48 protein-coding genes and 1 pseudogene (1 of these 49 only partly in view) are annotated in these 57,671 nt (G+C 37.3%); 31 read left to right on the top strand and 18 right to left on the bottom strand.

Features of this window, described 5'->3' with window-relative positions; translation table 11 throughout:
• The 11 genes from proB to ACFINW_RS04180 form a co-directional block, all read left to right on the top strand.
• A protein-coding gene (gene proB / locus ACFINW_RS04230; protein ID WP_375621155.1) for a glutamate 5-kinase crosses the window boundary here: on the top strand, positions 1 to 102 show its final stretch. 1,038 nt of this gene lie to the left of the window's left edge; the window shows 102 of its 1,140 coding nt (coding positions 1,039–1,140); its start codon lies beyond the left edge, outside the window; the stop codon is at positions 100 to 102.
• Positions 103 to 147: 45 nt separating this feature from the next.
• Positions 148 to 1,404 (top strand): glutamate-5-semialdehyde dehydrogenase, encoded by a 1,257-nt coding sequence (locus ACFINW_RS04225; RefSeq protein ID WP_375621156.1) that lies wholly within the window; start codon positions 148 to 150, stop codon positions 1,402 to 1,404.
• Positions 1,405 to 1,433: 29 nt separating this feature from the next.
• Entirely contained in the window at positions 1,434 to 2,027 is a 594-nt protein-coding gene (locus tag ACFINW_RS04220) for a nicotinate-nucleotide adenylyltransferase (protein ID WP_375621157.1), read from the top strand.
• A gap of 111 nt (positions 2,028 to 2,138) precedes the next feature.
• Positions 2,139 to 2,525: a ribosome silencing factor gene (gene rsfS, locus ACFINW_RS04215; RefSeq protein ID WP_375621158.1), complete on the top strand. Its 387-nt coding sequence runs from the start codon at positions 2,139 to 2,141 to the stop codon at positions 2,523 to 2,525.
• Between the two features lies 1 nt (position 2,526).
• A complete protein-coding gene (rlmH, locus tag ACFINW_RS04210) occupies positions 2,527 to 3,009 on the top strand; it encodes a 23S rRNA (pseudouridine(1915)-N(3))-methyltransferase RlmH (protein ID WP_375621159.1) in 483 nt (160 codons plus the stop codon).
• Between the two features lie 133 nt (positions 3,010 to 3,142).
• The gene (locus tag ACFINW_RS04205) at positions 3,143 to 4,387 is read left to right on the top strand and encodes a murein hydrolase activator EnvC family protein (RefSeq protein WP_375630013.1); all 1,245 of its coding nucleotides are present in this window, start codon (positions 3,143 to 3,145) and stop codon (positions 4,385 to 4,387) included.
• A complete protein-coding gene (locus ACFINW_RS04200) occupies positions 4,377 to 5,687 on the top strand; it encodes a S41 family peptidase (protein WP_375621160.1) in 1,311 nt (436 codons plus the stop codon). Before ACFINW_RS04205 ends, ACFINW_RS04200 begins: the two co-directional genes overlap by 11 nt.
• A 39-nt stretch (positions 5,688 to 5,726) precedes the next feature.
• Positions 5,727 to 6,248: an RNA pyrophosphohydrolase gene (locus tag ACFINW_RS04195; protein WP_375621161.1), complete on the top strand. Its 522-nt coding sequence runs from the start codon at positions 5,727 to 5,729 to the stop codon at positions 6,246 to 6,248.
• Between the two features lie 99 nt (positions 6,249 to 6,347).
• A complete protein-coding gene (locus tag ACFINW_RS04190) occupies positions 6,348 to 6,908 on the top strand; it encodes an invasion associated locus B family protein (RefSeq protein WP_273790632.1) in 561 nt (186 codons plus the stop codon).
• A gap of 327 nt (positions 6,909 to 7,235) precedes the next feature.
• On the top strand, positions 7,236 to 7,529 hold the full coding sequence (locus ACFINW_RS04185) for a YggT family protein (protein WP_375621162.1): 294 nt from the start codon (positions 7,236 to 7,238) through the stop codon (positions 7,527 to 7,529).
• 22 nt (positions 7,530 to 7,551) lie between these two features.
• On the top strand, positions 7,552 to 7,866 hold the full coding sequence (locus tag ACFINW_RS04180; RefSeq protein ID WP_375621163.1) for a DUF167 domain-containing protein: 315 nt from the start codon (positions 7,552 to 7,554) through the stop codon (positions 7,864 to 7,866).
• A gap of 53 nt (positions 7,867 to 7,919) precedes the next feature.
• Here the strand turns inward: ACFINW_RS04180 and ppa are convergent, their stop codons facing one another.
• From ppa to mgtE, 3 genes are all read right to left on the bottom strand, one after another.
• Positions 7,920 to 8,450: an inorganic diphosphatase gene (gene ppa / locus ACFINW_RS04175; RefSeq protein WP_273790629.1), complete on the bottom strand. Its 531-nt coding sequence runs from the start codon at positions 8,448 to 8,450 to the stop codon at positions 7,920 to 7,922.
• Positions 8,451 to 8,518: 68 nt separating this feature from the next.
• Positions 8,519 to 10,345, bottom strand: a complete 1,827-nt coding sequence (typA, locus tag ACFINW_RS04170) for a translational GTPase TypA (RefSeq protein WP_375629992.1) — start codon at positions 10,343 to 10,345, stop codon at positions 8,519 to 8,521.
• A gap of 1,266 nt (positions 10,346 to 11,611) precedes the next feature.
• Positions 11,612 to 12,988 carry a magnesium transporter gene (gene mgtE, locus ACFINW_RS04165; protein ID WP_375621166.1) on the bottom strand — a complete coding sequence of 459 codons (1,377 nt, stop codon included), beginning with the start codon at positions 12,986 to 12,988 and terminating at the stop codon, positions 11,612 to 11,614.
• 548 nt (positions 12,989 to 13,536) lie between these two features.
• Between mgtE and ACFINW_RS04160 the strand changes: the two genes are divergently transcribed.
• On the top strand, positions 13,537 to 15,561 hold the full coding sequence (locus ACFINW_RS04160) for a M3 family metallopeptidase (RefSeq protein WP_375639522.1): 2,025 nt from the start codon (positions 13,537 to 13,539) through the stop codon (positions 15,559 to 15,561).
• Between the two features lie 163 nt (positions 15,562 to 15,724).
• Here the strand turns inward: ACFINW_RS04160 and ACFINW_RS04155 are convergent, their stop codons facing one another.
• Both ACFINW_RS04155 and ACFINW_RS04150 read right to left on the bottom strand, forming a co-directional pair.
• Positions 15,725 to 16,801: an SGNH family hydrolase gene (locus ACFINW_RS04155; RefSeq protein ID WP_375629994.1), complete on the bottom strand. Its 1,077-nt coding sequence runs from the start codon at positions 16,799 to 16,801 to the stop codon at positions 15,725 to 15,727.
• A gap of 14 nt (positions 16,802 to 16,815) precedes the next feature.
• Positions 16,816 to 18,075: a lytic murein transglycosylase gene (locus ACFINW_RS04150; RefSeq protein WP_375639517.1), complete on the bottom strand. Its 1,260-nt coding sequence runs from the start codon at positions 18,073 to 18,075 to the stop codon at positions 16,816 to 16,818.
• Positions 18,076 to 18,340: 265 nt separating this feature from the next.
• Here ACFINW_RS04150 and ACFINW_RS04145 point away from each other — a divergent pair, with 265 nt between their 5' ends.
• Both ACFINW_RS04145 and ACFINW_RS04140 read left to right on the top strand, forming a co-directional pair.
• Positions 18,341 to 19,231 (top strand): UTP--glucose-1-phosphate uridylyltransferase, encoded by an 891-nt coding sequence (locus ACFINW_RS04145; protein WP_375639512.1) that lies wholly within the window; start codon positions 18,341 to 18,343, stop codon positions 19,229 to 19,231.
• Positions 19,232 to 19,270: 39 nt separating this feature from the next.
• Positions 19,271 to 20,263 (top strand): SIS domain-containing protein, encoded by a 993-nt coding sequence (locus ACFINW_RS04140; protein WP_375611850.1) that lies wholly within the window; start codon positions 19,271 to 19,273, stop codon positions 20,261 to 20,263.
• Between the two features lie 278 nt (positions 20,264 to 20,541).
• On the opposite strand, the gene ACFINW_RS04135 is transcribed toward ACFINW_RS04140, so the two are convergent.
• Positions 20,542 to 20,901 carry a hypothetical protein gene (locus ACFINW_RS04135; protein WP_375611849.1) on the bottom strand — a complete coding sequence of 120 codons (360 nt, stop codon included), beginning with the start codon at positions 20,899 to 20,901 and terminating at the stop codon, positions 20,542 to 20,544.
• Positions 20,902 to 21,154: 253 nt separating this feature from the next.
• Here ACFINW_RS04135 and ACFINW_RS04130 point away from each other — a divergent pair, with 253 nt between their 5' ends.
• From ACFINW_RS04130 to guaB, 3 genes are all read left to right on the top strand, one after another.
• Entirely contained in the window at positions 21,155 to 22,540 is a 1,386-nt protein-coding gene (locus tag ACFINW_RS04130) for a sigma-54-dependent transcriptional regulator (protein ID WP_375673819.1), read from the top strand.
• Between the two features lie 404 nt (positions 22,541 to 22,944).
• Entirely contained in the window at positions 22,945 to 24,516 is a 1,572-nt protein-coding gene (locus tag ACFINW_RS04125) for a phospholipase D family protein (protein WP_375629995.1), read from the top strand.
• A gap of 150 nt (positions 24,517 to 24,666) precedes the next feature.
• Complete coding sequence (gene guaB / locus ACFINW_RS04120; RefSeq protein ID WP_375629996.1) at positions 24,667 to 26,166, top strand: IMP dehydrogenase; 1,500 nt, start codon at positions 24,667 to 24,669, stop codon at positions 26,164 to 26,166.
• A gap of 179 nt (positions 26,167 to 26,345) precedes the next feature.
• Here guaB and ACFINW_RS04115 read toward each other — a convergent pair whose 3' ends face one another.
• Positions 26,346 to 26,492: a hypothetical protein gene (locus ACFINW_RS04115; RefSeq protein ID WP_273722522.1), complete on the bottom strand. Its 147-nt coding sequence runs from the start codon at positions 26,490 to 26,492 to the stop codon at positions 26,346 to 26,348.
• A gap of 466 nt (positions 26,493 to 26,958) precedes the next feature.
• On the opposite strand from ACFINW_RS04115, the gene ACFINW_RS04110 reads away from it, so the two are divergent.
• From ACFINW_RS04110 to ACFINW_RS04080, 7 genes are all read left to right on the top strand, one after another.
• Complete coding sequence (locus ACFINW_RS04110) at positions 26,959 to 28,245, top strand: RsmB/NOP family class I SAM-dependent RNA methyltransferase (protein ID WP_375639504.1); 1,287 nt, start codon at positions 26,959 to 26,961, stop codon at positions 28,243 to 28,245.
• A 132-nt stretch (positions 28,246 to 28,377) separates the two neighbouring features.
• Entirely contained in the window at positions 28,378 to 29,934 is a 1,557-nt protein-coding gene (guaA, locus tag ACFINW_RS04105) for a glutamine-hydrolyzing GMP synthase (RefSeq protein WP_375673822.1), read from the top strand.
• A gap of 169 nt (positions 29,935 to 30,103) precedes the next feature.
• Positions 30,104 to 30,826 carry a glycerophosphodiester phosphodiesterase gene (locus tag ACFINW_RS04100; RefSeq protein WP_375611843.1) on the top strand — a complete coding sequence of 241 codons (723 nt, stop codon included), beginning with the start codon at positions 30,104 to 30,106 and terminating at the stop codon, positions 30,824 to 30,826.
• Between the two features lie 963 nt (positions 30,827 to 31,789).
• Positions 31,790 to 33,124, top strand: a complete 1,335-nt coding sequence (gene ugpB / locus ACFINW_RS04095; protein WP_375618067.1) for a sn-glycerol-3-phosphate ABC transporter substrate-binding protein UgpB — start codon at positions 31,790 to 31,792, stop codon at positions 33,122 to 33,124.
• A gap of 95 nt (positions 33,125 to 33,219) precedes the next feature.
• Complete coding sequence (gene ugpA / locus ACFINW_RS04090; protein ID WP_375621175.1) at positions 33,220 to 34,104, top strand: sn-glycerol-3-phosphate ABC transporter permease UgpA; 885 nt, start codon at positions 33,220 to 33,222, stop codon at positions 34,102 to 34,104.
• Between the two features lie 10 nt (positions 34,105 to 34,114).
• Entirely contained in the window at positions 34,115 to 34,966 is an 852-nt protein-coding gene (gene ugpE, locus ACFINW_RS04085) for a sn-glycerol-3-phosphate ABC transporter permease UgpE (RefSeq protein ID WP_375613289.1), read from the top strand.
• A gap of 2 nt (positions 34,967 to 34,968) precedes the next feature.
• Positions 34,969 to 36,015, top strand: a complete 1,047-nt coding sequence (locus tag ACFINW_RS04080) for a sn-glycerol-3-phosphate import ATP-binding protein UgpC (protein ID WP_375621176.1) — start codon at positions 34,969 to 34,971, stop codon at positions 36,013 to 36,015.
• Positions 36,016 to 36,627: 612 nt separating this feature from the next.
• Here ACFINW_RS04080 and ACFINW_RS04075 read toward each other — a convergent pair.
• Genes ACFINW_RS04075 through ACFINW_RS04065 form a run of 3 tightly spaced genes read right to left on the bottom strand, consistent with a single transcriptional unit; the run spans position 36,628 to position 39,181 of the window.
• Complete coding sequence (locus ACFINW_RS04075; protein WP_375629999.1) at positions 36,628 to 37,545, bottom strand: metal ABC transporter solute-binding protein, Zn/Mn family; 918 nt, start codon at positions 37,543 to 37,545, stop codon at positions 36,628 to 36,630.
• Positions 37,546 to 37,555: 10 nt separating this feature from the next.
• The gene (locus tag ACFINW_RS04070; protein ID WP_375630000.1) at positions 37,556 to 38,425 is read right to left on the bottom strand and encodes a metal ABC transporter permease; all 870 of its coding nucleotides are present in this window, start codon (positions 38,423 to 38,425) and stop codon (positions 37,556 to 37,558) included.
• Between the two features lie 3 nt (positions 38,426 to 38,428).
• Complete coding sequence (locus ACFINW_RS04065) at positions 38,429 to 39,181, bottom strand: ABC transporter ATP-binding protein (RefSeq protein WP_375621179.1); 753 nt, start codon at positions 39,179 to 39,181, stop codon at positions 38,429 to 38,431.
• Positions 39,182 to 39,863: 682 nt separating this feature from the next.
• Here ACFINW_RS04065 and nrdH point away from each other — a divergent pair.
• The 4 genes from nrdH to nrdF are packed head-to-tail and all read left to right on the top strand — an operon-like array spanning position 39,864 to position 43,604.
• Positions 39,864 to 40,088: a glutaredoxin-like protein NrdH gene (gene nrdH, locus ACFINW_RS04060; RefSeq protein WP_005774163.1), complete on the top strand. Its 225-nt coding sequence runs from the start codon at positions 39,864 to 39,866 to the stop codon at positions 40,086 to 40,088.
• Positions 40,088 to 40,486 (top strand): class Ib ribonucleoside-diphosphate reductase assembly flavoprotein NrdI, encoded by a 399-nt coding sequence (gene nrdI / locus ACFINW_RS04055; RefSeq protein WP_375621180.1) that lies wholly within the window; start codon positions 40,088 to 40,090, stop codon positions 40,484 to 40,486. Before nrdH ends, nrdI begins: the two co-directional genes overlap by 1 nt.
• Entirely contained in the window at positions 40,468 to 42,618 is a 2,151-nt protein-coding gene (nrdE, locus tag ACFINW_RS04050) for a class 1b ribonucleoside-diphosphate reductase subunit alpha (RefSeq protein WP_375621181.1), read from the top strand. Before nrdI ends, nrdE begins: the two co-directional genes overlap by 19 nt.
• An 11-nt stretch (positions 42,619 to 42,629) precedes the next feature.
• A complete protein-coding gene (gene nrdF / locus ACFINW_RS04045; RefSeq protein ID WP_273722534.1) occupies positions 42,630 to 43,604 on the top strand; it encodes a class 1b ribonucleoside-diphosphate reductase subunit beta in 975 nt (324 codons plus the stop codon).
• Here nrdF and prmC read toward each other — a convergent pair.
• The 4 genes and pseudogenes from prmC to secA all read right to left on the bottom strand — a co-directional run bounded on the left by prmC (position 43,601) and on the right by secA (position 48,929).
• Positions 43,601 to 44,467 carry a peptide chain release factor N(5)-glutamine methyltransferase gene (gene prmC / locus ACFINW_RS04040; RefSeq protein WP_375621182.1) on the bottom strand — a complete coding sequence of 289 codons (867 nt, stop codon included), beginning with the start codon at positions 44,465 to 44,467 and terminating at the stop codon, positions 43,601 to 43,603. The two genes, nrdF and prmC, sit on opposite strands and share 4 nt — an antisense overlap.
• Positions 44,464 to 45,540: a peptide chain release factor 1 gene (prfA, locus tag ACFINW_RS04035; protein ID WP_375621183.1), complete on the bottom strand. Its 1,077-nt coding sequence runs from the start codon at positions 45,538 to 45,540 to the stop codon at positions 44,464 to 44,466. Before prfA ends, prmC begins: the two co-directional genes overlap by 4 nt.
• A 240-nt stretch (positions 45,541 to 45,780) precedes the next feature.
• Positions 45,781 to 46,273, bottom strand: a pseudogene (locus ACFINW_RS04030) (Fur family transcriptional regulator).
• Complete coding sequence (gene secA, locus ACFINW_RS04025) at positions 46,212 to 48,929, bottom strand: preprotein translocase subunit SecA (RefSeq protein ID WP_375673817.1); 2,718 nt, start codon at positions 48,927 to 48,929, stop codon at positions 46,212 to 46,214. The pseudogene ACFINW_RS04030 and the gene secA overlap by 62 nt, the downstream one beginning before the upstream one ends.
• A 435-nt stretch (positions 48,930 to 49,364) precedes the next feature.
• Between secA and ACFINW_RS04020 the strand changes: the two genes are divergently transcribed.
• The 3 genes from ACFINW_RS04020 to mutT all read left to right on the top strand — a co-directional run bounded on the left by ACFINW_RS04020 (position 49,365) and on the right by mutT (position 52,219).
• On the top strand, positions 49,365 to 50,318 hold the full coding sequence (locus ACFINW_RS04020) for a peptidylprolyl isomerase (protein ID WP_375621185.1): 954 nt from the start codon (positions 49,365 to 49,367) through the stop codon (positions 50,316 to 50,318).
• 129 nt (positions 50,319 to 50,447) lie between these two features.
• Positions 50,448 to 51,680, top strand: coding sequence for a bifunctional glutamate N-acetyltransferase/amino-acid acetyltransferase ArgJ (gene argJ / locus ACFINW_RS04015; protein ID WP_375621186.1), 1,233 nt, complete (start codon positions 50,448 to 50,450; stop codon positions 51,678 to 51,680).
• Between the two features lie 125 nt (positions 51,681 to 51,805).
• The gene (gene mutT, locus ACFINW_RS04010) at positions 51,806 to 52,219 is read left to right on the top strand and encodes an 8-oxo-dGTP diphosphatase MutT (protein WP_375621187.1); all 414 of its coding nucleotides are present in this window, start codon (positions 51,806 to 51,808) and stop codon (positions 52,217 to 52,219) included.
• Positions 52,220 to 53,106: 887 nt separating this feature from the next.
• Here mutT and ACFINW_RS04005 read toward each other — a convergent pair.
• The 4 genes from ACFINW_RS04005 to ACFINW_RS03990 form a co-directional block, all read right to left on the bottom strand.
• Positions 53,107 to 53,994, bottom strand: coding sequence for an NlpC/P60 family protein (locus ACFINW_RS04005; RefSeq protein WP_375621220.1), 888 nt, complete (start codon positions 53,992 to 53,994; stop codon positions 53,107 to 53,109).
• A 152-nt stretch (positions 53,995 to 54,146) separates the two neighbouring features.
• Complete coding sequence (locus tag ACFINW_RS04000; RefSeq protein ID WP_375621188.1) at positions 54,147 to 55,517, bottom strand: M17 family metallopeptidase; 1,371 nt, start codon at positions 55,515 to 55,517, stop codon at positions 54,147 to 54,149.
• A gap of 13 nt (positions 55,518 to 55,530) precedes the next feature.
• Positions 55,531 to 56,529: a type I pantothenate kinase gene (coaA, locus tag ACFINW_RS03995; RefSeq protein ID WP_273790598.1), complete on the bottom strand. Its 999-nt coding sequence runs from the start codon at positions 56,527 to 56,529 to the stop codon at positions 55,531 to 55,533.
• Between the two features lie 122 nt (positions 56,530 to 56,651).
• Positions 56,652 to 57,641 carry an asparaginase gene (locus ACFINW_RS03990; RefSeq protein ID WP_375621189.1) on the bottom strand — a complete coding sequence of 330 codons (990 nt, stop codon included), beginning with the start codon at positions 57,639 to 57,641 and terminating at the stop codon, positions 56,652 to 56,654.
• Positions 57,642 to 57,671: the final 30 nt, after the last annotated feature.

The raw sequence follows: 57,671 nt of genomic DNA, 5'->3' as shown, positions 1-57,671 counted from the left end.
CATAAAAGTAAAGAAATCGAAGCTATTCTTGGGTATGAGGCGCGCTCTGCTATGGTGCATCGTAATGATATGATTGTACGTTGCTTGACCAATACTGTTTAAAAAAGTTACTTTTGTTTTTATTGTTTTGGCAGAGTGGATGTTACGATGACTTTAGAAGAACAAATGAAAGATATGGGACAAAAAGCACGCTATGCCGCTGCAGCGTTGGCCGTTGCTTCTTCTGAGCAAAAGAACAATGCATTAGAAATGATCGCTTTAAGTCTAGAGGCTCAGTCAGATGAAATTTTACGGGCGAATTGTCAAGATTTAGAGAATGCTGCTCAGAATAATTTGAAAGCTGCAATGATTGATCGGCTAAAATTAGATGATTTGCGTTTACGTGCAATGATAGATAGTGTTCGCCAAGTTACTCGTTTATCTGATCCTGTTGGGCAAGTGATGGATGAATGGACGCGTCCAAATGGGCTTCATATAAGTCGTGTACGAACACCTCTTGGTGTGATTGGCATTATTTATGAAAGTCGTCCAAATGTTACAGTTGATGCGAGTGCTTTGTGCTTAAAAGCTGGCAATGCTGCGATTTTGCGCGGTGGTTCGGATAGCTTTCATTCTTCTCATGCTCTTCATTTAGCTTTGGTACAAGGTTTAGAGCGCTCTGGTTTACCTAAAGATGCCATCCAAATGGTTGGAACGACAGATCGTGCTGCCGTTGGGGAAATGCTCAAAGGATTGGATGGAGCGATTGATGTGATCGTACCACGTGGTGGAAAGAGCCTTGTTGCCCGCGTTCAGTCTGATGCACGTGTTCCAATTTTTGCTCATTTGGAGGGACTTTGTCATATTTATATTGATAAATCGGCAGATTTAGATATGGCACGCAATATTGTTTTAAATGCAAAGCTGCGGCGAACAGGGATATGCGGTGCTGTTGAGACAGTTCTCATTGACGGCCAAGCATTAAAAAAATTTCTTCCTGTTTTAACTGCTTTACAGGAAAAGGGGTGTGAAATTCGTGCCACAGAAGATATTGTTTTTCTTATGCCAGATGTCAAATTAGCTTCTGAAGAAGATTGGTCGCATGAATATCTTGATGCTATTCTTTCTGTTAAAACGGTTGAGGGTGTTGAGGGAGCCATTTCTCATATCAAGCGTTATTCATCAGGACATACGGAATCGATTATTGCTGAGGATTTAGAAGTGGTGAAGAATTTTTTTAATCATTTAGATTCAGCTATTTTATTACACAATGCATCTACACAATTTGCTGATGGAGGTGAATTTGGTTTTGGAATGGAAATTGGTATCGCAACAGGAAAAATGCATGCACGTGGTCCCATAGGTGTTGAACAGCTAACATCATTTCAATATCACGTTAAAGGAAATGGTCAGGTTAGAGCTTGAGAACACCATTTTTTCCATGGAAAAATTGTATGCCACATGTTGAAAGATCTAATGTTGTGGGTCTTTTTGGTGGTTCCTTTAATCCACCGCATGCGGGGCATCTTCTTGTTGCAAAAATTGCCATTCGGCGTTTGCATCTTGATCAGTTATGGTGGATGATCTCTCCAGGAAATCCTTTAAAGGATTGTACACAGTTACCCTCTTTAGAGGAGAGAATGCAATTAAGTTTTAAACTTATTGACCATCCAAAAATTCGCTTAACAGGTTTTGAACAGGCTATAGGGAGCAAAGTATCAGTAGATACGATTTTTCATATTCTTACTCATTACAGTGGCGTAAATTTTGTATGGATTATGGGGGCAGATAGTTTTGCGACGATACATCATTGGTATCGATGGCATGATATCGTCTCTATGCTTCCTATTGCGATTATTGATCGTCCTTTAGGCAATCGGTCAGCACTTTCCTCTCCTATGGCACATATTTATCGCCGTTTTCGTTTGGATGAGAGAGAAAGTAAGCGATTACCTTTTATCAAGCCACCAGTTTGGACTTATTTGCATGGACCTTTATCTTTTCAATCTTCAACAAACCTTCGTTTGAAGAAGAATGATTTTTCTTGAACATTTCATAAGATTCTGCTTCTCTTTAGAGAAGTCTCTTTTTTAGATTCCACAACGATAAGAAAGGATATTGATCTGAAAAACGTTGCACACAAACACTCTTACGATATTATGCCTTCAAAAGAAAAAAAAGTTTTTTCTGTTAGTGAGAGTCTTGAAGTTATTCTCAAGAGTTTAGAAGATACAAAAGCAGAAGATATTGTTGCTATTGATATTCGAGGGAAGTCATCTTTGGCTGATTATATGGTCATAGCTTCAGCAAATTCGCAGCGTCATGTATCGTCTGTTGCTGATCATTTATTGCATACTTGGAAAGATAGTGGGCAGGGGCTTGCGCGTGTAGAAGGGCTTGCTGGAGGTGACTGGGTATTGATTGATACAGGTGATATTATCGTTCATCTTTTTCGTCCAGAAATTCGTCTTTTTTATAATTTAGAAAAAATATGGATGACGCCGGATTTAAACGATACGGCTTTGCTTCTCTTCGGAGAGCATTAAAATGCAAATTTCTATTTTTGCGGTTGGTCGTATGAAAAGTGGGGCGGAGCAAAAATTAGTTCAGCATTATTTGGATCGTTTTTCTAAAATTTCTGGAGATGTAGGCTTTCATTTAAAAAAGTTACAAGAGATACCAGAAAGTCGTGCTCAAACAGTTTATCAACGTATGGAGGAAGAGGGGAGAAAACTTATTGAATTTTTACCTGAAAAATGTCGATTAATTGTGTTAGATGAGCGTGGAGAATCGATTTCGTCAATTTCTTTTTCTGAAAAATTGAGGTGTTATCGTGATGAGGGCATTCGAGATGTCGTCATTGCTTTGGGAGGACCTGATGGGCATAATGAACAAATAAGGAAGCGTGCTGATTTTCTTTTATCTTTTGGTTTGATGACGTGGCCACATCAAATTGCACGTATTCTTCTTACAGAACAACTTTACCGCGCTGTAACAATTGAAAATCATCATCCGTATCATCGTTTTTAATATTTTTGTTCAATTTTTAGCACTTATTTATATGTTTATTAATATTGTTTTAGCTGACACCATTTAAAGCATCTCTAATGTATACGATGAGGTGTCATGGTTTTTGCAAATGAAAAAGCTTCTTCATAGAAAGATGCTATATTTATATGAGGAGTGCGTCATATTTGTCATTCTGCTCTTGAGTATATTTTTTTGCTTTTCTGTATCGCATGCGGAAGATACAATGAGGAGTACGGAAGTCCATAAAGAATTAGGAGAAATTCGCCAAAATATTTCACTTTCGCGTGAGCGTGTTGCTTTTCTTATGCATCAAGTTGAGCATTTAAAAAAAGATCAACGTGTTTTGAGTGATGCACTCATAAAGGCGGCTAAAGAAGAACGTATAGTAGCAGATGATATTGCTAAAAGGGAAGAAAAGCTTAAAAAAATGATAGAAAAGCGGGTACAAGTCTATCAAAGTTTAAAAAATCGTCGTGCTGAATTTGCGGAAGTTCTTGCACTTTTGGAGCGTATGGGATTGAATCCGCCTCCTGCTCTTATGATACAGCCAGAGGACGCGTTGGCTTCTATACGTAGTTCCGTTTTATTAGGTACTGTTATTCCTCAGATGCAAGAGAAAACGCGAGATTTAACAGAAAAACTCAAGGAGTTGACCAATTTGAGTAATTCCATTACTACGGAATATAAGGCATTAAAGACAAAACTGCAAAATCAAGCAGAGCAGCGAAAACGTCTAGAGCTTTTATTAGACCAAAAAAACAAACTACAAAAAAAATCAGAAAAAGAACTTACAGAACAGCAACAAAAAAATATTGCTCTTGCTAAAAAAGCGCAGTCTTTGGAAGAATTGATTTTAGAGCTCGACCGCCAGTCAAAATTTAGCTCTGATGCATCAGTACAGGTAAGGAAAAGTTTGCAATTGTTAGAACAGTCCAATTTTGAAAGCCGAAAAGGTTCTTTACTTTTTCCTGTTTCAGGAAAAAGAATACGTCACTCTAATAAAAGTTCGCAGATTACGCGCTTTGGTGAAACGATAGAAACAGAGTCAGGAGCTGTTGTTATATCACCTGTAGATGCTTTTGTTGCTTTTGCTGGGCCATTTCGTTCTTACGGACATTTAATCATTCTCAATGTTGGAAATGGTTATCATATCATTCTTACTGGAATGTCGAGAATTAATGTAAAACAGGGGCAGTTTGTTCTTTCAGGTGAGCCTCTGGGTATAATGGAGATGCAATTTATTTCAAACAGTGTTGCATTGGATATAGGAAAAACTTCTCCAATGCTTTACATTGAGTTTAGAAAGCAGGGAAAACCTGTAAATCCAACTCCTTGGTGGCAGACTGAAAAAATAAGAAGGAGCCAAAATGATTCGTAAAGTTATTCTTTTGGTCGCTGGGGTATTGCTCGGCGCCTGTTCAATGATTATGGTGCAGTCTGTTGCTGCGAATAATGAAGATAATGCATATAAAAAGCTAGCTATATTTGGCGATGTTTTTGAGCGTGTGCGTATGCAATACGTTACAGTTCCAGATGATAAAAAGCTTATTGAAAACGCTATCAATGGCATGCTCACATCACTGGACCCTCATTCATCTTATTTGAATGCTGAAGAAGCCAAGGATATGCGGGATTCTACGAAAGGAGAGTTCGGAGGTCTTGGTATTGAGGTCACTATGGAAAAAAACTTAATTAAAGTTGTTTCACCAATGGATGATACTCCCGCTTCAAAAGCAGGTATTCTAGCAGGAGACCTTATTTCAAAAATTGATGATGTACAAACGAATGGTCAAACATTGAATGAAGCTGTTAATAAGATGCGAGGTGCTCCTGGAACACCAATTACCTTAACAATTATTCGTTCTGGCGTTGATAAGCCATTTGAAGTGAAGATTGTTCGTGATATTATCAAAGTAAAAGCGGTGAAATATCGGGTTGAGGGTGATATTGGATATTTAAGAGTTATCCAGTTTTCTGAACAGACATTAAATAATCTTCTAGCGGCAATTAAAGATATCCAATCTAAAATTCCTGAAGATAAGCTAAAAGGTTACGTCCTTGATTTGCGGCTTAATCCGGGTGGGCTTTTAGATCAAGCTGTTAATGTTTCGAGTGCTTTTCTCAATAAGGGTGAAATTGTGTCGACTCGTGGGCGCAAAAAGAGTGATGTGACAAGATTTGATGCGAAGCCAGGTGATGTCATCAATGGAAAACCGCTCATTGTTCTTATTAATGGTGGTTCAGCAAGTGCTTCTGAAATTGTTGCGGGTGCATTGCAAGATCATCGTCGTGCAACAATTTTAGGGACGCAGTCTTTTGGTAAAGGATCTGTTCAAACAATTATTCCTTTGGGTGAAAATGGGGCTTTACGCTTAACAACAGCACTTTATTACACGCCATCAGGCACTTCTATTCAAGGAACAGGGATTACGCCTGATATTATTGTAGAGCAACCACTCCCTGAAAAATATAAAGGTTATGATGTAAAAGTTGGTGAGTCTGCATTAAAAGGACATATCAAAGGAAAAAGAGAAAGTAATAAAGGATCTGGTTCAGCTGCTTTTGTTCCCAAAGACCCTAAAGATGATATTCAATTGAATGAGGCCTATAAACTGTTACGAGGTGAAATGTCAAATGCAGCATTTCCACCAGATCCCAATAAGGATGTATTAAAGTGAGAATTGATATCTATAGCTTGCGATTTTGAGGAATATTAAATGGATGCAGGTATTAATTTGAAGATTCTTCCATATCGCAAATGTGTTGGGATTGTTATTTTTAATCATGAGGGTAAAGTGTGGGTTGGGCGTCGTTTAATGATGCCCATTCATGCAGATATTGAAATATCTCATCGTTGGCAGCTTCCTCAAGGAGGGATTGATGAAAATGAAAAACCATTAGATGCAGCATATCGTGAACTTTATGAAGAAACGGGTATTCGATCTGTGAAGTTGATTAAAGAAGCACAAAATTGGTTCCATTATGATTTTCCACAAGAACTTATTGGGTGCACATTAACAAATAAATATCGTGGGCAAATACAAAAATGGTTTGCTTTCCAGTTTACAGGAAAGCTTTCTGAAATTGCGATTAATCCGCCACCAGATGGCAATAAAGCGGAATTCGATCAATGGAAATGGATTGATCTAGAAACCCTTCCGTTGATTGCTGTTTCTTTTAAAAAGCACGTTTATACGAAAGTTGTCAGCGAATTTCGAGGTAGCCTTAGACCATTATAAAAGCTATATGATTACGAGAAAGCTTTTTTTATTAAGATGCTTTATATTATAATAAATAATAAACATGTTTATCTTTTATGTAAAGAACAGGAATATAAAATGAAAAAGTTATTTAATTTACTTATAGTTTTTACTCTCTTGAGTATTTCATCTGTTGCATTTGCAACAAGTTCAAAGCCTCCTGCATCAAAAGATGCGGCAGCGACATTGCCAAATGGAGCTTCTTCTTTGACTGAAACCTACGGTTTGTGGACTATTAACTGTGGTATACAAGAAGGGAAAAGAATTTGTTTTATGCACCGTCAAGAAGTGAATGAGCAGGGGCGTGTTGTTGTGGCTATGGGCCTTACTCTCGATGCTGAGGGTGTTGTATCTGGTAATTTAACAGTTCCTTTTGGCATTTTGGTTTCTAAGCCTGTTCGTTTACAAGTTGATGAGGGAAAAGCTGTTATCGAAACCGGTATCCGGACTTGTGTACCAGCAGGTTGTGTGGTTCCTGTCGTTTTTGACAAAAATCACGTAGCAGCTTTACGTTCTGGAAAACAGTTAAAGTTGGCAATGACAATTGCTGCTGCAGGTGAACCAGCTTTGAATGATTTATTTGTTCAGCTAGATGGTTTTAGTAGTGCTCTTAATCGTTTGACTGCTTTGCAGAAATAATTTTAGAACTAGAAGCGGCCTTTAAAAGGCCGTTTTTAGTTTGTTTGTTTTTTTATAATTAATAATTAAAACGATGAGATTTAAGATTAATCCTATAAGAGATATTCAGATTTTTTGCCGTTTCTTCTATTTTATGTGCTATTTTTAATTTTGATATTTGTTTTCTAACTGCATCGTCATTAAATAGAGAGATGAAGAATTTAGATGTCTGGTTTTTATTCAAGAAAAAAGAGTATTGAAATATAAAACCATTTTTTGATACACAGACCTGCTTTAATGAAGGTTTTCTATACGCTCTTCTGTTTCCTTGATTGAAAGGGATGACGCATGATTTATGCATTGCTTCGAACGATTGATTTGATTTTTGAGATTTATATTGATATTTTAATCGCTAGTGTCATTTTTTCTTGGCTTTATGTCTTTAATATCATAAATTCACGCAATCGCTTTGTTGTTTTGATAGGAAGCTTTCTATATCGTTTTACAAATCCCGTTCTAAGCCGTATCCGGAAAATTTTACCAAATTTGGGAACGATTGATATTTCACCTATTGTAGTGTTCATTATTATTTATTTTATTCGTGTTTTCATGTGGCGCGTTTACGCAAACATATATGTATAGAAATATTACTTGAGGCGAATACATGTTTTATCAAGTTGATAAAAATAACTTGATTTTGTTTGTATATCTCATTCCCAAATCATCCGTTGACAAAATAATAGGGATTGAATGTAGGGATGGTGAAAAACAATATCTGGTTATACGCCTTCGTGCTGTTCCTGAAGATGGAAAAGCGAATAAAGCTCTCATTAAATTTCTTGCGAAGCAGTGGAAGATTTCAGCTTCTTCTATTTCTCTGAAAAGCGGCGCAACATCTCGCTACAAACAACTTTACTTTTCGACACATTTAGAAGAATTACAGCAGATATGGCAATCCTTTAGAGATTGCATCTCGTAGAAAAAATAAAGAATAAAGCCTATTTTTAAATAGGCTTTATTTTATTAAAATCGTTATATTTTTTTATTGCGTTCAACAGCTTGCTTAATTAATTCATGAGCAAAGTTTTTATCACGCCACCCTTCAATTTTGGCCCATTTCCCAGGTTCCAAATCTTTATAATGCTTGAAGAAATGTTCGATTTGTTTAAGTGTAATCTCAGGCAAGTCTGTGTAGTCATGAATATTGATATAGCGTTTTGTTAATTTTGTAGTGGGAATGGCAATAATTTTTTCATCTTTACCACCATCATCTTCCATCATTAGAGCTCCGATGGGGCGAACATTGATAACACAACCAGGCATAAGTGGACGGGTATTACAGATAAGGACATCAATAGGATCACCATCATCTGAAAGCGTATGAGGGACAAAACCGTAATTTCCAGGATAAACCATTGATGTATGAAGAAAACGGTCAACAAATAATGCACCCGACTTTTTATCCATCTCATATTTTATTGGTTGACCACCAAGGGAGACTTCCACAATAACGTTAATATCTTCTGGTGGATTTTTGCCTACGGGTATTTCCTTAATATTCATAGAGACATCCTTTCTGGAATATAGTGAGGCTCAATACAATTAAATATTTTACCAAAGAGATTATGAAATTAACTTGAAATTGATGTACGTGTTTTTTCAAAACGTTTACGTTCATTAGGATCAAGATAGAGTTTGCGGAGACGAATATTTTTAGGGGTTACTTCCACAAGTTCATCATCTTGTATCCACGATAAGGCGCGTTCTAATGTCATTTTAATGGGAGGCGTTAACTTTACGGCCTCATCTTTTCCAGAAGCGCGCATATTGGTGAGTTTTTTCCCTTTTAAGACATTGACTTCTAAGTCATTATCTCGTGAGTGGATGCCAATAATCATACCTTGATAGACTTTCACACCCGCATCGATGATCATAGGTCCACGATCTTCAAGATTAAAAAGAGCATAAGCGACAGATTCACCGTTGTCATTTGAAATCATAACACCATTAACACGACCAGCAATGTCTCCTTTATAAGGTTCATAAGCATGGAAAAGGCGATTCATAATTGCTGTACCACGTGTGTCCGTTAAAAGTTCAGATTGATAACCAATGAGTCCTCGGGTTGGTGCATAAAAGACAAGGCGGACACGATTACCTCCAGAAGGACGTAATTCCACCATTTCGCCTTTACGTTCAGACATTTTTTGTACAACAGTACCGGAATATTCTTCATCAACATCGATAACAACTTCTTCGATTGGCTCAAGAGTTATTCCATTTTCATCTTTTTGCATAACAACACGTGGGCGTGAAACACTAAGTTCAAATCCTTCACGGCGCATATTTTCAATGAGAACTGCAAGCTGTAATTCTCCTCGTCCTGAAACGTAGAAAGAATCTTTATCGACTGATTCTTCAATTTTAAGAGCGACATTGCCTTCTGCTTCTTTTAACAATCGGTCACGAATGACACGACTTGTTACTTTATCGCCTTCAGTTCCAGCAAGGGGACTATCGTTGACGAGAAAACTCATAGTAACAGTAGGAGGATCAATTGGTTGGGCAGTAAGGGGTTCATTGACAGTAGGGTCACAGAAAGTATCAGCAACGGTACCTTTTTGTAGACCTGCAATCGCAACAATATCACCAGCACTTCCTTCTTCAATAGGTTGCCGTTCTAAGCCACGAAATGCTAAAATTTTTGAAATACGCCCAGTTTCTAAAAGTTTTCCATCTTGTCCAAGAACCTTGACATTTTGATTGGGTTTTAGAGAGCCAGAATGAATCCGTCCTGTAATAATTCGTCCCAAAAACGGATCCGCTTCAAGAATAGTTCCAATCATGCGAAACGGTCCTTCTGCTACACTAGGAGAAGGGACATGCTGCGTCACAAGATCAAATAAAGGACCTAATCCCTGATCTTTTGGTCCCTCTGGGGCTTCAGCCATCCATCCATCGCGTCCAGATCCATAAAGAATAGGAAAATCAAGCTGTTCATCGGTTGCGTCAAGAGCAGCGAAAAGGTCAAAAACCTCATTAATGACTTCATCAACGCGTGCATCCGGTCGGTCAATTTTATTAATAGCAACAATAGGGCGCAATCCTACTTTCAATGCTTTGCCAACGACAAATTTTGTTTGTGGCATTGGTCCTTCAGCAGCATCAACAAGTACAATGGCTCCATCAACCATATTGAGGATGCGTTCAACTTCTCCACCAAAGTCAGCGTGTCCTGGTGTATCAACAATATTAATTCGAGTATCTTTCCAAACAACAGATGTCACTTTCGCTAGGATTGTAATTCCGCGTTCTTTCTCAATATCGTTTGAATCCATCATACGTTCGCTTGTACGCTGATTATCACGGAAGTTTCCTGATTGCTTGAGAAGCCCGTCTACAAGCGTTGTTTTCCCATGGTCAACGTGGGCAATGATGGCAATGTTACGCAATTGCATAAATTTTCTTCTTTTCGTTTAATGAAATTTCATTTGAGGCAAAGTCTTTACATTCTTTGCCTGACTATTAAAAAACCTTTTACATGTTTTTTTATAATTTTGGAAGATGGAGGCAATATTTTTATGGCAAAACTATTTATCCAAGTCTTTAAGGCTCTATTGAGCTTCAATTTCTGAAGCTTCGTAAAAGTTTTTTATAGTACGTATGTTCTATTCTCGAGCTAAAAATTATCCCAAAAATCACAGTCAATTTGATTTTTATCAATATGACACAAGAAATTTATATGAATTCTTGTAAGAGTAAGTAAGTATAAAGCTAGCGATATTGTTGTTGTTGTTGTTTTGCAAAGAGATTGATAAAAATCCGGAATATCTCTTAATCCATAGCCAATTTATTGACAACTTTACAATATTTTTATTCTAAATAAAGCTTTTTCTTATTCCATAACTTGTCAATCAAAATCCAGATCTAATGCAACCGTGTATTTGAGGTAAATATTGAGACGATTAAGAATTTTATAAGAAGTTCTAGCTTTTGTATGCCAGATTAGGGCAAGAGTTATATCTGTTTGATTTATTTATGAACTCGGAATACAGTCTTATTTAGAAAGAATATGAAGGCATCCAAAGAAAATTCCCATCTTTGCCGTTAATCCAATTTATGATTTCAAAAGCATCTAAAGTAATATCTTTTAAACCATGGAGATAGTGCATTGCCTTACACTTTTGTTAATTGCACTCTCTAATAGGAGTATGCTTTTCATGCCAAACAGAACACTTTAAACAGAATATACTTTTTGTTGCATATTCATGTACTTAAGAGAGATTACTTAACGTACACTACATCCATTCCATGATAGGGCTCATAAATGATATAACATACGCGAATAGTATACTATTAACGCCTTTGTGAAGAAATATAAAGCCTGTTGAGTATCATCATTATTATTCTTTCTCAGCTGTCAATATTGCGCCAGTTTTTGATACGAGAGAGGATATAAGAAGTATTTTATTTTTTCTTGAATAGTTTTTAGCCATACACCGATCTCGTTTGTGACTGGCAAGAAGATGACTTTAATCGATTTAATATGAGAAGCTTTATGATGAGGTAAAATTACGTTATTCGGAGCTGTTATTCAAAAAAATAATAAATTATCTATAGAGCGGTGTGCTAGAAAATAAATAATAAAGCTTATTCTCTTATGGAAAGAATCTTAGGTTACATGACAAGATTTTTCCATAAGTAAGAGTTTTTACTTTACATGTTTAAAGAAGAGTTCCTGACAAAATGAGAGAAGCTACAGAAAAGTAGATTATAATGCCCATGACATCTACTAAAGTTGCCACAAAAGGAGCAGAAGCACTTGCTGGATCAAATTTTAAACCTTTAAGAATAAAAGGCAACATAGATCCAGAAAGAGAACCAAAGGTAACGATTCCAACTAAAGCTGTACCCACTGTTGTCGAAATAGCAATCCAATGTTGGCCATAGTCGTAGATACCTAGTTTTTGCCAAAGAGCAATGCGCGTAACACCAATAATTCCTAGTAAGAGACCAAGGGATAGTCCTGTTGGAATTTCACGAATGATCACTTTCCACCAGTCTTTCAACGTGAGTTCACGTAAAGCCAATGCACGGATAATAAGGGATGTAGCCTGTGAGCCGGAATTTCCTCCTGAGCTCATAATGAGAGGTATGAACAGTGTAAGAATAATCGCTTTTTCGAGTTCTGTTTCGAAATGTTGCATAGCGCTTGCTGTCAGCATTTCACCGATAAAGAGTAAAGCGAGCCAGCCTCCGCGTTTTTTCATCATTTCAGGAAACTTAATTTGCATATAGGGCTTATTAAGTGCTTCCATACCCCCAAATTTATAGGCATCTTCATTCATTTCATCGACCATAGTATCAAGCACGTCATCAACGGTTACAATGCCAATGACATGGTTACTTTCATCAACTACAGGCACAGAGAGAAGATCATGGCGCTGGAAAAGGCGTGCGATATCTTCATGATGTGTGAAAGGTGATATTGTAATGGGCGAGTCATGGGTAGGGACATTAAGAATTTGTTCATCAGGTGAGGCAAGAATAAGGTTACGCAGGGAAACAGCTTTGAGAAGAGTACCTGTTTTGGGGTCAATTACATAGCTGGTATAAACTGTTTCACGTGTTCGCTCGACCTCACGAATGTGATCCAAAGTTTTTTGTATGGTCCAGTTTGAAGGAACGGCTATAAACTCTGTTGTCATCAGTGCTCCTGCTGTATGATCAGGATAACTGGTGAGTTTTTTAAGTTCAGCGCGCGTTAAGGGGTTAAGCAAGGCATAAAGTCGTGTACGGGTTTTCTTATTCATTTCTTGAAAGACGTCTGCAGCAGCATCAGCAGACATGCCGTCAAGAATTTCAACAGCACGATTTATAGGGAGAAGTTCTAGGATGGCAGCAGGTTGCTCAAGCTCTGGTTTATCAAAAAGTTCGATAACATAATCAAGAGGCAGAAGACTAAGAATAGTTACACGTTCCATGATATCGAGCTCATTGATGATATCAATAGAGTCTGCAAAATGCTGGTTCTTTAACTTTTCAGCGAGAGCTTCAGGAGAAAAATTTTTGAAGTCGAAGGCCGTTTTGATTTCAGTCATGATAAAGTACCTCCTGAAGAGTTGGAGAGTTGTAAATCTAGATAATAGATGAGATAAAAACAAAAGTTTATGGAAGATTTAAAAAAACTCCCCAGCTATATTCCCAATTGTTAATATTTGAAGTAAAGTCAAGGGTAAATTGTAAGTTATAAACAAGTTTCTGAATCACTAAAACGAGAATACAGCTTAATTTGAGGATAATATAAAAACGTAAATGTAAAAATCAGTTCTGATTTTACCATCATTTCTTTAATGCAGTTTGCGATTTTCAAAAGAATCTACAGCAATATTTTATAAAGAGTGGAGATTATGCTTTTCTCCAAGTGTTTTTGTTAATATGCAATTCTATTGTGATGTGCGAGCGAATAATCTTTATTGCTTCAATATAATATGGTTTGAATGAAAGAACTTTACGATTTTCAGGTTTTTTATTCAATAGCGTTTTGAAAGGTAGTTTTGAAACTCACGAAATAGTTTTAGTATGTTATCAATTTGTGTCGTAAAGATAATTGTTACAGTTTAAATTTATAATGGAGACATAAAGTATTATGACAAAAGCAGCAGTGCTGGACTGGAAGGGATTTTCAGGTCTTCCTGATTTTTCTTCTATAAGTGACGAAGATTTTAAACCCGCTTTTGAACAGGCACTTCAAGAAGCAGAAGAAGAACTAGAGGCAATTGCGATGGTGCAAGAACCACCAACGCTTGAGAATTTTTTGCAGCCTTTTGAGCTTTGCGGTAAAGCGCTTGATCGTGTCTGTTCAATATTTTTCTTACGCACCAGTGCTCATACGAATGTATTAATTCAACAGCTAGAGCAAGAGTTCGTTGTAAAACTTTCTCGTTATTCTTCAAAAATGATGATGGATGCACGGATATTTGCGAAAATAGATATGCTTTATAAACGGTCGCAGTTGGGCAAATTTGAGAGTGAAACAACACGTGTTCTTGAATTATGGTGGAAAAAGTTTGTTTGTCATGGGGCAAAACTCGATGAAAAAGCTAAGAAACGGCTTTTGGAAATTAATGAAAGACTTGCTTTTTTAAATGCTACTTTTGGACAAAATGTCTTAAATGATGAAGCTGAATGGATTCTGTTTTTAAAACAAACAGACTTATCTGGTTTACCGCAAGATCTCATTGCTTCAATGAAGGAAATTGCGTGTGAAAGAGGCAATGAAGAAGCGTATGCATTAACACTAGCACGTTCGATTGTTGAACCTTTTTTAAAATTCTCTGATCGTCGTGATTTGCGTGAGGTTGCATTCCAAGCTTGGGCTAAACGTGGTGAAAATAATAACAAGAATGATAATAAAACAATTATTGTAGAGATTGTTGCGCTTCGAGATGAGCAGGCTAAATTATTGGGATATAAATCTTTCGCAGATTTGAAGCTCGATAATACTATGGCTAAAAGTGTTGATTCCGTTATGGATTTGCTTATGCCTGTATGGGAGCGCGCAAGAGCGAAAGCTTCTACTGAGCAAATTGACTTACAAAATTTTGCCAACAATCAGGGCAGCAATGAATCTTTAGCTGCTTGGGATTGGCGTTATTATGCTGAAAGACTTCGCACTGAAAAACTTTCTTTCGATAGCGCTGAGATTAAATATTATTTTCAGCTTGATCTTATGATTAAAGCGGCTTTTGGGGTAGCCGAAAAACTCTTTAGCATTACATTTGAAGAAAAAAACGCTGTTACACTTTGGCATCCTGATGCACGTTTGTGGGAAGTAAAAAAGTCTGATGGAAGTCTACTTGGGCATTTTATTGGTGATTATTTTGCGCGTTCTTCAAAACGCTCCGGTGCGTGGATGAGTAGTTTGCAATCACAACATAAATTGGATGGCGGACAAAAGCCTATTATCTACAATGTTTGTAATTTTGCTAAACCACCTAAAGGGGAAGTTGCTCTTTTATCACTTGATGATGCACGTACGCTTTTCCACGAATTTGGACATGCATTGCATGGTTTGCTTTCTGATGTCACATGGCCATCTGTGTCGGGAACATCTGTTTCACGTGATTTTGTTGAGCTACCTTCTCAACTTTACGAACATTGGTTAACAGTACCAGAGATATTAAAATCTTATGCTATACATACAAAAACAGGTCATCCTATGCCACAAGAGTTGATAGATAAAGTCTTAGTAGCACAGACATTTAATGCAGGATTTTCTGCCGTTGAATTTATCTCATCAGCTTTAGTGGATATGGCTTTTCATCAAGGCGAAACAGTCACTGATCCAACAGTGTTTGAACGCCAAGAATTAGAAAAGTTGCAAATGCCTGATACAATTATTATGCGTCATCGTCCCCCACATTTTATGCACGTGTTTGCGGGGGATGGTTATGCATCTGGTTACTATTCTTATATGTGGTCGGAAGTCCTTGATGCTGATGCTTTTCAAGCTTTTGAAGAAACGGAAGATGTTTTTAATTCAGAGCTTGCTGATAAGTTGAAACGTTTTATTTACTCCGCTGGAGGAAGTCGTGATCCAGAGGAGCTTTATAAAGCTTTTCGGGGACGAATGCCTTTACCAGAGGCAATGATTAACAAACGTGGACTATAAGATATAACGGTATGGTTAACACCATGCCGTTTTCATATTATTCGAAAGGTGCAGTTGCGATTTATGCAAATTTTTTCTTCATTATAGCTCTGTAAACAGAGTTTTTTTATCTTATTCGCTTTTTGTTTATAGAGGAAAATAGATTTTGTATTTTAAATAGACATTATGGGAAAGAAAAATTATCAGCTCGATCTTTTTGATGCCCATTTGGTGGAAACCATGATTTTTTTATAAAACTTGACTTTCTTTTGCCTAAAAGGTGAGTGTTTTTTTGTACCATATCATCGAGGCTCATTGGAAGCTGACGCATAATTTTACTCCGCTCTTGATTCTCTGATTCTTGTATAAGTTTTTGAATAGCTTTATCGGTTGAGTATGAATTTTCATGAGAAAAGGCGTGAAAATTTAAAATGTTTTTCAATGGTTTTTCTAAATAAGAGGTAAGTTTTTTCTTTCCTTCAGGGGTGAAATGCATGCCATTATTGGTGCGTAATTTGGTTGTTTTTCCATTAATATCATAGCCTGAAAAAGAAAAAAATCCTTCTTCATCACTAAAGCCGCTCCAGATATCGAGAAAATACCCTCCTGCTGTTTCTGTTTCTTGTTTATAGAGCGCATTAAAAATTTTCATTTTTTGTGTCAAAAGGTCATTTCCAAAAGAAGGTTGACCTATCCATATCCATGATTTTCCAGAGGCGTGAAGACTTTCAGTAATTTCGATAATTCTTTGTTTGTAGATGCGTATCCATTCTGACTGATCTGTGTTAATCATGTTATGAGAGTCTGTGATGGGTTGATTATCATTTGCACCGATCATCATGATAATAACATCGGGGCTATTTTGGTCAATGAGTTTAGAAATATTGCTTTGCCAAGAATAATAATCCGTTCGAACTAAGCCGGAAGCTGGTATTGTGTTGTTCATGATAACGATATCGCTATTATTTATAAAAAACTTTTTAAGTGCATCGGCAACAGCAGAGGCTGCAAAATCCCCTACAACAAGAATGCGTTTTGCATTCTCATTTTTTAGCTTTTGTATGTTTTTTTGTGTTACGATTTTTTTTTGCGGCTTGTCTATTTTTTGTTCTATAATTTGCGGTGGCTGCTGTGTCTGTTTGTTTTGTTGTGATAACCATTTGAAGAAGTTCGTTGCTTTACTTGGGGATGGCTGTAAGATCCCCACAATAGAAAGTGAAAACAGCAATAATGTCAAGTATATCAGGCGAAAAGAAGACAAAACCTTAGTCTCCATTATTGTTTGCGAAGGATAAAAAGCACTTGAGATGATGGATATCCATTTTCTTTTAGACCGTAATGCAGCTGAAAAGCTTTGATTGCTTTGCGAGAGGCTGTTCCGATTTGTCCATCAATATCTCCTTTATAATATCCCAATGCACTTAAGCGAGATTGCAGTTCTTTGCACTCTTGGAAGGTAATAGGCTGAAAAGGTCTTTGCCAATCATGCACTAATCCAAGATGTCCAGCAATACGATCAGCAAGAAGGGAAACAGCAAACGCATAACGATCTGCATTATTATAATGTTTCAGAACAAAGAAATTTTTTGTGACTAAAAATATAGGTCCTTTTGCTCCATCTGGATATTTTAATATTGCTTGTTCAGCTGATGTAGGAAGAGGGTGCCCATTTGCGTGTTTTACACCTAATTTTTTCCATTGTTCAAAGGAATACCAGCCTTCAGGAAGGTTTTTCCCCTGTGGCACTTTTACCTCTACTCCCCAAATAAGATTAGGTTGCCAGCCATTTTTGTGGAGAAGGTTAGCAGCAGTAGCCAGAGCATCTGGAACAAAGTTCCAGATATCACGCCGTCCATCTTGATTTATATCAACAGCATAGGCGAGATAACTGCTTGGAATAAATTGTGTATGTCCCAATGCTCCGGCCCAAGATCCAGTGAGTTGAGAGCGTTTAATTTCACCACTTTGTAGAATTTTCATAGCAGCAATCAGCTGTGTATATGCGTATTTTTCGCGTTTTTTATCGGCATAGGCTAGGGTTGCAAGTGAGCGAATGGCATCACGCATTACACTTTTATTGGCTAAAATTTTCCCATAATTGCTTTCCATTGACCAAATAGCAAGCAGAATATTACGGTCAACACCAAAACGTTCTTCAATTTGAAGAAGCCATTTGTTCCATTTTTTTGCTTGGCGCCGTCCTTCCACAATTGCGATATCATGGACACGATTATCGAAATAGTTCCAGGAAGGAGCAACAAATTCCGGTTGGTATGCGGCGCTTTTTAGAACTTCAGGATCAATGGCATTAACACCTTTAAACGCCATATGAAACGTAGAAGGGGTAATATTGTGAGCAATAGCTATTTTTTTAAATTCTTTAATCCAGTGTTTAAATCCGCTATCCGCATGTGAAAATGATGCAAAAAACATTAAAAAAGCAGACAAAAGAATGGCAGAGCCAGTGACAAGGGGTCTCCAAGCTATTGACTTCTCTAAAAAAAAAGAGAAACTCTTCAATTCTGTTTTTTGCATTTTGAAATCCCCATTAATATTCAATTCATTAGATGTGCAATAACTTTATTTTGTATTTAGTTTAATCGATAATATGATCAAGAAGAGGAAAAAACTGAAATAAATAACTCGTTTTAATCCTTTCAATAAATTCTCAGACTCTTTTTACATTTTGATTGCCCATTATAATGATAATCAAAACAATAAGATATCTTTTTTACCATTTCGTAAAAACATATGATAAATAAAACAAAAAAGTTATATGAATTCATTGAGGAGGGTGAGTGTGCGTAAAATCCGGAAAGCAGTATTCCCAGTAGCAGGTCTTGGTACGCGTTTCCTTCCTGCGACAAAAACGATTCCTAAAGAAATGCTAACAGTTGTTGATAAACCTGTTATTCAATATGTTGTGGATGAGGCGAGGGAAGCTGGTATTGAGCATTTTATTTTTGTGACTGGACGCAACAAAGCAGTCATTGAGGATTATTTTGATGCGCAAGTTGAATTATACACGACACTTGCTGAATGTGGAAAGAAAGAAGATCTTGCAAACTTATACCGTTTACAGCCATTACCAGGGTCAACTTCTTTCACTCGGCAACAGCAACCTTTGGGATTAGGGCATGCTCTTTGGTGTGCGCGTGAATTAGTTGCAGGGGAACCTTTTGCTTTATTATTACCCGATATGTTGATACAGGCGAAAAAGGGCTGTCTTTCTGAAATGATGAGCCTTTATGAAAAGGTGGGTGGGGGGAATATTATAGCAGTTCAGGAATGCGATCCTAGAGAAACACATAAATATGGTATTGTTGGGAAAGGCAAACAGATTGCAAATGGTTTTGAAATCACAAAAATGGTAGAGAAACCGGCACAAGGAACGGCACCATCAAATTTGTACATCAATGGACGTTATATTTTGCAGCCAGAAATTTTTAATATTCTTTCCACTCAAGAACGGGGAACAGGAAATGAAATTCAATTAACAGATGCTATGATATGGCTTTCAAATGAGCAAGATTTTTGGGGTTTGCAAGTAAAAGGGCGCACTTTTGATTGCGGTTCTAAAGCTGGTTTTATTGAAGCCAACGTTGCATTTTCTTTGGCACGCGCTGATATGCACAGCCACGTTTCTGCTTCATTGAAAAATTTACTGGAAACCATTAATGTTGAAAAGTGATATAGATCTCTCACTTAATTTTATTGATCGAATTTGATTATGACAATACCGTCTCCTCATATGGCTTTGCAAGGTGCAGTAGCATCAGCGCTTAAAACACTTGCTAGTGAAAAGCAGGGGCTTGAAGCTCTTGAAAAAGCTCTGCTGGAAAGTCTTTCTTCTTCTTTTGAAGCGGCTGTTCAAACTATTAGAAATGCGCGTGGACATGTGGTCATTACTGGCCTTGGAAAAAGTGGTCATATAGGGACAAAAATTGCAGCAACCTTAGCCTCAACTGGAACACCTGCCTTTTTTGTGCACGCTGCAGAAGCCAATCATGGTGATCTTGGTATGATTGGCTCTGATGACGTTATTCTTGCGTTATCATGGTCTGGTGAAACTCAAGAGTTAAGTGGTATTATGAGTTATGCGGCGCGTTTTCGTATTCCCCTTATTGCGATGACATCAAGTAAGCACTCTGTGTTAGGGCGGCAAGCTGATATTGTGCTATTATTACCAAAGATAGAAGAGGCTTGCCCCCATGGTTTAGCCCCTACAACTTCAACAATTATGCAATTGGCAATGGGAGATGCATTAGCGGTTTCTCTTTTAGAAATGCGTGGTTTTACCGCAACGGATTTCAAAATATATCATCCTGGTGGTTCTCTTGGTGCAAGCCTTAAATACGTGTGTGATATTATGCATGAGGGTGATAATATTCCTTTGGTTATGCAGGGAACAGCTATGACTGAAGCGATGAATGTTTTGGTGGAAAAACATTTTGGTTGTGTTGGTGTTGTGAATCAAGAAGGTGAACTAATCGGAATTGTAACTGATGGCGATCTTGCACGTAACATTCATTTTAATTTATCAAAATTTAATGTTGACGAGGTGATGACCAAAGCTCCTAAAGTTGTAAAGCCAAATACACTTGTTGGTGCAGCAACAGCTTTTATTAATGATCATCAGATTGGTGCATTTTTTGTGGTTGAAGATAAAAAACCGATAGGAATTGTTCATTTTCATGATCTTTTGCGCATTGGAGCTGCTTAGATTAAAGTTCCCTATCAAATAAAATGTTATTTTAGGTTGAAATAGATTGCAGGATACAAAGTTACAATTTTATTGTGAGGTGGCTTTACTGATATTTTGTGGAAGAAAATGATTATTTTACGCATTTCATAATGTTTAGAAAATTTTCAGGGTAAAGATTATACCAGCCTCTTTGCGTATTTTAGAGAGGATTTTCTATCAGGAGGAGAAAGGATATCGCCTCCTGCTTAATGTGTGTGCTCCCTCTGTTCTTAAGAGAGGTTTCCCTTGTACTTTGTTTAAGATTTCCGCTTAAGGAAAAACTGTGCTCCTGTATGTGAGGTGCAGAGAAGTTGTGTGGCGTCATATGACATTGTACAATTGACTCTAGAAATTGTTCCACGGAGAATAGAGCGTATTTCAATTTCTATATTTTGGGCATTGAGATAATTATATGCTCCTTCTGATAGTTTTTCTTCTGTATCTGCTGCATGCGTTTCAAAAACACCATTGTGGAAAGAAGAAATAATACCATTCTCATCAACCCATTTTCCATCAATTCCAGTTGGCATATTTGAGTTATAATATCGCGAAAAGTTACAGGCACTTAACAGCAAGGCGGTAATTGTAAGACATAAAATATGATAGGTATGTTTCATTTATTGCACTCTATTTAGATTATTTTGCTCTCTAGTTTCTATAACATTATTAAATTACCCCATGAGTCAATATGAAAAATTTGATAAAAATCAATGAAAAAGCAAAAAAATGGAAAAAAATGCCTTAATGTTGTATTTAATTGACAGCTTGATGAATTTCGTAAGTGAAACACAAGAGGTAAAATATTTCTTATGGTTTACAACAATTTTTATATTAAGCTGCTAAGTAGTCTCAAAGGAGATTATTGACATTATGGTTGGTCCCATTCTTGTTGCGAGTGAAGATTATGGAAGACGTATAGAACTTTCTTCTATGCTGCGAGGTTTTGGTTATCGTGTCATTGAAGCAGAAAATGGTCTCCGTACGATTGATCTTTTACACAGGCGTAAAAACATTGTGCTTGCACTCCTTGATGTCGTTATGAGTGATTTGAGTGTGAGCGATTTGATTAAAATGATTAGAGTTGCTGGTGTTTCTGTTCCTATTGTCGTTATAGCACAACAAGAGAATCAGCATTTACTCCAGAAAGCTTTAACAGCTGGAGCTATTGATTATTGGATCCATCCAGTAACATTATTACGTGTAAGAGTTACTTTGGATATCCTTGCTCTTATTTCTGCCTTGGAGCATGAGGTTCGAGATATTCGGCGAAAAAAAGAGAATCATTTACGGTTTTCTGATCTTTGCGTAAAAAGTAGAGCTATGCAGATAGTATTAGAACAATCGAGACAAGCAGCAACTTCTTTACAGAATCTTTTGATAGAGGGAGAAGCTGGAACAGGACGTGAGACATTAGCTCGGATTATTCATCATGAGGGATTATTTTCGGAGGGTGTTTTTGTTCGCTTTCAATGTTCAGCCATCGTTGATCCAGAAGAAGAAAATCAGCAGTGGTTTAAAGAATTCCTACCATTGGTTTCTTCTCTTGAAAAAGGGACACTTTGCCTTTGTGATATTGATCGACTTGAGCCCATACAGCAAAAACGGTTTGCTCATTACCTTAAAGAAAGGGAAAGGGATACAAAAGGAGATTTTTTTCCTTTTCGGATCATCGCTATTTCAACATCGCGTTTAAAGGACTTGGTTAATGAGAACTTTTTTTTGCATAGTTTGTTTGAACAATTTTCTCACTTGTCTATTAGCGTTCCTGCTTTACGAGAATTAAGGGATGATTTTCCAGAGATCACACAACGTTTGATTGATCGCATTATCACAGAAACAGGGCGATCACATGTCCATGGTTTAGCAGGCTCTGCTCTTTCCTTGCTTATGCAGTATGATTGGCCTGGCAATAGAAATGAGCTTGAAACCTTTTTATTTCGTGCGATTTTACTCAGTGAAGGACCGTTATTAACTGTTCGAGATTTTCCGCAATTAATGGGAAATTCATTAATGAATGTTCCCAATATCATTGAGGGTAATATGCAAGAAGATAAAGAGCAAGAATCGATAAAATTTTTGAATACTGATGGGCATGTACGTACTTTTGCAGAAATGGAGCATGATATTATAGAGAAAGCGATTAAACATTATAAAGGACATATGAGTGAGATTGCGCGCCGCCTTCATATTGGTCGCTCTACACTTTATAGAAAAATGGAAGAATTGAGAGCAATAAGAAATCAAGAACGAAAGTAAAATTCATAACAAATTTCTCTTCATGACAAGCAAACGTTTCAAAAAAATAGAGTGGATTTTGATAAAGTCCGTGGGGGAAAGCTGAAGAAAATAATCATTTATTGTAAAATTTATCTATAGAGGATGATTTTGTAGATTTAAATCAAATATAAATTTTATGTGACTATTTTAATCGTTTGTTTCAATTTATACAATTTTAGTTAAGTTTACATTTATTAAAACAGAGAAGCATTTTTAAAAACTTTTAAATACTACCGCTAAAATTTTTGTATCATCAATATTAAATTTATACACTCTTAAGCAAGAAGTGGCATTTTATCTGCTATACGATTAAGATAAAGTGATTAGTGTTATCGTTTGCATTACTGATGATGTGATAGTTTAAAATAGAAAGTTTGCCCTCTTTGACTCTTTTACAGATTGTTATTGGTTTTGTCCTCTTTTTTTTTATTGCATCTATGTTGGCAATCTACACCTATGGGCGTTTTGTGAAAAATGCTAGGGGGAAATGTTCTTATGCGTTACCTCTTCAGAAAGATGAAACTAAGCTTGATCGTATCGTCAGTCAATTAGCTGAGAAAGAAAATGGATTGGGGATTGATAAAGATGCCCTTTCCCTCATTATCAGCAATTTGGATGCGTTTTGTGTTCGTGCAATAGGAGCTGCAGAGGCTGGGCGTAGCCTTGATCTGATGTATTATATTTGGGATGATGATTTAACGGGGCGCCTATTATTAAGTGAAATAGTTGAGGCAGCTGATCGAGGGGTTCGGGTACGGCTTCTTTTGGATGATATTAATGCTCAGGCACGTGATCCAGCTTATATTGCACTAGATAAACATCCTTATATTGAGGTGAGAATGTTTAATCCAGGGCGATCGCGTAAAGGTGGTTTACGCCGTGGTTTAGAAATTATATTACGGGCAATTACTGTAACACGTAGAATGCATAATAAAGCTTTTATTGTTGATGGCAGGGTCGCTTTTGTAGGAGGACGTAATCTTGCAGATTCTTATTTTGATGCTGGTAAAGAATCCCATTTTCGAGATTTAGATTTGATGTTAATCGGTCCTTCTGTTAAAAAGGTAGAAAGTATCTTTGATGATTTTTGGAATAGTGCTGTTGTTTTGCCAATTCATACTTTGGTTGTTCCTAAAAGCGCAAGTGATCTTAGCTATTGGAAAGATAAATTACGAAAGTTTCGTGATTCCAAGGTTGCAAAAGTTTATTTAGATTATGTCAAAGAGCACATTAACTTTAATTGTTTTATCCAAACAGGAAAGCGGTTATTTTTAGCAGACAAAGTTGTTGTTCTTTCTGACCCTCCAGAAAAAGCATTGCGTAAAAAAGCAAGCAATTGGCTTATGAAGGCACTTTCAAAGGTTATTGGAAATGCCCAAAAAACGGTTCAGATTACGTCACCTTATTTTGTTCCTGGTAAGGTTGGCACGCAGAATTTTAGTAATTTGGTTTCAAAGGGTGTTGATGTCAAAATTCTGACAAATTCTTTAGCTGCTACTGATGTAGCATTAGTGCATGGTGGTTATGTACCTTATCGTAAGGCATTGTTGAAAAGTGGTGTTAATCTTTATGAATTAAAAGCGGAAGGCAATACTCATGGGTTACGATTGTTTCGATCGAGTAAGGCAAGTTTACATGCCAAAGCTTTTTTAATTGATCGTAAAACAGCTTTTATTGGATCTTTAAATTTTGATCCAAGATCAGCATCATTAAATACAGAAATGGGCATTCTTTTTGAATGTGCTCCCATTACAGCAAGATTAGATTTGTTGTTTTCTGAAGAAACCACAGGGGAAATGAGCTATCATCTGCGTCTTGGTGATAATAATCGTATTTATTGGGATTTTATTGAAAATGAAAAAAAATATAGCATTGACTATGAGCCAGAAAGCAATTTTTGGCGTCGCGCATTTGCAAAAATAATAAGTTGGTTACCTATTGAATCACAATTGTAAATTTTTATAAACCACACTTAAAAAAAATATTTATTTTTCTTTTCATTTTGTTTGTAGCATGGCATAATTTTTTGCCAATCTACCATGTATGAGAACCGCAGTTGTATTTTAAAGCTTCTTGCGGTGTTTTATTATAAAAGGAATTTTGATATGGCAAAGATTGTTGAAACGGGGACAGGTGCATTGGCACTGACTTTTGATGATGTACTTTTACAACCCGGTCATTCTCTTGTTATGCCTAGTCAAGTGGATCTCAGTACGCGCATTGCAGCGGATATTAAGCTCAATTTGCCATTGCTTTCTGCGGCAATGGATACGGTAACAGAATCGCGTTTGGCAATTGCTATGGCTCAAGCTGGTGGTCTTGGGGTTATTCATCGTAATATGTCTCCTGCAGAGCAGGCAGAAGAAGTTCGCCAAGTAAAAAAGTTTGAATCTGGTATGGTTGTTAATCCAGTCACCATTGGACCAGATGCAACACTTGAAGAAGCAAAATCTTTGATGCGCTCTCATGGTATTTCCGGTATTCCGGTTGTTGAAAATGGTGCTAAAGGTGAAACTGCTGGACGGCTTGTTGGCATTTTGACAAATAGGGATGTGCGTTTTGCATCGGATCCTAAACAAAAAATTTATGAATTAATGACGCATGAAAATTTAATCACAGTGCGTGAAAATGTTCAACTCAGTGAAGCGAAGTATCTTTTACATCATCATCGTATTGAAAAATTATTAGTTGTGGATGAACAGAATCGTTGTGTCGGACTGATAACAGTTAAGGATATTGAAAAAGCAAAATTAAATCCAAACGCTGCCAAAGATTCACAAGGTCGCTTGCGTGTTGCAGCTGCAAGTAGTGTAGGGAACGATGGGTTTGAGCGGGCTGAACGATTAATTGATGCAGGCGTTGATATTCTAGTAATTGATACTGCACATGGACATTCTCAGCGTGTATTAGACACTGTTGAGCGTATTAAAAAAATGACGTTTTCTCCAGCTATTATTGCTGGTAATGTGGCGACTGCTCAAGCAACACAGGCTTTGATTGACAGTGGTGCGGATGCTATAAAAGTTGGGATTGGTCCTGGTTCTATTTGCACAACGCGAATTGTTGCAGGTGTTGGTGTTCCTCAGCTTGCAGCCATTATGAATGCTGCAGAAGTTGCTGAAAAAGCGGGTATTCCCGTTATTGCTGATGGGGGGATAAAAGCTTCGGGTGATTTTGCTAAAGCCTTAGCAGGTGGGGCTTGTGCTGCTATGATTGGCTCTCTTTTAGCGGGTACAGAAGAAAGTCCTGGCGAAGTTTATCTTTATCAAGGACGATCCTTTAAAGCTTATCGCGGCATGGGATCTGTTGGTGCTATGGCACGAGGATCGGCAGATCGCTATTTTCAAGATGATGTTCGTGATGAACTTAAGTTGGTTCCTGAAGGTGTGGAGGGGCAGGTGGCTTATAAAGGTCCTATAGCATCAGTTCTACATCAGCTTGCTGGTGGACTTCGTGCTTCGATGGGGTATGTTGGAGCAAAAGATCTCGTAGAGTTTCGTGAAAAAGCAACGTTTGTACGTATTACGAATGCGGGACTCCATGAAAGTCATACGCATGATGTTTCTATCACACGAGAGAGTCCAAATTATCGTGGGCCAGTTTAAAGAAACAAGAGCCTAGTATCATATTGCATAAATATAAAATTTTCCGAGAACAAGAAAGAGAGACTGCGCTTTTTTCTGTTTGTAATTTGGTGTAATAATCCCAAAAAGGAAAGAATTAGAGGTTAAAACTCTAATCCTTTCTGTTAAGACTATATGAAATAAGTTATATAAAATTAGAATTAGCTTTTTGTTGTCTTCCGTCCAGTCTTTGACGCACGTTGGCGAGTGTTTGTCTGATCACTTTGGACGGATTTCTTTCCGTTGTTTGAGGGCATTGTATTATGACGGCTTTTAGACGAAGTTGTTTTTCCATTATTATAAGTCATTATTTTCTCCTTTAAAATTGTCTGGCAGTTGCCATTAGAGTAAAAACGGTCATGCCAAATAGTGGTTCCAAGCATTTTCTAAAAAGTTAATTTTTTGTTGAACGTAAGATGAGCTTGTTTAATTTTATGAGAAGATTTTTTCTATTGTTCAGACAATCCTCGTAAACTTTATTTTACGCAAATAAATTAAAGAGTTTGTTTTTTTCGTAATGCATGGCGGAAATAAGTTTTTTATGGATGGCTACGTATCTTTTAGTATAAGAGGTAGAAGGATAAAAAACGAATGGGCAGAAGATGAAAGGAAAAATTTAGATACTCTAAATTGGATCTTATAAAAAAGTATGATCAGATCATTTTAATATTGAATGTAAATTTTTTATGGCGTTGAGAAGGTTTCATTGGCAAGAAGGCGATAATATTATTTTTTAGATGATTTAAAATTTTATTATTTTAATGGGAGAAATGAATGCGATTAGGTGGGCGTTTGCAAGCAGCAATAGATGTTCTCACAGAGATAGAAATGAAGCATCGCCCAGTAGGAGAAGCTTTAAAGGATTGGGGTCTTTCTCATCGCTTTGCTGGAGCAGGTGATCGTGCAGCTATTGGTACAATCGTTTATGATGTTTTAAGACGACGTTATTCTTTACAATGGCGTATGGAGAGTGATGATATCCGAGATATCGTTTTTGGTGCCTTATTAGATTCTGGAAAAATGACGCTGGAGCAAATTGACGGTGAGTTGGCAGAAGATCGGTTTGCACCGCAGTTATTAGGGGCTAAACAGCGTAAATCGTGGCAAGGTCAGCAATTAGTGGATGCTCCAGACTATATTCGTGGTGATATTCCGCAATGGTGTCAAGCGCATCTGCGTCCTTTATTTGGTGATAATTGGATCACTGAAGCGGCTGCGTTAGCAACGCGTCCTTCTTTAGACCTACGGGTAAATAACCTAAAGGCAACACCAGAAAAGGTGCTGAAAGAATTAGCAAAAACCAAACTTAAATCTTTTCCATGGTTTGGGCAAGCTTTAAGAATTGCACCGATTGAAAAGTTTAATCGTCATCCCAATGTTCAAGTGGAACCAGCTTTTCAAAAAGGACACTTTGAAATACAGGATTTAGGATCTCAAATTGTTGCTCACCTTGTGGAAGCGCAAGAGGGCATGCAGGTATTAGATTATTGTGCAGGTGCTGGGGGCAAAACATTAGCTTTAGCTTCCGATATGAACAATCGTGGGCAAATTTATGCTTATGATTTTGATAAAGTGCGCCTAGCTCCTATTTTTGATCGTCTTCGACGTGCTGGTGTTCGTAATGTACAAACACGAGCACAAAAAGAAGAATTGAAGCCATTAATAGGCCAGATGGATAGAGTTCTACTAGATGCACCATGTAGTGGGACAGGAACATGGCGTCGTCGTCCAGATGCGAAATGGCGTTTAACATTAGAACAAGTGAAACAACGCCAAACAGAACAGAGGGATATTTTGAATGAAGCGATAGCTTATCTTAAGCCAAATGGGCGCCTAATCTATATTACCTGTTCTCTTTTTACAGATGAAAATGAGGAACAAATTTCCCATTTTCTTCAACAACATTCTCATTTTTCTCCAATAGATATGCCAGCGCTTTGGCAGAAACATTTTAGTTTTTCTCCTGTGCAACCAGTTTTTTCAAATTATGGACTTACTTTGTCGCCGGCCACAACACAAACAGATGGGTTCTTTTTATCTGTGTTGCAAAAAAAACATTGATCCATATTTTTGCACTTTTTATCATAAACTTTATAAGAATAATCTTTTTCTTAAGAAAACAGGCTTGTGAAAAGAGAAAGATTGAATCATAACTCTCATGAGTTTTCTTTTACAATTGTTGATTGGTTTTCTATGAGCATATCACATCCAGACACTGTTCTTATTATTGACTTTGGTTCACAAGTTACACAACTTATTGCACGACGGGTACGAGCAATGGGAGTGTATTGTGAAATTACTCCTTTTCAATTGGCTTTAGAAGCTGTGCGCCGCATAAATCCTAAAGCTATTATTTTATCAGGGAGTCCTTATTCCGTTATTGATGAGGGCTCTCCGCGTGCTCCAATGGAAATTTTTGAGGCGGGTGTTCCGATTTTGGGTATTTGCTATGGTGAACAAGTCATGTGTGTTCAGCTTGGAGGAAAGGTTGAAGCTGGACATGAGCGTGAATTTGGGCGTGCTTTTTTGGAAGTTCAAGAAGAGAGTGCCCTTTTTGATGGAGTGTGGGAAAAAGGTTCTCGTTATCAAGTATGGATGAGCCATGGTGACCGTGTGGCAGCTTTACCAGAAGGTTTTCGTGTCATAGGAACCTCAAAAGGAGCTCCCTATGCGGCTATTGCTGATGAGAAAAGATATTTTTATGCGGTACAGTTTCATCCTGAAGTTATCCATACACCGGATGGTACAAAACTTTTGCAAAATTTTGTTCATAAGATCTCTGCTATTAAAGGTAGTTGGTCAATGGCTTCTTATCGTGAGCAGGCAATTGCTACGATACGACAAAAAGTTGGGAAAAGTCGTGTGATTTGTGGTCTTTCAGGGGGAGTGGATTCATCTGTTGTAGCGGTACTCCTTCATGAAGCCATAGGAGATCAACTGACATGTATTTTGGTAGACCATGGGCTGATGCGCAAGAATGAAGCTGAAGAAGTTCTCACGCTCTTTCGTGATCACTATAATATAGAGCTTATTCACGTTAATGCTGCTGATGTGTTTCTTAATGCTTTAGAAGGTGAGACAGATCCAGAAAAAAAGCGCAAAACGATTGGTCGCCTTTTTATTGAAGTTTTTGAAGAAGAAACTAAAAAAATAGGAGGTGCAGAGTTTTTAGCACAAGGAACACTTTATCCAGATGTTATTGAGAGTGTGTCTGCTATTGGTGAAACGGTAACCATTAAAAGCCATCATAATGTGGGTGGGCTACCAGAACAGATGAAGATGAAACTTGTAGAACCGTTGCGTGAGCTCTTTAAGGATGAGGTTCGCTCGCTAGGGCGAGAGTTAGGGCTACCGGAGCAGTTTATTGGTCGCCATCCTTTTCCAGGTCCCGGCCTTGCAATTCGGTGTCCAGGTGCTGTAACACGTGAAAAATTAGAAATTTTACGTGAAGCAGATGCTATTTATCTTGAGGAAATCCATAAAGCTGGTCTTTATGACGAAATTTGGCAAGCTTTTGCTGTTCTTCTTCCTGTTCAAACTGTTGGCGTGATGGGGGATGGTCGCACTTATGAATTTGTTTGTGCTCTTCGCGCCGTCACATCTGTAGATGGAATGACTGCTGATTTTTATCCTTATGATATGGCGTTTTTAAGTAAGACAGCAGCACGTATTATTAACGAAGTTAGAGGGATTAATCGTGTTGTATATGATGTAACCTCAAAGCCTCCTAGTACTATTGAATGGGAATAATTAAAATGAAGGATAAGTCTTTTAAGAATAAAATATGACTGAGGGTTTGATATTCGAAAAGTGTAGAAAAAATCATTTAAAAATGATTGTGTATTTTCATATGATATAAGCCTTTATCTGGCAATCTGTACGTCAATATCGTTTAAAATTGAGAAGTGTGGGATTTTGCATGTCTGAGAAAAAAATTGTTGCACACCGTGGAGGAGCTCATCTTTATCCTGAAAATACCCTTTCGGCATTTAATAATGCTATAGCGTTAGGTGTTGATGAAGTTGAATGCGACGTTCATTTGCTGAAAAGCGGTGAAGTGGTTGTCTTTCATGACTTCCGTCTAGACCAATTGGTTGGAAAAAAGGGGTATATTCACGACATTGATAATGAAACGCGCAAACAACTCTGCGTAAAAGGAAGCCAAGAAGCACCTCCCTTATTAGAAGAAGTGCTTGATCTTTTAGCACCAACGAATGTTGCATTGCATCTTGAAATCAAGACATGCGGTGAAGTGGAGCGCGAAACAATATTATCCCAAAAAGCGCTTGCGCTAATAAAAAGCCGAAATTTATCAGAACGGGTTTCTGCAATTAGTTTTGATCCTTTTATCCTTCGTCCTTTTATTGAAGCAGGAATACCATCTGGTCCATGTGTTGATAATTTTGAAGGTGATATGTACCGTCATTTTTCTGAATGGAAGCAATTAGGTTATTCTGATCTAAGTTTAGATGGCTCTATTGTTTCACAGAACTTTATTGAATCTGCTCTTGAGGCTGGTTTTACTGTAGGGGTATGGACAATTAATGGAAAAGCTCGGTTATCATATTGGCTTGATATGCCTGTACATTATATTACGACAGATCAACCTGATCTCGCATTACAATTGTGTGCACAAAGGTAAAAATACATCAACACAAAAGGAACTATATATCTTCATAAAGTTAGCGTAATGAAAGAAGAAAAATTATCTAATATATAACAATAATACATTGATTATAATCATAATTAATATTTTACTCATGTGAGTAAGAGACCTTAATACGTAAGATTCTCTTATTTAAAATATTTTTACAATGAATCAATCAAAATCATTCGTTTGAACATTACAAGCAGGGTTGGAGTGTGGATAAAAAATGATTGAGAAAAGAATAAAAATATTCATTTAACATATTTCAAATGCAAGGCTTGTTTAAGCATTAGGGTCGCACATGATGATGTCGTTTTGCACTTTTATGAAGTGTAAAAATGATGGCATACAAAAAGTCTTATATACTTTAATGGAGAGGCTTTAGGGCTTATTTTATAGATTCTATCATGAAATGTAGATGTATTGAAAGATTTTTTAACAGCATGGAAATTGGTCATACAGTGTCATTTTGTTTTGCGTGAGGGGTGTGACCTTGTTACAGGGAAAGAGACTATTAAGCGCTTCAAAATGATTTTCTTAATTTTAAAAAAATTCTATTTGTCTCTTCTTTAAATTCAGTAGCAGCATCGTGTTAAAGTTATAAGCCGAAAGTTATAAGACAAATAATAAAAGAATAAATAATTCTTTTTAAAAAAGTAAATCCAGATATTAAAATAGTCATTGAATGATATTTACGATCCATATCTTTTTACCAAGTGACTTTGCTTATTTAAGCCATCTCACTTTTTTCAGATAGTTACAAACGCGTATTTCGTGAATACATAAGAAAGCTTATAAAAGAAAATAAATAAATTTAAACAAATTCATTTGACCTTTAAGTGGTTCCTGTTTAAATGAGAGAATATGTTTCTGAAATAAAACAGTCATAGCATGTTCATGTGTAATACTATAAATTTAGGGGTAGTTTGTATTCCATCACTTCAGAAAGGGTGAAGCATGAGTCGTTTTTATCTTTCCATAGCGGCCACGGTTGCTATCATAATGTCCACAGCGGGGATGACAGAAAGTTTTGCACAGACAAAAATCAGCTTTTGGCATTCTATGAGTGGTGAATTAGGAAAGCAAACTGAAAGTCTCATTAACGATTTTAATGCAAGTCAATCTGAGTATAAAGTTGTTTCTTCATTTCGCGGTGAATATGAAGAGGGATTGATTTCACTCATTGCAGCATTTCGTGGAAAGAAACAGCCAGTACTTGCTCAAATTTATGACGTTGGTACTGGAACTATGATGGCTGCAAAAGGCGCAATCTACCCATTTTATCAACTTATGGCTGATACAAAACAAGAATTTGATCCTACAGATTATTTCCCTGCTATTAGTGGTTATTACTCCGATGAACAGGGACGTATCGTCTCTATGCCATTTAATATTTCAACACCCATCCTTTATTATAACAAAGATATCTTTAAAAAAGCAGGGCTTGATCCAGAACAGCCTCCTAGAACATGGCAAGATATAGAAAACTTTTCCAAGAAAATTCTTGAGACTAAAGCGGCGACTTGTGGTTTTACAATGGCTTATGCCGCTCAATGGATTGGTATAGAAAATTTTTCAGCGTTGCATAATGTTCCTTTTGGAACGAAGGAAAATGGCTTCAAAGGACTTGATTCAGAACTTACATTTAATGGACCTTTACAAGTGCGTATGTGGACTGACCTGAAAAAGTGGTCTGATCAAGGTATTTTCCGTTACGGTGGTCCAGCAGGTGCATTAGATTCAACACCAATGTTTATGGCACAAAATTGTGCAATTTTTATGCAATCTTCAGGATCACATGCTGGGATTGTTTCTGAAGCGCAGTTTAATGTGGGGGTTGGTATGCTACCGTACTATAAGGATACAGAAGGAGCACCACAAAATTCAGTTATTGGGGGAGCTTCTATTTGGGCGTTTAAGGGACATACTCCAAAGGAATATGCAGGGGCAGCCGCTTTTCTTAAATTTCTTTCAAAAACAGAAAATCAAGCAAAATGGCATCAGGAAACAGGTTATCTCCCAACCACAAAAGCGACTTATGAATTGAGCAAAAAACAACATTTCTATGAAAAAACGCCAGGTGCGGATATAGCTATCAAACAGATTAATCTTAATCCACCAACAGTTAACTCAAAAGGGATAAGATTTGGTAATTTACCACAAATTCGTGCCATTCTTGATCAAGAGTTGGAAGCTGTTCTTAGTGGTTCAAAAACGCCGAAAGATGGTTTAGATGAGACCGTTGAACGTGGAAATAAACTCTTGCGTGAATTTGAAAGATCTAATCATTAATTTCGTTTTATTGTTAAACATTAAAGACTCAACAAAAACGGTTGAGTCCTTTTTGTTTACTTTTTTAAAGTCTCTACATTTAAAGAGCCCTACGAATGCAAGAAAAACATGCATATTTTAAAAATAGTCTACTTTCTTACGGATTGCTTTTTCCTCAGCTTCTTGTGACTTTTTTGTTTTTCTTTTGGCCTGCTGCCCAAGCAATAAAATCATCTTTTGAGCGTGAAGACCCTTTTGGCTTTACAACAACCTTTATTGGTTTTGAGAATTATCTAACCGTTCTTTCTGATCCTACTTATCGGCAATCGCTTCTTACAACCGCAGTATTTTCCATCTCAGTTACTGTCGCTTCAATGACAATATCACTTCTCTTAGCTGTCTGTGTTGATCGTGTCATACGTGCAAAAAAGGCTTATACAATGCTTTTGCTCTGGCCCTATGCTGTTGCTCCAGTATTGGCAGGTATATTGTGGCTGTTTATCTTTCATCCCACCATCGGAATTATCCCTTTTTTTCTCGAGAAAATAGGGGTGCTATGGAATTATCGTATTAATGGCACTCAAGCAATGATTCTTATTGTCATTGCGGCTAGTTGGAAACAAATTTCTTACAATTTTCTCTTTTTTCTTACAGGTCTTCAGTCTGTTCCGCGTTCTCAAATAGAAGCAGCCGCCATTGATGGTGCTGGTCCCTTTAAACGATTTTGGACAGTGGTTTTCCCGCAAATTTCACCAACGACGTTTTTCCTTCTTATTGTCAATGTCAATTATGTTATGTTTGATACTTTTGGTATTATTGATAATACAACTTCTGGAGGTCCTGCGCGTGCAACGAGCATCCTCGTCTATAAAGTATATGACGATGGCTTTAGAAATCAAATAATCGGTGCATCAGCAGCACAATCAACAATATTGATGTTGATGGTTATTGTCTTAACGTTTATCCAGTTTCGCTGGATTGAGCGCCGTGTACAATATTAGGAAACAAATTATGGTTGAAAATCGCCCTGTTTTGAAATTTCTAACCCATATTATTCTCATTGTTGGTATTATCATTATTTGCTTTCCAGTTTATGTTGCTATCATTGCATCAACTCATAGTTCAGCAGCATTTAACTCAGGAACACTTCCTCTTTTGCCTGGGAAATATGCTCTGGAAAATTATAAAACAATCTTTGGTGATGGCCTTGCACAGCTGGGTTTGCCCAACCTCTGGCCACTCTTAATGAATTCATTCATTATGGCTCTTGGGATTAGCGTTGGAAAAATTATTATTTCACTTTTGTCTGCTTATGCAATTATCTACATGCGCTTTCCCTTCCGAAAAACTGCTTTTGTTCTTATTTTTGTTACATTGATGCTCCCTGTCGAAGTTCGTATTCTTCCAACCTATGAGATTGTTGCAAAATTGGGGATGGTCAACACCTATAGTGGAATGATTATTCCACTTATTGCATCTGCAACCGCTACATTTTTATTTCGCCAGTTTTTTTTGACTGTTCCAGATGAACTCTTAGAGGCGGCACGTGTTGATGGTGCAGGTCCAGTTAAATTTTTTAAGGATATTCTTCTTCCTCTTAGTAAAAGCAATATCGCTGCTTTATTTATCATTATGTTCATTTATGGATGGATACAATATCTCTGGCCTCTTATCATCACAACGGATCAAAATCATCAAACGATCCTTATTATTTTAAAACAGCTTATTGTCGAATCACTTCAACATGATCCTCAATGGAATATACTCATGGCAGTATCGGTTGTTGCCATGGTTCCTCCTGTTCTTGTTGTTATCTTCATGCAGCGGCTTTTTATCAAAGGCCTTATTGAAACGGAGAAGTAATTGTGGCCATAATCCAGTTATCAAATATAAAAAAACAGTATGACAACGGCATTCTGGTCATTGATGATTTAAACTTAACTGTTGCCGATAAAGAACTTCTTGTTCTTGTCGGTCCTTCAGGGTGCGGAAAATCGACCTTATTACGTATTATAGCAGGACTTGAACAAGTTACCTCAGGTGAATTATGCATTGATAACGAATGTATCAATGATCGTGAACCAGCTGATCGTGATATCGCTATGGTTTTTCAAAATTATGCCCTTTATCCCCATATGACAGTTCGTGGAAACTTAGAATATGGTCTTAAAAATCGTAAAACTCCTAAAGAAGAAATTAAAAAACGTATCGCACATGCTGCAAAGCTTTTGGAGATAGAACCATTTCTTGATCGTAAACCACGACAATTATCAGGAGGACAACGTCAGCGTGTTGCAATGGGGCGTGTGATTGTACGTCAACCCCGTGTTTTTCTCTTTGATGAACCTCTTTCAAATCTTGATGCAAAATTACGGGCGCAAATGTGTATTGAAATAAAAACACTACAGCGTTCATTAGGAACAACGAGCCTCTATGTTACCCATGATCAACTAGAAGCTATGACATTAGCTGATAGAATAGTCGTTTTGAATAAAGGAGCTATCGAGCAAATTGGAACACCAATGGAAATTTACGATACTCCAGCAACAACATTTGTTGCTGATTTTATTGGTTCTCCTCCTATGAATTTTCTTGATCGCCATGTCTTAGAACAACATTTAGGGCATTCATTTTCTTATGGTGAAGAAACTGATCTTTTAGCATTCAGACCTGAAATAATCTTATTGGGCCAACATCCAGATAAAGGGCCTGTCTTTCACACAAAAATTGAGCTTATCAAGCTTATTGGAACAGGTTGCCATGTTTTAACGCGTTGGAATGGTATCATCTTTACGATTGAAATAAAAGAACGCTTGACACACGACTATGGTCAAAAACTAAGTTTCACTGTTGCTCATCAGAATTTTCATACTTTTAATAAAAACACAGGAAAGCGCACAAATAATAAGTAAGCATTAATTGATGTGATACGACTCTCTTTTATGCTGCGTCATGATAATGTTGTATTTTGACTTTCTCGATTACATTCACAAAATCAGAGTATAACCGATGAGATTAAAAATAAAATTTTAAAAGTTTTGGTAATGGTTCATTGTCACATGATGTTGAGAATATTCGAAACGCTCATATAATGAAATCTTGCACTTTTATGGTCTATAAGAAGAATATTATTTTCAAACATCAAACATAATAAAGTTCTTTTCATTGTAGAAAAACATCAAGAGATAATAACCATTTATTAACCATATTTCTTCTCATTTAGAAAGGTACTTTATCAATAAAAAACAATCTATTATTATCTATTTCCTGATGTAATAATTTATGTATCTTATAAAGAATGAATAAGAAAAATAGAGAGAGAAAATTATTCATAGATGATGGCACTATGCACCTTATATCTTAACTTTGATCCATTTTAGCATCTATAGGGTATAAATTTTTTCTGTAAAATCAACTTTGTTTTATATCATTGTCACCAATCATGAGGATTGAGTATTATTGGTAACATAATCATAGATCTATGATTTTATGAATTTTTTCTTCTCTCTTTCGTAGAAGATTTTTTAAGGTTTCGTGATAGCATCAATGATGGTATTTACATTATGTTCCATCATATCGAGATAAGTTGCTGCAGGGCCATTTTTGTTTGACAATGCATCAGAATAAAGTGTTCCACCAATTGTTAAACCTGTTTCTTTTGCAATCTGTTTTATGAGACGGGGATTAGAGATATTTTCAACGAATAGGGCAGCTGCTTTATTCGCTTTAATTTGTTTTATAAGTTTAGCAACATCGGCTGCGGTTGCTTCAGCTTCTGTTGAAGCACTTTGAGGGGCAAGGATAGTAAAACCATATTCCTTGGCAAAATAGCCAAACGCGTCATGAGATGTGATAATGATACGTTTATCTTTAGGAATGGCAGCAATTTTTGTTTTCAGGGTATCTTGTGCTATTTTAAGTTTTTGGATGTAGGTTTCGGCATTTTTTTTGTAGCTGGTACAGGATTGTGGATCGATTTTACAAAAAGCAGCAGCGATATTCTTCACATAGATTTTGACATTGGGAATTGTTTGCCAAGCGTGTGGATCAATAACGCTGTGGTGGTGATGGGCATTATGTTCTTGATTTTTCATTTTGAGGGAAGGAATGTTAGCGCTAACTTCGACAAGAAGTGCTTTTGTCCCACTTGCTGTAATGAGGCGATCAATAAATCCTTCTAAATGAAGCCCGTTGATGAAAATAATTTGAGCATTTCTAAGAGCCTGAGCATCATGGGGGGTAGGTTCATAAGTGTGGGTATTCGCATTTGGACCTACAAAAGTGGTCATAGAGATATGGTTGTCTCCTACATTTTTTACGAGATCTGCGAGAATAGAAAAGCTCGCAACAACTTTGATTTTATTGTGTGCAGAAGCAGAAAATGGAGAAAGGGCAAGCAATAAAGCTCCAAGAAGAACAAATTTTTGAGCAAACTTAGGCACATTTTTTTCCTTAAAGTGAGGAGGTATAAAAGAGGTGGGGAAACCATGTTACAATAAAGCCACGTGGACTTATCAAACAGGAAACAAGATAAATAAATCCTGCGGCAATGATGATAGCAGGGCCGGAGGGAAGTGAAAGATGAAAAGAAAGCAGGAGACCACATACGCTAGAAATGATTCCAAAAAGAGTGGAAAGCGCGCAAATAGGGCCTAGCCGTGAAAACCAAAAACGGGCTGTAATGGCTGGAATCATCATAATACCAACGGAAAGTAATGTTCCTAGTGATTGAAAGCCTCCAACCAGATTCAACACCACAAGTCCAAGCAATGAAATATGAATATATTTACTCAATGGAGAGAGTGATTTAAAAAAGAGGGGATCAAAGCTTTCTAAAACGAGTGCACGCCAAAAAATACAAAGGCTGCAGAGTGTAATCAGCATTATAGTAGCGATTAACCAAAGGGCTTGTGCATCAAGTGCAAGAACCGATCCGAATAAGAGATGAAGCAGCTCAATTGTTGAGTCTTTCAGTGAGATAATAATAACACCTGCTGCGAGTGCAATAAGATAAAAGACGGTCATGGATGCATCTTCTTTCTGAAAGCTGTTTCGTGAAATCAAAATGGTTGCTAAAGCAACAATAAGACCAGCGAAGATGCCACCAAGTGTCATAGATATGAGGGAAAAACCACAAATCAGAAAAGCAATTGCAACACCAGGAAGAATGGCATGAGAGATAGCATCTCCTGTCAAGCTCATTCCACGGAGCATCAAAAATACACCAACAGGACAAGCGCTAATAGACAGAAAAATAGAACCGATAAGGGCGTTTTGCATAAATTGGAAATCAACAAAGGGGGCAAGAAAAAATGTATACACGTCTTATAACCTAAGAAAGAGAGGATCATTGATGAGAAGATTTTGTTTTTGTGCGCTAATAGGAAAAGAATTGGATGTGAGAGGTGGCATAACGTGATGAAGGGTGTTGTTTAAAAACTGTGTTGTTTCTCCATAAAAGGCGTTTTGTTGATCAATTTGAATCATTTGGGGGAAAAATTCTTGCACGATGAGAGGGTTATGGAGTGCTGTGAGAATTGTGCGTCCTTGCTGTTGCCAGTATGTGATCAGAGCAAGAAGGTCTTTTTGGGTATTATGATCTACACCATTGAAAGGTTCATCAAGTAAAATAATATTGGCATCTTGTACAATGATACGTGCAAAAAGAGCGCGTTGTAATTGCCCGCCTGATAATGTTTCAAGCGAACGGGGTGCGAGTTCTGTAAGCCCAACCATTTTAAGAGCATTTTGAATCTTAGAATCATAAGGGCGCTGATTCTTCCATAATCCACAAAAAGACCACAGTCCTGTTTTTACAAGCGTTTTCACATCAATTGGAAATGTTTTATCCACATCACATTGCTGAGCAAGATAAGCAATGCGGCTTTTTTTTGGTTTTGTAATTTTTCCTTTAAGAGGTTTAATCAATCCGGCGATGGCTTTTAGCAGTGTCGATTTTCCAGCGCCATTATCACCTGTTATTGCAACCAATGAACCAGCTTTTAACTTTGCTGAAAAGTTCTTTATTGCTATTCTATTCCTATAGCCTAATGTTGTCTTATTGAAGTACAGATCCATATTTTTTACCATCGTTACTTATTATTTTGGAAACTATGTAATAATATAACGTTTGTCAACAAAATGTTATATTATTACATAGTTTTGAGTACTGAAAATTTTAGTGGGAAGATCGTGGAAAATTAAAAATAATAATTGAATTCACCTTGACGAAAGAGAGAGAGTATATACTATATATAGTATCAAAATGATTGGTGATTCTAAATAAGCACAAGAGAGGGTGTTAGTGTGTTTCGTTTGGTATCTAAGTTATTTCCATTATTGTAAAGAGTTTATTGGCCAAAGGTATAGCAGTATTTTTACTGAAGGGTCTCTTTTGGAAGGATTTCCTTTCGTTTTTGTAATTGATTTTTGCCGTAAAAGAGCAAACAGAGCTCTTGAAAAACGGTAGTTTAGAACATTAGTTTTTTAGACAGCAGGAGGGAATTGTAATGCAAGCAAAAGATTGTTTTATAACTAGGGGGCTTTGCCATTTAAGTTGTAGAATAATCGCTTATTCTCATCATAGTGTTTGAAGTTATTTGATGAGAGGAATTCTGTTATGTTCAGGAAGCTGTGTATTATTTGAAAATAACCACATGTTTTGCGTACAATTTCTATTTTTTGTTATTCTTGAGTACCTATAAAATTATTAGATTGACCTTTCAGGGTTGATTGTTTGGAATTGTGAAAGTTGAAGAAAATGTCGATCACTATTTATAGCAAACCATCTTGTGTCCAATGTGATGCTACACGCCGCGCTTTTGATGCAAAAGGCATTCATTATCGTGTTGTTGATATTTCTTGTGATGAACAAGCATACAGTTTTGTTCAATCTCTGGGGTATCGTCAGGTTCCTGTCGTTGTTTGTGGTGAAAATCATTGGTCTGGTTTTAGACCAGATATGATTAGTGGTCTTTGTGCTTAATGGGGCTTATTGTTTATTATTCGAGTGCAACGGGTAATACAGAACATTTTGTCTCGCAGCTTGGGCAACGACTCTTCAAAATTGATAAAAAAAAGCCTTCTGCATTGGTTGGTGAACCTTATGTATTGGTTGTTCCTACATATGCAGATGGCGAAGGAAGAGGGGCCGTGCCGAAAGCCGTTGTCCAGTTTCTTAATGAAGCTGAGAACCGAAAATTAATTCGTGGTGTTATTGGCGGTGGGAATCGTAATTTTGGTCGCTATTATAATCTAGCAAGTAAAATTATTGCTGAAAAATGTTGTGTACCTTGCCTTTATCGTTTTGAGCTGCGTGGAACTGATGAAGACGTTATTTATGTAAAAAAGGGATTGGAAAGATTTTGGAAACAATTGGTATAGGACAATCGCAGAAATCGGATCAGATTACTGATTATCATGCGTTGAATGCGATGCTTAATCTTTATGATGAAAATGGTCATATTCAATTTGATATGGATCGGCTTGCTGCGCGGCAATATTTTCTTCAGCATGTTAATCAAAATACAGTTTTTTTTCATAACCTGAAGGAAAAAATAGATTACTTAATAGAAGAAGGTTATTATGAAAAAGCTTTATTTGAGCTTTATGATTTTTCTTTTATTAAAAAGCTTTTTAAACGTGCTTATGCATTTAAGTTTCGTTTTCCTACCTTTTTAGGCGCATTTAAGTATTATACCAGCTATACACTGAAAACTTTTGATGGGAAACGTTATCTTGAACGTTATGAAGATCGCGTCTGTCTTGTAGCTTTATATTTGGCACAAGGGAATAAAGCTCTTGCTGAAAGTTTTGTGGATGAAATTATTACAGGACGTTTTCAACCGGCAACACCGACATTTTTAAATGCTGGGAAAAAACAACGAGGTGAATTGGTTTCGTGTTTTTTGCTACGTGTTGAAGATAATATGGAATCGATAGGTCGTTCGGTTAATTCGGCTTTGCAGCTTTCAAAACGTGGTGGAGGTGTAGCGCTTTGTTTAACGAATTTGCGGGAAGCAGGGGCGCCAATTAAGCAAATAGAAAATCAGTCCTCAGGTGTTTTACCGGTGATGAAACTCTTAGAAGATTCTTTTTCTTACGCCAATCAGCTTGGGGCACGACAGGGGGCTGGAGCTGTTTATTTGCATGCTCATCATTTAGATATTATGAAGTTTTTGGATACAAAGCGTGAAAATGCTGATGAAAAAGTTAGAATTAAAACGCTTTCGCTTGGTGTCGTTATTCCTGATATTACTTTTGAGCTTGCACGGAATAATGAGGATATGTATCTCTTCTCATCGTATGACATCGAGCGTGTGACAGGTAAGCCCTTTAGCGATATTTCTTTAACGGAGCATTATCGTTCTTTTGTTGATAATGCAAAGATTCGTAAAAAGAAAATAAATGCACGCGTTTTTTTCCAGACATTAGCGGAAATTCAATTTGAGTCCGGTTATCCCTATATTTTATTTGAGGATACTGCTAATCGATCGAATCCGATAGCTGGGCGCATAAGTATGAGCAATTTATGTTCAGAAATTTTGCAGGTGAGTGAGGCGAGTGAACTGGAGACAGATTTAACTTATCGCACGATTGGAAGTGATATATCCTGCAATCTTGGATCCATGAATATTGCCAATGCAATGGAAAGTCCTGATTTTGGACAGACCGTGGAATCTGCTGTTCGTGCTCTTACTGCTGTTTCGGATATGAGCAATATTGCTTGTGTGCCTTCCATTGCGAAAGGCAATACTGAAAGTCATGCGATTGGTTTGGGACAAATGAATTTGCATGGGTTTCTAGCGCGTGAGCAGATCTATTATGGGTCTCCAGAAGCGATTGATTTTACCAATATCTATTTTTATATTGTGACATATCACGCCATACGGGCTTCCAATTTAATTGCGCACGAACGTCAAGAAATGTTTGCAGGGTTTGAAAAATCAGCTTATGCAGATGGACGTTTTTTCGAAAAATATATTGAAAAAGAATGGAAACCGCAATTTCCGCTTGTGCAAGAGCTTTTTGCACGGAATAATATTGTTATTCCAGATCAAAAGGATTGGCAGGAACTCAAAAAATTAGTTATTGAGTATGGGCTTTATAACCGCAATTTGCAGGCAGTTCCACCTACGGGATCTATTTCCTATATTAATCATGCCACTTCTTCCATTCATCCAATTGCTTCAAAAATTGAAATTCGCAAAGAAGGAAAAATTGGGCGCGTTTATTATCCCGCTCCTTATATGGATAATACGAATTTGAATTTTTACCAAGATGCTTATGAGATTGGTCCTGAAAAAATTATAGATACCTATGCTGCTGCAACACAGCATGTTGATCAAGGTCTTTCATTAACATTATTTTTTCCTGATACAGCGACCACACGTGATATTAACCGCGCACAAATTTATGCTTGGAAAAAGGGTATCAAGAGTATTTACTATGTACGATTACGGCAAGTAGCATTAAGTGGAACAGAAGTTGATGGCTGTGTTTCGTGCAGTTTATAGGAGATCATCATATGACAAAGATTACAACCAAAAATCCTGTTGTGTGTGCTGTTAATTGGAATAGATTACATGATGAGAAAGATCTTGAAGTATGGAACCGCTTAACTGGGAATTTTTGGTTACCTGAGAAAGTTCCACTTTCCAATGATATTCCCTCATGGTCAAGCTTAACGGATGAAGAACGCAAGCTAACGATTCGTGTTTTTACAGGACTAACGCTTCTCGATACAATTCAAAACACTGTAGGAGCCATTTCGCTTCTGGCTGATGCGATAACAGAGCATGAGGAGGCAGTTTTGACGAATATTGCCTTCATGGAAGCGGTTCATGCACGTTCTTATTCCTCTATTTTTTCAACCCTTTGTTCGACGGTAGAAGTTGATGATGCGTTTAGATGGTCAGAAGAAAATATTCATTTGCAGAAAAAGGCTAGATTAGTACTTGAGCGTTATGAAGCAAATGATCCACTTAAGAAAAAAATTGCTTCGACTTTGCTGGAAAGCTTTTTATTTTATTCTGGTTTTTATTTGCCCATGTATTGGGCCAGTCGCGCTAAGTTGACCAATACAGCAGATCTTATTCGACTAATCATTCGTGATGAAGCAGTCCATGGTTATTATATAGGTTATAAATTCCAATTGGGCTTTGCAAAGCTTGATGAAGCCAAAAGACAAGAAATTAAAGATTTTGCTTTTAACCTGCTCTTTGATCTTTATAACATCGAGTGCAAATATACTGAAGATCTTTATGATGCGCTTGGATTGACAGAAGATGTTAAAATTTTTCTTCATTATAACGCTAACAAGGCTTTAATGAATTTAGGTTTTGAAGCTCTTTTCCCCCCTGAGGTTTGTCGTGTTAATCCCGCTATTTTGGCAGCTTTATCACCAAACTCTGACGAAAATCATGACTTTTTTTCAGGGGCAGGTTCTTCTTATGTCATTGGCAAGGCGGTTGCTACTACGGATGATGATTGGGAATTTTAATGTTTGCATGCAAATAGAAGTGCGCGGGGTATTCCACTGAGGTCTTTGCGCATTTCTAAACATTGAAAGCCATTTGTTTCAAACAAATTGCATACTTCTTTTTCTTGAGAGTAACCAATTTCAACAGCGATAGTGCCGTTTTCTTTTAAGTAGTTGGCTGCTTCATGGGCGAGCTTTCGATAAAAATCAAGACCATCTTTTCCACCGACAAGAGCGCGCAATGGATCATGTAAGCGCACTTCTTTTGCAAGTTTTTTGATATCTTTTGCGGGAATATAAGGTGGATTGGAAACAATAAAATCAAAGTGACCAGTGACAGAATCAAACCAATCGCTAAGAAGAGGTGTGAAGCGATGTATTACTTCAGCATTTTTTGCATTTTTTGTCGCTGTTTTAAGGGCATCTTCAGAAATATCGACAGCGACTGCATAGGATTGTGGAATTTGTTTAAGAATGGCAATGGCAATGGCGCCACTTCCTGTCCCCATATCAAGGAGTGTTATTTTTCTCGAGTTTTTGATCTGTTTTTGGAGAAAAGGGAGAACAAGATCTATCAGCGTTTCTGTATCAGGGCGAGGTTCTAACGTCTCTTGAGACAACGTAAAAGATATACCATAAAATTCTCGTGCTCCTATAATACGGTAAATGGGTTCGCCTGCAATACGGCGTTGTAAAGCCTGTTCTATTTGTATAATATGCTCAGAAGATAGATGCATATCTGGTTTAGAAATTCTTTCAGCAGCATTTATTCCTGTTATCCATTCAACGAGTATTCTCGCATCGAGATCGGCTTCAGCAATCCCTTTCGTGCGCAATTTTTCTTGCATTTGTTGGATAACATTCTTGAAAGAATATTTGCTCAATTATTATCCATTTCCATCAGCAGTGTTGTTTGATGATCTGAGATGAGTGCATGAAGAAGTTCATCAAGATCTCCCTCTAGAATGCGATCAAGCTTATACAAGGTTAGATTAATACGGTGATCCGTGATGCGTCCTTGTGGAAAATTATAGGTACGAATGCGTTCTGAACGATCACCAGAACCAACTTGGCTCTTACGGGAAGCTGAACGTTCATTTTCCGCTTTTTGTCGTTCGATATCGAATAAGCGTGCCCGTAAAATTTGAAGGGCTCGTGCTCGGTTTTGATGTTGTGATTTTTCTGCTTGTACGACCATAATTCCTGTTGGAATATGCGTGATACGAACAGCTGAATCCGTTGTATTAACATGCTGTCCTCCTGCTCCAGATGCACGCATTGTGTCGATACGAATATCTTCAGGACGAATATCAATATCAATATCTTCAGCCTCTGGAAGTACAGCAACGGTAGCAGCAGATGTATGGATACGTCCACCTGTCTCTGTTTCAGGGATGCGTTGCACACGATGGACACCTGATTCATATTTCAATTTAGAAAAAACACCTTTTCCTGAAATGCTAGCAATAATCTCTTTATATCCGCCAACTTCCCCCTCACTGAGTGAAATAACTTCTACTTTCCAATGGTGAGCATGGGCATAACGTTCATACATGCGAAAAAGATCACCGGAAAAAAGTGCTGCTTCTGATCCACCCGTTCCTGCTCGAATTTCAATAATAGCGCTTTTTTCATCAGCAACATCTTTAGGCAAAAGCAGAATCTGGAGTTCTTTTTCAAATTGCTCTACTTTTTTATATAACGATGATAGCTCTTCTTGGGCAAGATTACGCATCTCTATATCTGTTTGTTTATCGTTGATAATCGTTTCTAATTCTGTAATCTCTTCGTAAAGAGCATTTAATGCGCGTATAGAGGTAATAACGGGTTGTAGTTCTGCATATTCAGAAGCTAATTTGACATATGTTTCAGCATTTGGATTGGTTGTCATTTGGCTTTCAATTATTTCAAAGCGCTTTTCAAGCTGTTTTATGCGATCTTGTGGCAAAGAAACCATGATAATACTGGCCTAATTTTTCATAATACAATTTTTTATAATATTTTGTTGCAACATTTCTCATTATAACAGTTTTTTTGTTATAACACTGGCAATGAATTATTGTATAGCATCATACCAAAAGGGGTAATAGAGCAGAAAAACTTTTTTGCCAATGAAAACTATTATATTTTAAAAGTAAATTTTTATAAAATTCGATTTATCTGAGATATCTTCATCTCATGGCATATAATCATCTTTTTAAGAGTTTTTTTTTCCGTAAAGTTCAAGACGATGATGAACAATATCATAGCCAAGGGATTTTGCAATTTCCTCCTGCAGTTTTTCAATAATATCAGAATGAAACTCGATAACTTGTCCTGTTTCTATATCAATGAGATGATCATGATGTTGCCCATCTGCTTGCTCAAAACGAGATGGACCACCACTAAAGGTATGGCGGTGAATTGTTCCATTTCCTTCTAATATTTTCATGGTTCGATAAACTGTTGAGAGTGAAATACTCGAATCTATTTTGTTTGCACGCTGAAAAATTTCAAATGCATTGGGGTGATCATTTGTATCAGTCAAAATATCAAGAATAACACGCCGCTGGCGCGTTACTCTTAAACCAGCTGTGCGCAATTCTTGCTCATAGTCTCGCTTTTTATTCATCGTTCACTGTTTGCTTTTCAAACAAAGGCTCCATGACAGTGTTTGTATTTTTTCTCTGAACCGCAAGGACAACGTTCATTGCGTCCAACTTTTCCCCATGTGCTTACATCATTGGGGTCACGGTCTTGTGGATTAACAAACCTATTTTCTTGTGATCGTGCCCATAATGGTGGAGTATTTTCTTGATTTTGATCATTAAAAACAGAAGAATCAGCACCAGTTTGTTCCGGCAGGGACGGATCGGTAGTTTGTTGAATAATTTCAAAGCGCATAAGTTTAGAAGTCACAATTCGGCGCAAATTTTTCAACATACTTTGAAAGAGTTCAAATGATTCTGTCTTATATTCATTGAGCGGATCCCGCTGCGCATAACCACGAAAACCAACAACAGAACGCAAATGGTCTAAACTCACCAGATGTTCACGCCATAACGTGTCAATAGTTTCGAGCAATACTGCTTTGTGAAAATAAGCCATAACTTCTGGAGAATATCGTTCAGTACGCTCATTTTCAAGTTTTGTAACAGCATCTGATACACGCTCTAGAATTTGCTCCTCGGCAATTCCATCTTCTTTTGCCCATTCTTCCACTGGAAGCTCAAGATTAAAGAGTTGTTGAAGCTCTTCTTCAAGAGTTTTTGCATCCCATTTTTCAGAATATGTCCCTGATGGAATATAAGCCTCTACGAGATCCTCTACGACTTCATTGCGCATTTCAAGGATCATTTCTGATAAATCATCTGCGTTCATGACCTCCATACGCTGTTCAAAAATAACCTTGCGTTGATCATTCATGACATCATCATATTTTAGCAGATTTTTACGAATTTCAAAGTTTCGTGCTTCGACCTTTTTTTGTGCTTTTTCAAGGGCTTTATTAATCCATGGATGGATAATAGCTTCATTTTCTTTCAATCCAAGTTTTTGCAGCATACCATCCATACGGTTAGAGCCAAAGATACGCATAAGATCATCTTGAAGAGAGAGAAAGAATTTTGAGCGACCAGGATCGCCTTGGCGACCAGAACGTCCACGAAGTTGGTTATCAATACGACGGCTTTCATGACGTTCAGTAGCGATAACGTAAAGCCCTCCAGCCGCTAAAGCTTTTTCTTTAAGCTTCTGAACATCTTTTTTTATTTCTTCAATTTTAGCTGTCCGCTCTGGACCTTCTGGGATATCCTGTAACTCTTGTCGGATGCGCATTTCAACATTACCACCAAGCTGTATATCCGTACCGCGTCCTGCCATGTTGGTTGCAATGGTGAGAGCTCTAGGAACTCCTGCTTGCGCAATGATATATGCTTCTTGTTCGTGATAGCGAGCATTTAAGACTCTAAAATCGGTAATGCCTTCTTTTCGCAAACGCTCTGCCAATTGTTCTGACTTTTCAATAGAGGTTGTTCCAACAAGAATAGGCTGTTCTTTTTCGTGAGCTTGACGGATATCATGCACAATTGCCCGATATTTCTCTTCTGCTGTTCGATAAATCTCATCATCTTCATCAATACGTTGTATTGGCAAATTTGTAGGGACTTCGACAACATCAAGACCATAAATATTTCTGAATTCTTCGGCTTCTGTTGTTGCAGTTCCAGTCATGCCAGATAATTTTCTATACATACGGAAGTAATTTTGGAAAGTGATGGAAGCAAGTGTCTGGTTTTCTGGTTGAATAGCAACATGCTCTTTAGCTTCTAACGCTTGATGAAGTCCTTCAGAATAACGCCGCCCAGGCATCATTCGCCCTGTAAATTCGTCAATAATAACGATTTCATCATTGCGAACAATATAATCTTTATCGCGAGCAAAGAGTTTATGAGCTTTTAGAGCATTATTGACATGATGAACGATAGCGACATTTTCTATGTCATAAAGACTCTCACCTTTAAGATGCCCAGCTTGTTCGAGCATTTTTTCAATTTTTTCAGTACCAACTTCGGTAAAGGTCGTTGTTTTTTGTTTTTCGTCTATTTCATAGTCTTCTGGAGTTAAGGCAGGAATAAATGTATCAATAAGGTTATAGAAGTCAGTACGATCTTCTAGAGGACCAGAAATAATAAGGGGGGTACGGGCTTCATCAATAAGAATCGAATCAACTTCATCAACAATTGCGTAATGATGTCCACGTTGGACCATTTGACTATGATCGAAGGCCATATTATCACGCAAATAATCAAAACCTAGTTCATTATTTGTGGCATAGGTGATGTCGCATGCATAGGCTTCTCGGCGGGCATCACTATCAAGATCATGAAGAATCACGCCTGTTGTAAGCCCTAGAAAACTAAAAATTTTCCCCATTGTTTCAGCATCACGACTGGCGAGATAATCGTTTACTGTCACAACATGAACGCCTTTACCTTCCAATGCATTGAGATAAATTGGTAGAGTTGCCATTAATGTTTTACCTTCACCAGTACGCATTTCAGCTATGCCGCAGTCGTGAAGGACCATTCCACCAATAAGTTGTACGTCAAAAGGACGCATGTCATAAACACGTTTTGCGGCTTCACGAACAGTCGCGAAAGCTTCCGGTAAGAGTAAATCAACACCCTCACCTTCACTAAGACGTTTACGAAAGGCATCTGTTTTTTGGTAAAGCTGCTCATCACTTAATTTTACGAATTGTTCTTCCAAAGCATTAATTTGTGCAACTTTTTGGCGGAGTGCTTTGAGATGTCGCTCATGAGCTGAACCAAAAAACTTACGGGCAAAAACACCTAAACTGACCATCTCTGGCCCTTTCTTTTAATTGTTGTCACTCTTGTTGGGTAATTCATACGCTCTCCCCATACTCTACATTTTCTTCAAATTATCTGATATCATTAGTGACATCATGAAATGCAGATGGTACCATTATACTTGCTGGTGTGCAATTTTTCACTCTAATTATAAAGTAGAGATAAGAGGCTAAGCGCTTTATGTCAACTTTAAGTATGCTATTTAACTGATACAATACAAAGTAATTTAAGATACAATATGTCATTTTTCTCTATTATCATGTTTTTCATCTGCATTAGATAGGATTGGAGAAACTGAGATAAAAGGATAATTTTATACTTTTTTAAAATAAAATTACTAATTTATTTCTCTATGTTTAAAGATTAAAGTGTTATGGTAAAGAAAATTGGAATCTTGAACCTGCCTTCATTTTTAAGGAGTATATTTATGAAATTTAACTTTATCACGCTTTTTTTAGCATCAACTTTATTGGCAAGTACAAGTTTAGGGGTGAGTGCTCAAGAAGGTTTGAATTCATCGTCGAGTGATTTAAAGACTTTAGAGAAAACTTCTGAAAAAGCCGTTTCTCCTTCTCATGTTATGGCGGTTATTGATGGGAAAAATATTACAGCAGGCCAATTGGATGATTTAGCGCTTGAAATAAATCCTAATTTAGCACGTTTTCCTGATGAACAACGCCGTATGATGGTTCTAAAAGCTTATTTAGATATGCAGGCCCTCGCAAAAGCAGCAAGAAGCAAAGGTCTTGATAAGACAGAAGCTTACGATAAACGTATGGCAGTCATGCGTGACAATGTTCTTCAACAGCTTTATTTTAAACAGGCGATTGTTGATAAAATATCGGATACTGATTTGGAAGCTCTTTATAAGCAAGAAGTTGCTGCTTTACCTAAAGAGGATGAGGTTAAAGCGCGTCATATTTTGGTCAAAACGAGAAAAGAAGCAGAAGCTATCATTAAGCATTTAAATAAAGGCGAAAATTTTGAAGAGATTGCAAAGAAAAGTTCAACAGATGGTTCTGCTGCCGTTGGGGGTGATCTTGGTTATTTTAGCCATGGTCAAATGGTCAAGCCTTTTGAAGATGCCGCATTTGGTTTGAAAGTTGGCGAATACACAAAACAACCCGTTGAAAGTCCTTTTGGTTGGCATATTATTAAATTAGAAGATCGTCGTGTAAAACAACCGCCTGCATTTGATGATGTTAAAGAGATGTTGCGGACACAGCTAATAAAAAAGCGCTATCAAGAACTGATTGTTGATTTGCGTAGCAAGATAGATGTGAAATACCCTGATCCTAATGTTACAAAAATCATGGAATCGCTTCATCAAAATGGGACGCTACTTCCCGATGAAACATCTGATGAAGAAGATACGGAATAGCTAGGAAAAATAAGTAGATAGCCTCTTTAATAGATAATTTGCTAGGTTAGTTTTGTTCAAAAAGCCTAGCAGTTTTCTATGAGAGGTTATTGATCTGCAATCATTTCATTTTTTTATAGAAAGCATATTGTGGTTTTGAAAATCTCTCCTTTGTCGCCTCAAAAGATCCAAGAGCTTTCTCCATTATCTGGTGTACGGATAGCAACAGCTGAAGCTGGGATTAAATATAAAGATCGTACAGATCTTCTTTTCATCATATTCGATAAGCCAGTGAGTGTGGCCGGTGTTTTTACTCGTTCAAAATGTCCATCTGCACCTGTAGAGCATTGTCGTGCATCGCTTCCTCATGGGGTTGCAAGGGGTGTTGTTGTGAATTCTGGAAATGCAAATGCTTTTACAGGAAGCAAAGGAAAGCACACAACCGATGCAATTATTTGTGCAGCAGCGAACGCTTTAAAGGTTAGAGAAGATGAAATTTTTATAGCTTCTACGGGTGTTATTGGTGAGCCAATGGATGCATCGGGTATTGTCAATCTTTTACCAAGTATGACAGAGACAGCAGAAGAGGGAAATTGGTTGGAAGCTGCAAAAGCCATAATGACAACGGACACATTTCCAAAACTTGCGACGCGCACTTTTGACTGTGGGGGAGAGCGTGTTACCATTAATGGAATTGCAAAAGGTGCTGGTATGATTGCACCCGATATGGCGACAATGCTGTCATTTGTGGTTAGTGATGCTACCATTTCTTCGGATGCACTCCAATCCATGTTATTAGAGGCAGTTGAGGGTTCTTTCAATTCAATTACTGTTGATAGCGATACCTCAACTTCAGATACGCTTATGTTGTTTGCGACAGGGAAAGAACATGTTCCATGTCTTACAAGTAAATCTGATCCGCGTTATGGGGTTTTTGTGAAACAATTGAGTGCACTTCTGCATGAACTTGCACTACAAGTTGTTTGTGATGGTGAAGGTGCTCGTCATTTAATTGAGGTTAATGTGGTGGGTGCTACAACAAATAATGCAGCTAAAACTATTGCTTTATCAATTGCAAATTCACCGCTCGTAAAAACGGCTATTGCCGGTGAAGATGCGAATTGGGGGCGGGTCGTTATGGCAGTTGGGAAGGCCGGTGTTGAAGTCGATCGTGATCTATTGACGATTTGGTTTGGTGAGCATCGTGTGGCCGTGAATGGCGTACGAGATCCTGAGTATTGTGAAGAGACAATAGGTACTTATATGCAAGGTAAGCACATCACGATTCGTGTTGATATCGGTTTGGGTAAGAGTACGGCGACGGTTTGGTCTTGCGATTTAACAAAAGAGTACGTTATGATCAATAGCGATTACAGAAGTTAATGGATGCACTTTATATTTAACAGTTTATTATTTTTCAGAGCAAATGGGGTATGTGAGCTCTTTTAGGAGCAGAGGGGATATGATAGAAAAGTCAGTTATCTTTATGTTCCCTATTGGGGAGTGATATGTGTATGAAAAGTTCCATTCTTCTTGTTATTGCATGTGCACTGTTAGATCAGAATAATCGTGTTTTGCTTACACAGCGTCCTGAAGGAAAATCACTGGCTGGTTTATGGGAGTTCCCTGGTGGCAAGGTTGAGCAAGGTGAAACTCCGGAAGCATCATTAATTCGTGAACTAGAGGAAGAGCTTGGTATTTATGTTCAACCAAATAATTTACACCCTTTAACGTTTGCGAGCCATAGCTATAAAACATTTCATCTCTTAATGCCATTGTACCTTTGTGACCATTATGAGGGCGTTGCGCAAGGACGAGAAGGGCAAAATTTAGAATGGGTTTTTATTAATGATCTTGATAAATACCCTATGCCTGATGCTGATAAACCATTGGTTCAGGTATTGAAAAATCACCTTCTTTAATGTGTTATAAGAAGGAAATATTGTTTAAATATAAATTAATATATTGAGTTATAATGATAATTTATAATTTTTTTATGTTGCATGGGGAAGTCCAGAGTCGTAAAAATTTTTCTCATTTCAAGTCTGTTTTATGTTAAATTAATCAAAACCATTCTTTTGCACGTTCCAAGCGGGGAGATTCATGTGGATAAAATTATTTAAGAAAGAAATAAAATACGTGCTGAAAGAACACTCTCCAATAGCCAAGGGTTATCGCAACATTGAGAATTGGCAAAGTGTATAATGATGCCTTTGCACGCTTCATAAGCATAAAAATGGTGGTAGATAATGGATTTATACTTTTCGCGATTATTATTGAGAGATTGTCTTGGAGGCACCGAGAGATATTAGGAGTATTTATTTCATAAGATATCGATAATAGGAAAAATTTCAAAAAATGTTGCTTTTGATTAAGAGGGGCATATCGCTTACGTAATATAGAACGCCATTGTGTTGCATATTTGCGGGGTTGTTTAAAAGAGGCATCTCGCAATATTCCAAAGCCCATTTCGTGCCGGCACTCGTGAATGGTATAATGGTAAAGCTTTATAAGATAAAATCTATTGAGCGCCACTATCTTTACGCTTATGAAGGAGTAAGCTAGTTCCAATGTTAGTTACGATAGCTCTTGGCATTTGAGGGCATTCAGAAGGGATATTTTTCTTTTCGTAATCATTTTTACTTATACATCAATTCCGCTTGTGATGAACAGACAAGCGGCTTTGATTGATCCAACATAAAAACAGATTTGAAATAAAAAATCTTACGATATTTAGAATGCTTGACGCAGAGTGAATGATGGATAATTATCCTTATAAATCAATATATTGTAATAATAAAACATTCAATTAATTTTTTATAGGAGGCATGTATGAAGTTTCTTGAATTGGACGGCGTTTTGCGATGGGATATTGATTTTTTTTAGCGATACGCGTAATTGCTTTTTCCAAGGGCTCAATCATAACGTCCATAGAAAAACCATTTGCGTGAATAATATTTGCGTGATCAACCATAATAGCAACATGATCTTTCCAAAAAATTAAATCGCCTCGTTGAAGTTTATCAGTATCTGTAAGAGGACTGCCTATAGTTTCTTGCTGCATATCGGTGTCACGTAAAACTATTTGATCGGTCATCATCATAGAGAGCTGAATGAGTCCCGAACAATCAATTCCAAAACCGCTGACACCACCCCAAAGATAAGGTGTACGGATAAAGGTTTCTGCAACTGTGACATAATCTTCATATACGCGTCCAATGGGGTTGAGATGACTCGTAATGATTGCTGTTCCATTTTCAAGAATAGAATACATTGTGTCACGGACTTCAATTTCATCAACAACACTGACTTTGCTTCCCATAGATAATGGGGATACTATTGGTCCACGTAAGTCAGCGTGTAAATATTTAAATGTGCGTGGTACTGAAACCACATGCGTTTGTTTTATGGTTGATGTACAAAGAACTTTTGTATCAATATAACCGACATAACCATCTTTGAGTGATTGTCCCCACGACAATGTTTTCCCTTGTTCAAAAATGAGAAGTTCTTCTCCCAATAAGCATTCTGTTTGTCTTTCACTTTTTTTACTATTTTCTTTAAAAAGTCCAGCGACCGCTGTATTAACACGTCTTTTTTCACCTTGAACAAAGCGTTGAGCTGTAATTTCTGTTTCAAGACGTTGATCTGCTAGATCATCTCTGAATGCATGAAGTCTTGGGTCTTTAGAGATCATCTTTTTGCTTTCCATTTTGTTACTTCTTACCTTTAAACAAACTCATGAAAACTCTATTGGTAAGGTTTTTATCCTCAAACAAAACTAAGAACACAGTGTAAGACCAATTATTCTTTAAGCTGCAAAATTGTCCATTTTTGTGGATATTTGTGTCAAAATTCATTTTTAAAAATATTATAAAGGGCACGAATAGTTTGTGCTGATCCACCAATAGGGTATCCTGGTTTTTCTTTTGGAACCCATCCATAAAGGTCAAAATGCGCAAAATGTTCAGCTTTTTCAACAAAAGAATTAAGAAATAAAGCAGCTGTTATAGAACCAGCAAAGCTGTTTCCAGTTACATTGTTAAGATCAGCAATTGGTGATGATAACATCTCTTGGTAAGGTTTCCAAAGGGGCATTTGCCAAAGAGGATCAAAGACAGCGTGAGCAGATTCAGAAATTTGTTGTGCCCATATTGAATCATTACAATAAAATGCGGGAAGATCTGGTCCTAGTGCTATACGCGCTGCCCCTGTTAAAGTAGCCATACAAAGCATGAATTGTGGACTTTCTTCATCACCATAGGCGAGTGCATCGGCAAGGACAAGGCGCCCTTCAGCATCTGTATTACCTACTTCAACACTTAAACCTTTACGACTTTTGAGAATATCACCTGGTCGGTAAGCATTCCCAGAAATTGCATTTTCTACAGCTGGAATCAAAACGCGTAAACGGAAAGGCAATTTTGCATCCATGATAAGTTTAGCCAATCCCAAAACGTTTGCTCCACCCCCCATATCTTTTTTCATAAGTAACATGTTATTGGCTGATTTAATATCGAGACCTCCAGTATCAAAAGTTACGCCTTTGCCCACCAACGTTATTTTAGGATGATGTTCTTGCCCCCAGAGTAACTCAATCAGTCGTGGTGCAGTGCTGCCTGCTCGTCCTACAGCATGAATCATCGGAAAGTTATGGATTAAGAGATCGTCTCCACAAATACTTTTGATATGAGCACCGTAGGTTTTTCCTAGTTTTCGAGCTTCTTTTTCGAGAGTATCAGGGTTCATATCATTGGCTGGAATATTAATGAGATCACGGACGAAAAAGACAGCTTCATAAATTCGTTGGAGCTCATTGAGATCAATCGCCTCATTGACATGGATAGATAATGATTTGAAAGAAGAATTTTGACGATAGCGATTAAATTGATAGCTACCAAATGCCAATCCAAGATAGGTATTTATTTCATCAGAGGTTGTACCTTCTAAATGCCATTGACCAGCAGGAAGCTTTTGAGCAAGCAGTCCTGTGATAAAAGGATCGTTACCATTGCCAATTCCAAATAAAACTTTTTTTAAATGCCCCGTTTCGTGAGGAATAAAGAGTATTTGTCCTGCTTTACCAGTAAAGTCATTAACTTTTATCCATGCTGTTGTTGACGCATCAAGTGATAAGTTGGCAAGAGTTCTTTGGTTTACCAATATGATAGGGCAACTGTTATCGATACGCGTTGAGGTAAAATGAATGTGGTGGTGCATAGTTATGAGATCCTTATAGTCGTCTAAGTGCGACATATTCGACCAAATGATTTTTTCCCTTTCGTAGAATGAGATTGGACCGTGGTCGTGTTGGCAATATATTTTCCTGTAAATTTTTTAAATTAATCGTTTGCCAAAGATCCTCAGCGATTTTTGAGGCTTCTTTTTCATTGAGGTGGGCATAACGATGAAAATAGGATTCAGGATTTTGAAAAGTTGTTTTACGCAAACGTTTAAAGCGCTCCAAATACCAGTGACGAATGACTTCTGTTTCGGCATCGACATAGATTGAAAAATCAAAAAAATCTGATACGAAAGGAATAGCTTTTCCATCTTTAGGAAGATCACTGACTTGTAATACATTAATACCTTCAACAATTAAAATATCAGGACGATCAATGGTAATTGTCTGATTTTCTAGAACATCATAGGTCATATGTGAGTAAAGTGGGGCACGAACATTTCCGATACCTGCTTTTATAGCCGAAAGAAAGCACAGCAGTTTTTTAATGTCATAGGAATCAGGAAATCCTTTACGATTCATACGATTTTTTTGCTGTAAGATTGCGTTAGGATAGAGAAAACCATCCGTTGTGATTAGATCAACTTTAAGACTAGATGTCCAACGTTTCAACAGTTCTTGAAGAATGCGAGCCGTGGTTGATTTTCCTACAGCTACAGAACCAGCAATTCCAATAATAAAGGGCGTTTTTCTACTCTCTTCTTGATGGAGAAACTGCTGACGTTTGTGAAAAAGTTCCTGTACTGCTTCAACATGGCATGATAACAGACGCGATAAAGAAAGATAAATGCGTTGGACTTCTTTAAGATCGATAGGATCATCAATAGAGCGTAAACGCTTAATTTCATCAAAAGTCAAAGTAAGAGGTGTGTCTTCACGAAACTCTGACCATTCTTGTGCAGTAAAAACACGATAGGGTGAATATCGGTCAGAAACGGATTTGACCAGATTATCTTTCTGATTAATTTTTTGTATAGTCGTATCAATCATTTGTATTTGTCGAGATTTTTTTGCAGCAGCAATTGATTAAGAGTAGACAGATGAGCGGCTTTATTTTCATATAAATTTTGTTTTGCATGCTCTCTTCTTTTAAGATAATAGATCATTTTTCATTAACTTATAGTCCAGTCATTCCAGTTTGCACGGATTTGTGCTAATGAGTGCCCTTGCGCCAAAAAAGCCCATAAAAGTAGACGCGCTTTTACGGCTGATAAATAACCAGACATGAGAGCACCAGAAGCAATCATATCAATTTCGGAGCCTTTATAGCCATAAGTTATACGAGTTGTTGAGCCATTACAACAACGACTAGCAATAATGATTGGTATTTTTTGTGCATATTGTTGTACAAGGTCTGCTTCTTGAAAACTACAGTGTCCTGCACCAAAACCAGCAATAACAACTCCAGCATAATACCCACTTTCAAGGCATAGTTTCATTAATTGTGCACCAGATGATAAAGAGGAATAGAGCAGTGCAATTTGATGGTCATGGTTTTGGGGAAGATCAAACGTTGTCGGAAAAAATTTTCGATCATTGAAATAAATAAGTTTTCCCTCTAAAATAGTTCCTAAAACACCTGCAAGACCTGATTGAAATGTTTCGACTTTGACGGTATGGCTTTTATAGAGCCAATAAGGTGAATGAATTGCATCATTTATGACAACGAGAACGCCCCTGTTACGACTTTGTGTGGCTGCTGCGACACGAGTGGCTGCTAAAATGTTTGCGGGGCCATCGGCGCCTGCTTCATGAGGCATGCGCATAGCGCCGGTTATGATGAGTGGTTCGGCTTCCTTCCAATAAAGAGAAAGAAAAAAAGCTGTTTCTTCCAGAGTATCAGTCCCTTGTGTTAAAACAATACCTTCTGCACCAGCGTTTATTTGTTGTTTTGCCCACTTAATTATTTCAAAAAACATTTGAAACGATAAAGATCCACTTGGTATTTGCATTAATGTTTGTGCATGAATATCAGCAACGTTATTTAAATCAGGAACACTTTTTATGAGGTTATCTGAAGTTAAAGTCGGTTGCATGTGACCAAAACTATCAGCAGTCATTGCAATTGTTCCACCTAAGGTCCCTATGGCTATTTTTTTCATAATTTTCCTCTAAAAAGCACAAACTGTTTA

It is taken from the genome of Bartonella sp. AA18HLJMS, from assembly GCF_042197245.1.
Classification (GTDB): Bacteria; Pseudomonadota; Alphaproteobacteria; order Rhizobiales; family Rhizobiaceae; genus Bartonella.
This window is presented reverse-complemented; position numbering and strand designations above follow the sequence as displayed.

Bases quoted from the DNA above. Each gene is read 5' to 3' on its own strand.
- ACFINW_RS04225 (WP_375621156.1), top strand. From the start codon at position 148: ATGACTTTAGAAGAACAAATGAAAGATATGGGACAAAAAGCACGCTAT.
- ACFINW_RS04220 (WP_375621157.1), top strand. From the start codon at position 1,434: ATGCCACATGTTGAAAGATCTAATGTTGTGGGTCTTTTTGGTGGTTCC.
- rsfS (WP_375621158.1), top strand. From the start codon at position 2,139: ATGCCTTCAAAAGAAAAAAAAGTTTTTTCTGTTAGTGAGAGTCTTGAA.
- rlmH (WP_375621159.1), top strand. From the start codon at position 2,527: ATGCAAATTTCTATTTTTGCGGTTGGTCGTATGAAAAGTGGGGCGGAG.
- ACFINW_RS04205 (WP_375630013.1), top strand. From the start codon at position 3,143: ATGCTATATTTATATGAGGAGTGCGTCATATTTGTCATTCTGCTCTTG.
- ACFINW_RS04200 (WP_375621160.1), top strand. From the start codon at position 4,377: ATGATTCGTAAAGTTATTCTTTTGGTCGCTGGGGTATTGCTCGGCGCC.
- ACFINW_RS04195 (WP_375621161.1), top strand. From the start codon at position 5,727: ATGGATGCAGGTATTAATTTGAAGATTCTTCCATATCGCAAATGTGTT.
- ACFINW_RS04190 (WP_273790632.1), top strand. From the start codon at position 6,348: ATGAAAAAGTTATTTAATTTACTTATAGTTTTTACTCTCTTGAGTATT.
- ACFINW_RS04185 (WP_375621162.1), top strand. From the start codon at position 7,236: ATGATTTATGCATTGCTTCGAACGATTGATTTGATTTTTGAGATTTAT.
- ACFINW_RS04180 (WP_375621163.1), top strand. From the start codon at position 7,552: ATGTTTTATCAAGTTGATAAAAATAACTTGATTTTGTTTGTATATCTC.
- ppa (WP_273790629.1), bottom strand. From the start codon at position 8,450: ATGAATATTAAGGAAATACCCGTAGGCAAAAATCCACCAGAAGATATT.
- typA (WP_375629992.1), bottom strand. From the start codon at position 10,345: ATGCAATTGCGTAACATTGCCATCATTGCCCACGTTGACCATGGGAAA.
- mgtE (WP_375621166.1), bottom strand. From the start codon at position 12,988: ATGACTGAAATCAAAACGGCCTTCGACTTCAAAAATTTTTCTCCTGAA.
- ACFINW_RS04160 (WP_375639522.1), top strand. From the start codon at position 13,537: ATGACAAAAGCAGCAGTGCTGGACTGGAAGGGATTTTCAGGTCTTCCT.
- ACFINW_RS04150 (WP_375639517.1), bottom strand. From the start codon at position 18,075: ATGCAAAAAACAGAATTGAAGAGTTTCTCTTTTTTTTTAGAGAAGTCA.
- ACFINW_RS04140 (WP_375611850.1), top strand. From the start codon at position 19,271: ATGACAATACCGTCTCCTCATATGGCTTTGCAAGGTGCAGTAGCATCA.
- ACFINW_RS04135 (WP_375611849.1), bottom strand. From the start codon at position 20,901: ATGAAACATACCTATCATATTTTATGTCTTACAATTACCGCCTTGCTG.
- ACFINW_RS04130 (WP_375673819.1), top strand. From the start codon at position 21,155: ATGGTTGGTCCCATTCTTGTTGCGAGTGAAGATTATGGAAGACGTATA.
- guaB (WP_375629996.1), top strand. From the start codon at position 24,667: ATGGCAAAGATTGTTGAAACGGGGACAGGTGCATTGGCACTGACTTTT.
- ACFINW_RS04115 (WP_273722522.1), bottom strand. From the start codon at position 26,492: ATGACTTATAATAATGGAAAAACAACTTCGTCTAAAAGCCGTCATAAT.
- ACFINW_RS04110 (WP_375639504.1), top strand. From the start codon at position 26,959: ATGCGATTAGGTGGGCGTTTGCAAGCAGCAATAGATGTTCTCACAGAG.
- guaA (WP_375673822.1), top strand. From the start codon at position 28,378: ATGAGCATATCACATCCAGACACTGTTCTTATTATTGACTTTGGTTCA.
- ACFINW_RS04100 (WP_375611843.1), top strand. From the start codon at position 30,104: ATGTCTGAGAAAAAAATTGTTGCACACCGTGGAGGAGCTCATCTTTAT.
- ugpB (WP_375618067.1), top strand. From the start codon at position 31,790: ATGAGTCGTTTTTATCTTTCCATAGCGGCCACGGTTGCTATCATAATG.
- ugpA (WP_375621175.1), top strand. From the start codon at position 33,220: ATGCAAGAAAAACATGCATATTTTAAAAATAGTCTACTTTCTTACGGA.
- ugpE (WP_375613289.1), top strand. From the start codon at position 34,115: ATGGTTGAAAATCGCCCTGTTTTGAAATTTCTAACCCATATTATTCTC.
- ACFINW_RS04065 (WP_375621179.1), bottom strand. From the start codon at position 39,181: ATGGATCTGTACTTCAATAAGACAACATTAGGCTATAGGAATAGAATA.
- nrdH (WP_005774163.1), top strand. From the start codon at position 39,864: ATGTCGATCACTATTTATAGCAAACCATCTTGTGTCCAATGTGATGCT.
- nrdI (WP_375621180.1), top strand. From the start codon at position 40,088: ATGGGGCTTATTGTTTATTATTCGAGTGCAACGGGTAATACAGAACAT.
- nrdF (WP_273722534.1), top strand. From the start codon at position 42,630: ATGACAAAGATTACAACCAAAAATCCTGTTGTGTGTGCTGTTAATTGG.
- prfA (WP_375621183.1), bottom strand. From the start codon at position 45,540: ATGGTTTCTTTGCCACAAGATCGCATAAAACAGCTTGAAAAGCGCTTT.
- secA (WP_375673817.1), bottom strand. From the start codon at position 48,929: ATGGTCAGTTTAGGTGTTTTTGCCCGTAAGTTTTTTGGTTCAGCTCAT.
- ACFINW_RS04020 (WP_375621185.1), top strand. From the start codon at position 49,365: ATGAAATTTAACTTTATCACGCTTTTTTTAGCATCAACTTTATTGGCA.
- mutT (WP_375621187.1), top strand. From the start codon at position 51,806: ATGTGTATGAAAAGTTCCATTCTTCTTGTTATTGCATGTGCACTGTTA.
- ACFINW_RS04005 (WP_375621220.1), bottom strand. From the start codon at position 53,994: ATGATCTCTAAAGACCCAAGACTTCATGCATTCAGAGATGATCTAGCA.
- ACFINW_RS04000 (WP_375621188.1), bottom strand. From the start codon at position 55,517: ATGCACCACCACATTCATTTTACCTCAACGCGTATCGATAACAGTTGC.
- coaA (WP_273790598.1), bottom strand. From the start codon at position 56,529: ATGATTGATACGACTATACAAAAAATTAATCAGAAAGATAATCTGGTC.
- ACFINW_RS03990 (WP_375621189.1), bottom strand. From the start codon at position 57,641: ATGAAAAAAATAGCCATAGGGACCTTAGGTGGAACAATTGCAATGACT.